The sequence below is a fragment of the Streptomyces sp. AJS327 genome (assembly GCF_013450295.1).
Classification (GTDB): Bacteria; Actinomycetota; Actinomycetes; order Streptomycetales; family Streptomycetaceae; genus Streptomyces.
In genome coordinates this window covers 590,685-648,355 of the sequence record NZ_SKBR01000001.1, presented here as the reverse complement: position 1 = coordinate 648,355, position 57,671 = coordinate 590,685, and the positions used below count along the sequence as shown (strand labels likewise).

Here is a 57,671-nt window from a genome sequence, read left to right as displayed (position 1 = left end):
CCGGCAGCCCGGCCTCCTCAAGGGCGGCGACCAGGGTCTCGCGGCTCCGCTCCGCGTCCCTGTTGTGGAACCGGGTGCCGATCGCCGTGTAGAGCGGGCCGAGCACCTCGGCGCCGTGCTCCCGCTCCGCCGCGACACACACCCGCACCGGGCCCCAGGCCCGGCCCATCAGCGCGCGGTAGTCCTCGGGGAGTTCGTCCAGCCGGTCCTCGTTGAGCACCGACAGGCTCATCACGTGCCAGCGGACCTCGACAGGACGGACCCGCTCCACCTCCACCATCCAGCGCGAGGTGATCCACGCCCACGGGCACGTGGGGTCGAACCAGAAATCAACCGGGGTCTTCTCCGTCACCAGGTCTCCTCAACGGGCAACAACATGTGGGCACGCCAGCGCACCGGCGGTTCGCCACGGGAACGTAACTGCCGAACACCCGCCACGTCAGGCTCATTCCCGGTGCTGCGCCCGATCAGGGGCCCGTGGGATGCTGATCACGCCCGTTCAGAGCCACGACAGGACCCGAGGAGCCGCGCCGTGCCCGGAGAGAATCTCACCCGTGACGAGGCCAGGGAGCGGTCCGCGCTGCTGACCGTCCGGGGTTACGAGGTCGCGCTGGACCTGCGCTCCGCGGTGGCCCCGGCGCCCGATCCGGCCAGCGGGCGGCCGCGCACCTTCCGGTCGACCACCACCATCCGCTTCGACCGGGTCGGCGCCGCCTCCTCCACCTTCGTCGACCTGATCGCCCCGCACGTCCACTCGGTCACGCTGAACGGCGAGGCGCTCCGCACCGACCTCGTCTTCGACGGCAGCCGGGTCACCCTGGAGGGGCTGCGCCCCGGCGCCAACGAGGTCACGATCGACGCGGAGTGCGCCTACAGCCACACGGGCGAGGGACTGCACCACTTCGTCGACCCGGAGGACGGCGAGACCTACCTCTACACGCACTACGAACCGGCCGACGCGCGCCGGGTGTTCGCCAACTTCGAGCAGCCCGACCTCAAGGCGCCCTACGACGTCACCGTCACCGCGCCCGCCCGCTGGACGGTGCTGAGCAACGCGCCGGAGGAGGGGGAACCCCGGCTGCTGGCGGACGGTTCGGCGCTGCACCGCTTCGCGCGCACCAGGCCGATCTCGACGTACATCATGGCCGTGGTCGCCGGGCCCTACCACCGGGTGCGGGACACCTACCGGCGCCGCCTGCCGGACGGCGGCATGCTGGAGATCCCGCTGGGCGCCCTCTGCCGCGCCAGCCTGGCCCGGCACTTCGACGCCCGGGAGATCCTCACCGTCACCCGGCAGGGGCTGGACTTCTTCCACGACCACTTCGGGTACCCGTACCCGTTCGGCAAGTACGACCAGGTGTTCGTGCCGGAGTACAACATCGGCGCGATGGAGAACCCGGGATGCGTCACCTTCCGGGAGGAGTTCGTCTTCCGCGGGAAGGTCACCCGCGCCTCGTACCTGGCCCGGGCCACCGTCATCCTGCACGAGATGGCGCACATGTGGTTCGGCGACCTGGTCACCATGGAGTGGTGGGACGACCTGTGGCTGAAGGAGTCCTTCGCGGACTTCATGGGCACCTTCGCGCTGGTGGGGTCCACCGAGTTCACCGACGGCTGGGTGGCCTTCGCCAACCGCCGCAAGAACTGGGCCTACCGCGCCGACCAGCTGCCCTCCACCCACCCCATCACCGCGGACATCGGGGACCTGGAGGACGCCAAGCTCAACTTCGACGGCATCACCTACTCCAAGGGCGCCGCCGTGCTCAAGCAACTGGTCGCCTACGTCGGGCAGGAGCCGTTCCTGGAGGGCGCCCGGCGCTACTTCGAGCGGCACGCCTGGGGCACCGCCCGGCTCGGGGACCTGCTCGCGGTGCTGGAGGAGACCTCGGGCCGGGACCTGGGCGGGTGGGCCGCCGACTGGCTCCAGACCGCCGGAGTCGCCGTCCTCACCCCGCGGTTGACGCTGGACGCCGAGGGAGGCGTCGCGGAGCTGGCCGTCCTCCAGGAGACCGCGCCCGAGCACCCCACGCTCCGGCCGCACCGGGTCGCCGTCGGCCTCTACCGGCTGAACCCGGAGGGCGGGCTGGAGCGGTACGCCCGCTCCGAGACGGACGTCACCGGCCCGCACACCAGCATCCCGGAGCTGACCGGGGCGCCCGCGCCCGACCTGGTGCTGGTCAACGACGAGGACCTCACCTACTGCAAGATCCGCTTCGACGAGCGCTCGCTGGAGACGCTCCGCGCCCGGCTGGACGGACTGACCGATCCGCTGGCCCGGGCGCTGTGCTGGACCGCGCTGTGGAACCTGACCCGGGACGCGCTGCTGCCCGCCCGGGACTTCGTTGACCTGGTGACCCGCTTCGCCGGGGCGGAGACCGACATCGGCGTCCTCCAGATGGTGCACGTCTGGGCGCGTACCGCGCTCGGCGAGTACGCGGCCCCCGACTGGCGGGAGGAGGGCACCCGGCTGCTGTCCGAGGCGGCGCTGAGCGAACTGCGGCTGGCCGAACCGGGAAGCGGCCACCAGCTGTCCTGGGCCCGCTTCCTCACCTCGCTCGCCACCAGCGAGCGCGAGCTGCGGATGCTGGAGGGGCTGCTCGCCGGAACCGCCCGGATCGACGGGCTCGACGTCGACCAGGAGCTGCGCTGGACGTTCCTGGAGCGGCTGACCGCGCGCGGCGTCACCGACAGCGCGGAGATCGACGCCGAACTGGCCCGGGACGACACCGCGTCCGGCCGGCGGCACCAGGCCCGCTGCCTGGCCTCCCGCCCGTCGGCCGCGGTCAAGGACCAGGCGTGGGCCGCGGTCGTCGAGTCCGACGCGCTCTCCAACGCCCTGGTGGAGGCGACGATCTCGGGCTTCGCGCAGCCCGGCCAGCCGGAGCTGACGGCACCGTTCACCAAGCGGTACTTCGAGGCGCTGGAGAGGGTGTGGAGCGAGCGCTCGATCGAGATCGCGATGGCGATCGTGCGCGGCCTGTTCCCCAGATTCCCCGGCGACCAGGCCGCGTTGGACGCGGCGGACCGCTGGCTCGGCGAACACGAGAGCGCCGCCCCGGCCCTGCGGCGGCTGGTGCTGGAGGAGCGGGACGAGCTGGCGCGGGCGCTGACCGCGCAGCGGCGGGACGCGCGAGCCGCCGGCTGACGCGACCGTCCCGCCCCGTCCATCTCCCCGCCAACTCTCCCTTCGCGCACGCCCGTTCCCTTCGCACACGCCCCGTTCGCCGTCCCGGTCCGCCGGGTGGCGGGCGGGGCGCCCTCGTGCGCGTGGGGTCTCGCGGGGGTGTGAGGTGCCCCGGCGCGGCGGTCGCCGGAGGGGCCGGGCCGGGGCGGCCGGACAGGCGGCCAGGCGTCGAACTTCCGTGCTTTAACACGCTCTTGTCCTGCTTTATCAACAGACGCGTAACACGCGTTGGTGGGGCGGCCGTCGCGGGCATCGCGGGAGCATGACGTCCGAGATCCCGCTGTCGCCCCGCCCCCTCAGCCACCTCTCCCACGCCGGACGCCGGGTGATGACCACCCGGGAGCTGCGCGCGCACGGAGTCAGCACCGCCGAGACCGCCGAACGCTGCCGCCCCGGCGGCGGTTGGCAGATGCTGCTGCCCGGCGTGTGCCTGCTGCATCCGGCCCGCCCCACCGGCGAGGACCTGCTGTACGCCACGCTGCTCTACGCGGGCCGCGTCCCGTACCCCCGCGAGCCGGAACGCGCGATCCCACCCTCCGCGCCCCGCGTCCCGGCGCGGGAGCGGCCCGCGCCGGGCCCGGTGATCACCGGCATGGCCGCCCTCGTCCTGCACGGCCTGCCCAGCTCGCCCCCGCTGGCCGCGCTCGACCACATCGACGTCCTGGTGGCCGCCGAGCGGGGCCTCCCGTCGGCGGGCTGCGCGCGGGTGGTGCGTACGCAGGAGCCGCCCGCCGCCGCGCACATCGCCGGGGTGCCGGTGGCGCCGGTGGCGCGCGCGGTGGCCGACGCGGTGGCCCGGCTCACCGATCCGGCGGCCACCCAGCGGCTGCTGGTGGAGTCGGTACGCGGGGGGCACTGCGCGGCGCAGGCCCTGGTGGGCGAGTTGACCCGGGCGCGGGTGCTCGACCGGCCGCACGTGGTCGCCGCCATCGAGGCGCTGCTGGCGGAGGGCCGCGCGCTCGCCGAGGACCAGCTGTACGAGGTGGTCCTCGGCTACGGGCTGCCGGAGCCCTGGTGGAACGTCACCCTCCAGCTGCCGGGCGGCCCCGCCCTCGGGCACGCCGACGCGTACTGGCCGGAGTACGCGGTGGCCGTGCGGATCGACGCGCGGGAGAGCGCCTACCCCGGGCGGCGCCCCCCGGCCGGATGCGGGCGGGAGGCGCTGGAGCGGCTGGGGGTCACGATGGTGCTGGCCACCCCGGAGCAGCTGCGCGAGTCCCCGGCGCGGGAGGCGGCGATCATCCGGACGGCGCTGATGACGGCCGGGGACCGGGAACCCGCCGCGTACCTGACGGTCCGCCCCCGCTGACCGCCGGGTACGCCCGGAGCGGCGGGGGACGCGGGGGTGCGGCGCCACGGAAGCGGAGCGCCGAAGGGGCGGGGGCCGGCGGGGCTATCGTCCGCGGCGGCTGGTGTACCAGACGGTGAGGACGACCAGGACGCAACCGGAGTACTGGGTCAGGGTGGGCCGCTCCCCCAGGAAGGCGACCCCGCAGGCCACGGCCATCACCGGCTGGGCCAGCAGCAGCGCCCCGCCGACGTGCGCGGCGAGGCGGGGCAGCGCCTCCCCTATCAGCACCCAGGCGAGCACCTGGCCGGTGACCGCCATCACCGCGAGCCAGCCGAGCGGGCCCCAGCCGGGGGCGAGGTCGATGCCGGTCCAGAGTCCGCCGAGCACCCCGGCGGAGAGTCCGGCCGCCACGCTGGAGGTCGCCACCGGGTAGACGGAGTGGCCCTGCCCGCCGCCGAGGCGGGTGAGGGTCAGGTACCCGGCGAAGGCGACCCCGGCCGCCGCTCCGAAGAGCGTGCCGGAGACGGGGGAGCTGCCCGGCTCCGGGTCGCCGACGGCCCCGCTGGAGAGCGCCACCCCGAAGAGCATCACCGGCACGGTGAGCCAGTAGCGGCGGCCGAGGGGCACCCCGGTGAGCAGCCGGGCGAGGACGGGGAAGACCAGCACCTGCACGTTGAGCAGCACCGTCGCGATGGAGGCGCCCACGTCCTGGATGGCCTGCGACCAGAAGACGAAGTCGACGCCGAGCAGCATCCCGGCCGCGAAGTCGTACGCCTGGAGCCGGGCCCGGCGGGGGCCGAGGCGCCGCCACTCGGCGATGGCGAACGGCAGCAGGAGCGGCAGCGCCAGCGCGCAGCGGAGGAACGCGGCGGTGCCCGCGTTCACCCCGGAGAGCTTGATGAAGGTGCCGGAGGCGGCGGTGCAGGCCGAGCCGAGCAGCATCAGCAGGACGGGGTGGGTGCGTTCGAAGAGGTCCGCGGAGCGGAAGCGTCCGCCGTCCCGCCCCCGGCCTCCGGGGCGTTCCCGGGGGCTCCGGGGTTTCCGGCTCCGGTCCCCGGCGGGGCCGGGGGTCGGGAGCGGACGCCCCGGGGTGCCCGGCAGGGTGGGTGCGGGGGTTTCGGGGGGCCGCACCCCGAGTCCGTCTCTCTCGTCCGTCGCCATGCCGAGAACACTGCCCTACCAGATTCGCAAGCAAAAGCGACGATTCCTTGGCTGTACCCACAAGTGTTCGTTACGATCCGCCGGATGTTCACCCTTGATCGCCTGCGGGCGCTGGACGCGCTGGCCGTCCACGGCTCGATGGCCGGGGCCGCCCGGGCGCTGCACATCACCCCGTCCGGGGTCTCCCAGCAACTCGCCAAGCTGGAGCGGGAGTCGGGGCACCGGCTGCTGGAGCCGGACGGCCGGGGGGTGCGGCTGACGCACGCGGGCCGGGTGCTGGCCGGGCACGCGGCGCGGGTCGTCGCGCAGGTCGCCACCGCCGAGGCGGACCTGTCGGAGCTGCGCGCGGAGATCCTGGGCCCGCTGCGGCTCGGCGGGGTGGGCAGCTCGCTGCGCGCGCTGCTGCCGTCGGCGCTGGCCACGCTGACCGAGACCTATCCGCGACTGGCGCCGACGGTGGTGGACGGCGAGGCCGTCGACATGGTGCCGATGCTGGTCCGCGGCGAGCTGGACGTGGTGCTGGCGGAGAGCTGGGAGAGCCGCCCCACCCCGCTGCCCGCCGGGCTGGGGGTGCGCACGCTGGTGGTGGAGGAGGTGCGGGTGGCGCTGAGCGAGGCCCATCCCCTCGCCGGCCGGGCGGAGGTGGACCTGGCGGAGCTGGACGGTTCGGTGTGGGCCGCGTGCCCGGAGGGCACCGACCCGTACGAGGCGCTGGTGCAGGCGCTGCGCGGCCGGGGGGTGGAGCCGGAGGTGCGCTACACCGTCATCGAGTACGCCACCCAACTCGCCCTGGTCGCCCGGAACCTGGCGGTGGCGCTGGTGCCGGAGATGGCGCAGCGCCCGTGTCCGGAGGGGGTGCGGTTCGTGCCCGGCAGCCCCGCTCTGCGGCGGGAGGTGCTGGTCGTGTGGCGTGCGCACGCGTGGAGTCCCTCGGTGCGGGCCCTGGTGAGCGCGCTCTCCGACCTGGTGGAGCGGCGGCGGGACGGGTGGGGCGGAGGGGACGGACGCGTCGCGTGAGGGGGTCTGGAGCGGGCCGGGGCGTGGAAGGATGGCCGGATCAGTGTGCACAGAGAGCCGCGAGAGCGAGGAGAACATCACGTGCCTGGCACGAATCTGACCCGGGAAGAGGCCCAGGAGCGGGCACGGCTGCTCACCGTGGACTCCTACGAGATCGCGCTGGACCTGAGCGGCGCCCAGGAGGGCGGCACCTTCCGCTCGTCCACGACCGTGCGCTTCGCCGCGAGTGAGACCCACGGGACCTTCATCGACCTGGTCGCCCCCACGGTGCGGGAGATCGTGCTGAACGGGGTGCGGCTCGACCCGGAGGTCTGCTTCCAGGACTCCCGGATCGCGCTGGACGGGGTCGTCGAGGGCGGCAACGAACTGCTGGTGGTCGCGGACTGCGCGTACACCAACACCGGTGAGGGGCTGCACCGGTTCGTCGACCCGGTCGACGAACAGGCGTACCTGTACACCCAGTTCGAGGTGCCGGACGCCCGCCGGGTGTTCGCCAACTTCGAACAGCCCGATCTCAAGGCGAGTTTCCAGTTCACCGTCACCGCCCCGGCGGGCTGGACGGTCATCTCGAACTCACCGACGCCCGAACCCCGCGACGGCGTCTGGCGGTTCGCGCCCACGCCGCGCATCTCCAGCTACATCACGGCGCTGATCGTGGGTCCGTACCACTCGGTGCACAGCAGCTGGGAGGGCGAGGTGGAGGGCGAGCGGCGCAGCGTGCCGCTGGGTGTCTACTGCCGTCCGTCGCTGGCCGAGTACCTGGACTCCGAGGCGCTGTTCGAGGTCACGCGGCAGGGGTTCGACTGGTTCCAGGCGCAGTTCGACTACCCGTACCCGTTCGCCAAGTACGACCAGCTGTTCGTGCCGGAGTTCAACGCGGGGGCGATGGAGAACGCGGGCGCCGTCACCATCCGCGACCAGTACGTCTTCCGCTCGAAGGTGACCGACGCGTCGTACGAGGCGCGGGCCGAGACGATCCTGCACGAGCTGGCCCACATGTGGTTCGGCGACCTGGTGACCATGGAGTGGTGGAACGACCTCTGGCTGAACGAGTCGTTCGCCACCTACACCTCGATCGCCTGCCAGGCCGACGCGGCCGGGAGCCGCTGGCCGCACTCCTGGACGACGTTCGCCAACCAGATGAAGACCTGGGCGTACCGGCAGGACCAACTGCCGTCCACGCACCCGATCATGGCGGACATCCGCGATCTGGACGACGTGCGGGTCAACTTCGACGGCATCACCTACGCCAAGGGCGCCTCGGTGCTCAAGCAGCTGGTCGCCTACGTCGGCCGGGAGGAGTTCTTCCGGGGCGTGCAGCGGTACTTCAAGCGGCACGCGTGGGGCAACACCCGGCTGTCCGACCTGCTGTCCGCGCTGGAGGAGACCAGCGGCCGGGACCTGCGTACCTGGTCCAAGCTGTGGCTGGAGACGGCGGGTATCAACGTCCTCCGCCCGGAGCTGGAGACCGACGGGGCGGGCGTCATCACCCGGTTCGCGATCCGGCAGGAGGCGCCGGACCTGCCCGCAGGGGCGACCGGCACCGCCACCCTGCGCCCGCACCGGGTCGCGGTCGCCGCGTACGAGCTGGAGGGCGGCAGGCTGGTGCGCACCGACCGCCTGGAGCTGGACGTCGACGGGGAGTTGACGGAGGTTCCGGAGTGGAGCGGCCGCCGCCGTCCCGCCGTGCTGCTGCTCAACGACGACGACCTCTCCTACGCGAAGGTGCGGCTCGACCCGGAGTCGCTGGCCTGTGTCGTGCGGCACCTGGGCGACTTCACCGACTCGCTGCCGCGCGCGCTGTGCTGGGCGTCGGCCTGGGACATGACGCGGGACGCCGAACTGCCCACCCGGGAGTACCTGGAGCTGGTGCTGTCCGGGATCGGCAAGGAGAGCGACATCGGCGTCGTCCAGACGCTGATCCGGCAGACGAAGCTGGCGCTGGAGCTGTACTCCGCGCCGGAGTGGCGCGAGGAGGGGCTGGCGCGCTGGTCGGAGGCGGCGCGGGAGCAGCTGCTGGCCGCCGTGCCGGGCAGCGACCACCAGCTGGCCTGGGCCCGGGGCCTCGCGGCGACCGCCCGTTCCGAGGAGCAACTCGGCCTGCTGGAGGGGCTGCTGGACGGTTCGCGAACGGTGGAGGGGCTGGCCGTCGACACCGACCTGCGGTGGGGTCTGCTCCAGCGGCTGGTCGCGGTCGGCCGGGCGGGCGAAGCGGAGATCGCGGCCGAGCTGGAGCGGGACGCGACGGCCGCGGGCGAGCGGAACGCCGCGACGGCCCGCGCGGCGATGCCGACCCCCGAGGCGAAGGCCGCCGCCTGGGACGCGGTCGTGGAGCGGGACACGCTGCCCAACGCCGTGCAGGAGGCCGTGATCGTCGGCTTCACGCAGCCGGGGCAGCGGGAGCTGCTCGCGCCCTACACCGAGCGGTACTTCGCGGCGCTGAAGAAGGTCTGGGAGGAGCGCAGCCACGAGATGGCCCAGCAGATCGTGGTCGGCCTCTACCCGACGGCGCAGGTCTCGCCGGAGCTGCTGGAGGTGACGGACGCCTGGCTGGACGCGGCGGTGCCCAGCCCCGCGCTGCGCAGGCTGGTCAGCGAGGCGCGGGCCGGGGTGGAGCGGGCGCTGCGCGCCCAGCGGGCGGACGCCGCCGCGGGCTGACCCACCGCACCACGGGACGTCCCCGGCCCCCGGCGTGTGCCGGGGGCCGGGGTGTGCCGGGGCCGCCTCATCTCACGGGCCGCCGCCCGGAGTTCGCACGGGGCGGTGCGACGCCGGGTGGCGTGGCGCGAGGGACGCGGTCCCGGGCGGGTGGTACGGACCGGAGGCGGCGCGGTGGGTGGGGTTGGAGGTTCGCGCCGCCCCCGCTCCGGGTCAGCCGAACGTGGACTTGGCCACGTCCTCCAGGATCACCTCGGCGACCCCGTTGGCCCAGAGCTGCTCGACGCGAGCGCGCTCGGCCTCGTCGGGCTGGTCGTTGGTGCACGAGGTGCCGGGGCCGCCGCCGGACATCAGCTCGGAGCAGGGGCCGGAGTAGTTGTCCGGCAGCCCGAGGACGTGCCCGGTCTCGTGCGCGGTGACCCGGTTGGAGTCGTACTCCTGGTTCTGCGCGTAGTCGAGGAAGATGTAGCCGTTCCCGTGCCCGTCGGTGCTCGCGTACGAGCCCCGCGGGTCGTCGCCCTCGCGGTAGTCGAAGGTGGCGCCACTGCCCTCGGCGAGCTGGACGTTGCTCACGGCCGCGTTCCAGACGGCGGTGCTGTTGGCGATCTCACTGGCGAACGTCGGGGCGCCGCTGGCGCTGTAGTTGACGGTCACCTGCTGGATGCCGGGCTTCGCCGCCTGCTTCTTGACCGCCTCACGCACGACGGCCTTGAAGATCGCCCTGTTGCCCTCCTCGTTCTCACCGACGTAGCCCTGCGTGCTGGCCGACGCCGAACCGGACCGCGCCGTGTCGGTGTCGGCCGCTGTCGCCGGGACCGCGCCGAGACCGAGGCTCGCGGCCAGACCGAAGCCGACAGCCGCGGACAGCACCGTCTTGCGGTAGTTCATGGGGGGCTCCTTCTCGTCCGTGCCGCCGGAACCGTCCACCCGACAGGGCGACGGGTCCGGCACTTCCGGATGGACTCCTGCTGAGCCAGAAGTCTGTGGGAGCGGTCTGGTCCTGGGATGATGCCAACCGGCGATAGCTCCGTGGCATCCCCCGATGTCCGCGACGCGTGCAGCGAACGGCCGGGCTGGTCAGGGCGGTTGGCGCCCACGGAGCGGACGGCGGACGGCCCGGAGCCGGGGGCTCCGCACCCTTCGACCGCTTCTGGTGTGTCATGCGCACGCGCCATTATGCTCGGCGCCGTGGAGCTGGAAGTGAGGCACCTTCGTGCACTGTGCGCGATCGCCGATACCGGCAGCGTGCACCGGGCAGCCCGGCAACTGGGCATGACACAGCCATCCCTGACGACCCAACTACGCCGCATCGAACAGGCCGTGGGAGGGCAGCTCTTCTCCCGCGACCGCACCGGCAGCAGACCCACGCCCCTCGGCCGCACCGTGCTGATCCGGGCCAGACCCATCGTCGCCGAGATGAGTTCCCTGGTCAGCGAGGTACGGGAGGCCGCGGGGCGCGCCGGGGGCCAGCGACTGCGCATCGGCAGCACCAGCAGCCGGGCCGTACCGGGCTGGCTGCGCCGCATCCACCACCGACTACCCGACACCGACACCGTCTTCCAGACCGACGTCTCCGCCAACGCGCTGCTGCGCATGGTGGCCGCCAACCAGCTGGACGCCGCCTTCGTCCACGAGGTGGAGGGCGCGCCGCTCCGGGTACCGGCGGAGGTCGAACTCCGCGTACTCGTCGAGCGCGAACCGCAGTTCGTCGCCCTGCCCACCGACCATCCGGCGGCCGCCCTGCCCGCCGCCGACCTCACCGACCTCGCCGAGGACCAGTGGATGGTCGACCCGAACGTGGACGGGGACTGGGACGGTCTCCGCCGGGTCTTCTCCACCGCCGGGCTCGACCCGAGGGTGGTCTACGGGGACTATCTGACGGCGGCCGACCTGGTCGCGGCGGGCGAGGTGGTCACGCCCTGCCAGCCGACCTCACGTCCCCGCCCCGGCATGGTGATCCGGCCGCTGCGCGGTGATCCGCTGGCCGTGCGGCTGCTGATGGCCTCCCGCGCCGGGCGGGCCCGCGCGGTCGAGGCCGACGCGCTCTTCACCGACCTCGGCTCCGCCTACGAGGAGGTCGCCGGGGACAGCGACGCCTACCGCCGCTGGCGGGAGGCGTGCGGAGGGGCGGTGCTCCCGCTCCCGGGGCACCGGGCCGTGGCCTGAGCGGCGGGGCGTCCCGGCACCCGCCGCCAACCCACCGGGGTGGGACGCCGGGTTGCCACGGAACCGGCGCACGGAACGGGCGGGGAGGAGGCGGGACGTGTCGGGGAGGCGCCGGAGGGGACGCGGTGCCGGGCGGGGCCCGGTCAGCCGTTCCGCTCGCCGGACCTGCCGCCCACCATCACCAGACCGGCGATCAGCAGGAAGAGCACGGCGGGCGCCACCACGAAGAGGCCGAGCGTCTCCATCACGCTCAGACCGGGGCCCGGGTCGTCGCCGTCGTCGCGGGTGAGCGCGAAGGCGGGGGACGACAGCAGCAGCATCAGCGACGTACCGGCGGTGACGGTGCCGGCGCGCACGGCGTTCTTCTTGACCTCGTTGCTCACGCGATCAACATATCGGACCGGTTCGCGGGCCGCGCGTGGGGGTCCGCCAACCCGGCCCGGAAGCTCAGATACCGGCGGGCTCGGCACCGAAACCGGTACCGGCGGGCTCGCTGGTCAGCGGGGGCTCGGCGAGCGGCGGCTCGCTGGTGAGCGGCGCCAGGTCGGCCAGCGGGGCCTCGCTGGTCAGCGGCGCCTCGAAGCAGTCACAGGAGCACGAGCCGTCCAGCCGGGAGTCGGGGTCCGGGGCTCCGGGCGGGTCTACCGGCTCGTGCACCTGTTTGGACGGGCTCTGCTGCGAGGGCAGCGGAGCCATCGCGGACCTCAGAAGTTCAGCGGACGCGGCCACGGTGGGCCTCCGTTCGTCGGAAGAGCTGGACACGGTGGGCCCTACCCAGTCGGCACCGTGACAGACGTGTCAGGCGCCGGAACGTGTCCCAGGTCACGTCGGCCCCACCGGCAGATCCTCGGCAGATCTCCGGCAGCGAGGCCCTTACGCGAAAGAAGTATCGCGGAGTTCCGCGCCCCCTCGCCAGTTTTTACCGAGCGGTACCGGAGCCCGCCCCGGCGGCAGCGCGACCCCCCACGTCCGGGGGGTTCCCGGCGGTTCCCCGCACTTCCGGCATCCGCGTTGACACCCGTACACGCCCGGTGATGGGCTCACCCCCGCACGGTGAGTGCGGGGGCGGCTCGCGCCGGGGCGGACGGCGCGCGGAGCCCCCACCCCGGCGGCCACAGGGGAGGGCAGGGTTGAGCGCGGTATCGCGCGGCGGCGGCAGGCGCCTGGGCGCCGTGGCGCTCACCGCGGCGGCTCTCGGCGGCATGGTCAGCGGCGTGCCCGCGGCACAGGCCGCCCCACCCCAGCCGGGCGACGGCGAGACCGGAACCTCCGACGAACGCGACACCGTGCGGGACGCGGCACCCCGGGTGTTCCCCCGCCCCCACACGCTGCGCGCCCGGGGCCCGTTCGTCCCGGTGACCCGGGAGGTCGTCCTGGTCAGCGAACCCGGCGCCGACCCGCACGCGCTGGAGGCGATCCGGAAGGTGCTGCGCGGCGCCGGAGCCCGCGCGCTGCGGGAGACCGGCCCCGGCGACTCCGCCCCGGACTCCGGGGCGGAGCGCGACAGCCTGGTGGTGCGGGTCGGGCGGAACGCCGCCCCCACGCTCCGCGCCCTGCGCGCCCCCGCACCGGGCGACCTCCCACCGGGCGGCTACCGGCTGGCCGTCGGCGAGGTCGCCGGACGCGGCCACGTCGCGCTCGACGGAGCGGGCGCCGACGGGCTGTTCCACGCCGCACAGACGCTGCGCCAGCTGGTCACCACCCGCGCCGCGGGCACCGGCTTCCCCGGGGTGACGGTGCGCGACCTGCCCGGCACCCCGGTGCGCGGCGTCACCGAGGGCTTCTACGGACAGCCGTGGACCCGCGAACAGCGCCTGGAACAGCTCGACTTCCTCGGCCGCACCAAACAGAACCGCTACCTCTACGCGCCCGGAGACGACCCGTACCGGCAGGCCGCGCGGTGGCGCGACCCGTACCCGGCGGAGCAGCGCGCCGCGTTCCGGGACCTCACCCGGCGGGCCGACGCCAACCACGTCGTGTTCGGCTGGGCCGTCTCCCTCGGGCAGGGCTTCTGCTTCGCCTCGGACGACGACCGCCGGGCGCTGCTGCGCAAGCTGGACGCGATGCGGGCGCTGGGCGTCGGCGCCTTCCAGCTCCAGTTCGACAGCGTCAGCTACCGCGAGTGGCACTGCGGGCAGGACGCCGACAGGTACGGCTCGGGCCCGGAGGCCGCCGCCCACGCGCAGTCCGAGCTGGCCAACGCGGTGGCCGGGCACCTGGCGCGGCGCCACCCGGAGGTGGCCCCGCTGTCGGTGATGCCGACGGAGTTCTACCAGGACGGCGCCAGCGCCTACCGGGACGCGCTCGCCCAGCGGCTCGACGACGGGGTGGAGGTCGCCTGGTCCGGGGTGGGCGTGGTACCCCGGGCCATCACCGGCGGCCAACTCCGCGAGACGCGCGCCGCGTTCGGCGGCCATCCGCTGGTGACCATGGACAACTACCCGGTCAACGACTTCGCGCCCAAGCGGCTCTTCCTCGGCCCCTCCCAGGGCCGCGACCCCGCCGTGGCGGACGGCTCCGCCGCGCTGCTGAGCAACGCCATGGAACAGCCCACCGCCTCCCGCGTCCCACTGTTCACCGCCGCCGACTTCGCCTGGAACCCGCGCGGCTACCGCCCGCGCGAGTCGTGGCGCGCCGCCGTCGACGACCTCGCCGGAGGCCCGACCGCCGACCGGGCGACGCGCGCCGCGGTGCACGCGCTCGCCGCCCACCACTCCTCCTCCGTCCTCGGCGCCGAGGAGTCCGCCTACCTCCGGCCCCTGCTCAGCGCGTTCTGGACGGCGCACGACCGGCGGGACGGTCCCGCGCTGCGCCGGGCGGCGGCGCGGCTGCGGTCCGCTTTCGGCACCATGAGCGAGGCGTCCCGGCGGGTCCCGGCGGCGCTGCGCGCCGAGGCCCGCCCCTGGCTGACGCAGCTGGAGCGGTTCGGCGAGGGCGGACGGCACGCCGTGGACATGCTGACGGCGCAGGCCGCGAACGACGGACCGGCCGCCTGGCGCGCCCAGTTGGAGCTGCGGCGGCTGCGCGCCGAGACGCGGCGGAGCGAGGTCACCGTCGGCAAGGGGGTACTGGCGCCCTTCCTCGACCGAGCGCTGAACGCCGCCGAGGGCTGGACGGGCGCCACCGCCGAGGCACACGACGGCCGGATCGGCGAGCGCCGCGCCACCCCGGACCCCGCCCCGGACTCCGGTACCGGCCCGGGCTCCGGCACCGGCGCCCCGCGGGGCGGGAAGCCCGGTACGGGCGGCCCGGGCGGGAAGGCCGGAGCCGCGAGCCCCCCGAGCGCGCGGGGCACGGCGACGGCACGGCTGTCACCCGCCGGGCCGTCCGGCCCGGGCGCCCGCCCCGGCGCCCCGGTCTCCGCGGCGGTCGACGGCGACCCGGCCACCGCCTACCGCGCCGCCCGCGCCCCCGCCACCGTGGGCCACACCCCCGGCGGCCCGGCGCTGCGCTCCCCCGGCACCCGGCTCTGGCAGCGGTGGGGCTGGAGCGCGAGCGGGCCGGGGGCGCTCACCGTCCAGCTGTCCACGGCCCGGCCGCTCGCGGCGGTGACGGTGCAGACGGGCCCGGACTCGCGCACCCGCGCCCATGTGGAGGCTCGTGTTCCGGGTCGGGGGTGGAAGCGGCTCGGCCCCCTGTCGGAGAGCGGCTGGTCGCAGGTGGACGGACGCGGGGTGCGCGCCGACGCGGTGCGGCTGGTCTGGGCGCGGGGCTCGGGCGCCCCCGTGGTCCACGAGGTGACCCCCTGGTACGCGGACGGCCCGGACGCCAGCCTGGCGCTGGACCGGGACACCCTGGAGCTGGCCGCGGGCGGCGGGCCCGCCGAGGTCGAGGCGACGGTGACGGCGCACCGCCCACGGAACGTGCGGGGGCGGCTGGCGAGCGAAGCGCCGGAGGGCTTCGCGGTCAGTCTCCCGGAGCGGACCACCGTCCCCCGGGGCGGCTCGGCCACCGTGCCCGTCCGGATCCGGGCGGGCGCCTCGGTGCGGCCCGGCAGTTACGACATCCCGCTCACCTTCGGCGAGCAGCTGCGCACCGTCAGCGTGCGGGTCTTCCCGCGCACCGGCGGCCCGGACCTGGCGAAAGGGGCGCGGGCGACCGCGTCGGGCGAGGAGACCGCCGACTTCCCCGCCGGGTCGGTCACCGACGGCGACCGCCGCACCCGCTGGTCGTCCCCGGCGCGGGACGACGCCTGGGTGCAGGTCGAGCTGGACGAGCCGGCGCGGATCGGCGCCGCGGTGCTGTCCTGGCAGGACGCGCACGCCGAGAGCTACCGGATCCGGGTCTCCCCGGACGGTGAGCGGTGGCGGACGGTGGCCAGCAGGCGCCAGTCCGAGGGCGGCCGGGAGACGGTGCGGATGGAGGCGCCCGCCGACACCCGCTTCGTCCGGATCCAGGGGGACCGCCGGGCCACCCGCTTCGGCTACTCCCTGTGGTCGGTCGAGCTGTACGCGGTGCGGGAGTCCGCCACGGGGAACCGGGACGGGCCGGGCGAGCGCGGAGCGCGGGACGACAGGGGGGCGCCGGGCGCGGGGCAGGGCGCGGCGCGGAAGCGGCCCGGGGCGGGCGGCTGAGCGGGCGGCCCCCGTACCGTCCCCGCCCGGCGTCCCGCGTCCTCTCCCCCTCTCCCCCTCCCCCCGGTCCCTCCCCGGTCCCAGGCCCCCCGGCCCGCGCGCCGGGCGCGCGCGTACCGGGGCGGGCGCTCGGTACGCGCGCGCCCGGCAACAACAAAGCCCGGACTCAGACGGCCGATCTGCCGTCGATCCGGGCGAGGTCGTCGTCCGCGCCGAAGGGTTGCAGGTACGGCAACCAGCGCGGATCCCGGTGGCCGGTGCCGATGATGCGCCAGGCCAGCCCTGTGGGCGGCCCCGGTTGGTGGCGCAGCCGCCAGCCCAGTTCCGCCACGTGGTGGTCCGCCTTGACGTGGTTGCAGCGCCGGCAGGCGGCGACCACGTTCTCCCAGACGTGCGGGCCGCCCCGGCTGCGCGGGATGACGTGGTCGACGCTGGTTGCGACGCCACCGCAGTACACGCACCGGCCGCCGTCCCGCGCGAAGAGCGCGCGGCGGGTGAGCGGCACGGTGCCGCGAAAGGGCACCCGCACGAACCGCCGGAGGCGGACGACGCTGGGGGCGGGTATGACGCGGGTTGCGCTGTGCATCAGGGCGCCGGAGTCCTCCAGGCTGACAGCCTTGTCGTTGAGGACGAGAATGAGCGCGCGACGGAGCGGTACGACGCCGAGCGGCTCGTACGACGCGTTGAGGACCAGGACATGCGGCACGGTGCCTCCTTGTACGTCGGCGGCGCGTGGCTCGCGCCGGGACGATCTCCCATCAGTGTGTCCCGTGCCCCCGTGACTCCGCCACCACGACCCCGGAACGCATCGGGCGTGTTTTCCGCCACACCGGCCGTCCCTCGGCTCGATCCCCACCCCACCCGGAACGCCGGGAACCGATACGGCACCCTGGCACGGAATGTGAAGGGCCTGCGCCGTTAGTGTGGTGACCACTTCGCGGGCCTGCCCTGCCGGAGCGTGTCGACGGAAGGTGTATCGAGGGTGGTTCAGCCGTGCTCTTGCTGATCAGTGACGCTCCGGGTCCGGACGAGGACGAGGGCACCTCGCTCCGCGACGCCCGGGAGAAGGCGGGCAACGCCGCGGGCTGGTTCGAGGAGAACTGGTCCACCTGGCTGGCCACCGGGGTGCGGATCGCCCTCATCGTGGTGATCGCCGTGGTGCTGCGCTACGTGATACGGCGGGCCATCACCAAGCTGGTGACGCGCATGAACCAGCGCAACGAGGTCGCCGACAGCGGGAACGCCATCCGCGGCCTGCTGGTCAACTCCGAGCGCAGACGGCAGCGTTCCTCCGCGATCGGCTCGGCGCTGCGCAACATCGCCTCGTTCGTCATCATGGGCACGGCCGCGCTCACCGTGCTCTCCGGGCTGGGGATCAACCTGGCGCCACTGCTGGCGAGCGCCGGAGTCGCCGGTGTCGCGCTGGGCTTCGGCGCCCGCAACCTGGTGACGGACCTGCTGTCCGGCATGTTCATCCTGCTGGAGGACCAGTACGGGGTGGGCGACCGGATCGACGCGGGCGAAGCCTCGGGCGCGGTACTGGAGATCGGGCTGCGGGTGACCAAACTCCGCGGTGACGACGGCGAGATCTGGTACATCCGCAACGGCGAGATCAAGCGGGTCGGCAACCTGAGCCAGGGCTGGTCCACCGCGCATGTGGACGTGGAGGTGCGCAGCTCCGAGGATCTGGACGAGGTGCGCGCGGCGGTCTCCGCCGTCGGGGAGAAGCTGAGCACCTCCGAGCCGTGGGACGAACTCCTGTGGGAGCCGGTGGAGGTGCTGGGGCTGAACGCGGTCTCGCTGGACTCGATGGTCATCCGGGTCTCGGCGAAGACCATGCCGGGCAAGAGCCTGGGCGTGGAGCGGGAGTTGCGCTGGCGGATCAAGAAGGCGCTGGACCAGCGCGGTATCCGGATGGTCGACGCGGAGTCGCTCGCGCTGGAGGCGGGGGTGGGCGTCGTGCTGGAGAAGGAGCGGGAGCGGCGGCCCGGCTTCCCCGCCCAGGGCTGAGGCCGCCCGGCGGGCCGGTTCCCCCGGTCCCGGCCGCCGGTTCGGCTCCGGCCGGGGGCGGTCCTGTCAGCTCCGGCCGTCGAGCCGGAGGCCGAGGTAGACGACGCCGCTGGCGCCCGGCACCGGTATCTCGCGGAAGCCGAGACGGTCGTAGAAGGCGCGGGCGCGGGTGTTCGCCGGGTTCATCCCCAGGTGCACGGCGGGCACGCCGCGTTCGGTGAGGGCCGTGTGGAACCGCGTCATCAACGCCCGGCCCAGGCCCCGCCCCTGGCCGCGCGGCAGCAGGTCGATGTGGAGGTGGGCGGGGTGCCCGGCGAGTTCGGGCACGAGCATCCCCTCGGGGTGGTGCAGGATCCGCGCCAGCCGCTCGTCCGGCTCGGGCTCGGCGTCACCGGACGGCGGCGGGGGCTCCGGGAAGCGGGCGCCGACCCGTGGCAGCCACCGCTCGCGGTAGGCGCGGACGTAGCCCTCGGTGTCCGCGGTGCCCAGGACGTAGCCGAAGACGCCTCCGGCGTCCTCCGCCACGAAGACCAGCTCCGGCTCCAGTTCGGCGTACGGACCGGCGTAGACGCTGGGCAGCAGCTCGGGCCACCGGTAGGCGCCGGTCGCGTCCGCGCCGCCCAGGCCGGTGCGGACGCAGACGTCGTAGAGCGCCGTCAGGTCGTCGGGCCGGTAGGGGCGGATCGTCACCTCGGCGCCGGACGGGCCACCGTCCGGCTGACCGGTCTCGGTCATCGCGCGCTCCTTCCGCCGCCCACCGCACCGCGACCGGGACGCCCGCCACGGGGGCGGGCGTCCCGGCGCGCGGTCAGGAGCGGTGCAGCGTGATCGTCGTCCACGCGCCGACGTGGACGCGGTCGCCGGCCTTCAGCGGGACGGGGACGTAGGGCTGGATCGGGTCCTCGGCGAGGTTGATCGTGGTGCCGTTCGTCGAGTCCTGGTCCACGACGGACCAGCTGCCGTCCGGCTGCTGCACGAGCACGGCGTGCTGGTGCGAGACGCCGGGATCCTCCGGGGGGAGCGCCAGGTCGATGTCCGGCGCCTCCCCGGTGGAGTGGCGACGGCGCCCGATGGTGATCTGGTTGCCGCTGAGCGGGAGTTGCTGCTCCTGCGGCTGGCTGGGCAGGTTGAGCGCGGCCGCCTCCGGCCCGCTGCGGTGCATCATCGCGGTGAAGTACTCGCGGTCCGGCGCGATCACGGCCAGCCAGCCGCCGCCGGGCGGCTGACCCGGCTGACCCGGCTGACCCAACTGCTCCGGCATGCCGGGCGGCTGGCCCGACATGCCCGGCTGGTGCGGACCGCCGGGCTGGTGCGGTCCCGGCTGGCCCATCGGTCCCGGCTGGCCCGGTACCCCGGGCTGGCCGGGCTGCGGCTGGCCCGGCTGGCCGGGGTGACCCGGCTGACCCTGCTGGTCCGGCATCCCCGGCTGGCCCGGGCCGCCCGGCATTCCGGGACCACCCGGCATGCCCGGCTGCGGCTGGCCGGGGTGGCCCGGCTGACCGGGAGCGCCCGGGTGTCCCTGCTGGTCCGGCTGCCCCGGTCCGCCGGGCTGGCCTGGTCCACCAGGCTGGCCGGGCTGACCCGGGTGACCGGGCTGGCCCGGGTGGTCCGGCATCCCCGGCTGACCGGGAAAGCCCGGCTGACCCGGGTGGCCTGGCTGACCGTGCTGGCCGGGCTGACCCGGCTGCGGCTGCCCTGGCTGCGGCTGGCCTGGCTGGCCAGGGTGACCCGGCTGGCCGTGCTGGCCGTGCTGGCCGGGGGGGCCCGGCTGCGGCTGGTACGGGTGCGGCGGGCGCTCGGGCTCGCCGGAGCCGCCCGGCGGCGGCAGCATCCAGTCACCGGTGGGCTGGGCGGGCTGCGGCGCCGAAGGCGCCCCCGGCTGCTGCCCGTTGGGCCCGCCGTACGGGGAACCGCCCTGCGGGCCGGGCTGCTGCGGATCGCCCGGACCGGCCCCCGGGCCACCCGGCTCCTGCCGCGCGCCGGGGTAGCCGGGCTGTCCCATGGCTCCGGGGTGCTCCCCCGGATGCCCGGGCTGGCCCGGCTGGCCCGGCTGGCCCGCCAGGCTCGGGTTCTGGGGGCCCGGGTTCTGGTGGGGGCTCTGGTTCGGGAAGCCGTAGCCGGTCGGTGGCTGCGGCTGGCCGGGGGCGACGCCGCCCGGCGGAACGGGCTGGCCGGGCTGTGGCTGCCCCGGGCCCCCGGGCTGGCCGTACCCGCCCGGTCCTCCGGCGCCCCGCGGGGCCGCGAAGTGGAAGCGGCACTGCTCGCAGAAGGGCGCCTGCGCCTCACGCGGGGTGCCGCACTGCGGGCACCGCTCGGGCTGGCCGGGCACCCCCGGGTTGGGGTAGCCGTAGGCCGGTCCGGGCGCGGGCTGGCCGGGGGCGCCGTGCGGCGCGGGGTAGCCGTAGCCGGGGCCTCCCTGCCCCGGCGGCGGAGGGGACGGCACGGCGCCACCGGCGGGTGCGGAGTGCGCGCTCATCCGGTGGCCGCACACCTCACACCAGTCGTCGGCCGCCGACTGGTGGCCGTTCGGGCAAGTCGGCATGGTGAATGCCTCCCCCTCCGTCACTTGCGTCTCGTACCTCGGTACCGCTTACTTCCTCGTGACGCGGACCGTCTTGGTGGACCGTGTCTCAAGCGTCATCTCGTCGGCCTCGGCGACCTGTGTCCTGAGTCGAACAGTACCCGCCACCGCGTCCACCACGTCCACCACCTTGGACAGCAATGCGGCAGTATCCGCGTTTCCCGAGGAGTGCGCCAGGGCCACCGCTCGGCCGAGTTCGGCCACGGCGCCCACCTCGTCGCCCGATTTCCGCATATCCAGGCCGCGTTGGATGGCCCGGGCCAGTTCGGCCTGGCCCGTGTAGTGCGCCACGGCCGGATCGAGGGCCGTGGAGACGGTCACGTCGTCCGTCCACACCGCGCGGACCAGGCCCTGGGCGAGCGTCTCGCCGCCTCCCGGGGCGGGCCGCTCCAGGGACACCCGGGCGGCGAGCATCTCGCTGCCCGGCGCGGCCGCCGGGACCCGCACACAGAGATGTACGTCACGCGACTCGTCGCCCCAGGAGCCCGTGGGGTAGTCCAGGGTGCGCGGGCCGGACGCCACCGCACGGCCGGTCAGGTCCCGTACGGTGGGCGCGACCTGCCGGACGAAGACGACGTGGGCGCCCTCGGGCAGCCACAGCCGCAGCGCCACGTCGGCGACGCCCTTGCCGACGGCGGCGGACATCAGCGCGGTGAAGTCGGCGGTGAGCCGGTCGGGATCGGCGACGATGTCCGCCGTGCCGAGGAGCGCCGAGGCGATCTCGGTGACCTCCGCGACCTCCCAGTCGGTGCCGACTCCCCGCGCGTCACAGGTGAACCGGCCCGCGCAGTCCGCCAACGCGGCGCGCAGCGCCGCCGGTTCCTCGTGCTCGTTACGCCCGTCGGTCAGCAGGATCCCGTGCCGGACGGGCGCGTCGGCGGTGCGCAGCAGCCGGTCGGCCAGCCGCAGCCAGCCGCCGATCGCGGTGCCGCCCCGGGCGGTCAGCCCCTCCAGCGCCCGCTTCGCGGCGGCCCGGGTGGCGGGCCCGGCGACGGCCAGCCCGCCACCGCCGGGGAACACCTCGGCCGCCCGGTGGGTACCGGCGACGACGGCGAAGGAGTCGCCGTCCCGCAGGGTGTCGAGGGCGGCGGCGGTGGCGGCGCGGGCGTTGCGCAGCTTCGCGGGCGGATAGTCCATGGAGCGGGAGCAGTCGACCATCAGCACCACGGCGGCGCTCCCGCCCGCGGTGGGGTCCCCGGGGCCGGTGACGGTCAGCGGCGCGCCGCCGCTGGTGCCGCCGCCGGTCGAGGTGAGGCTGACGACGGCGTGCACGTCGCGCCCGCCGTCCGGCAGGTACCGGTTCTGCCGGACCTCCAGCGCGAACCGCGGGATGTTCGACTTGGCGAAGGTGGCCATCAATCGCGCCCCCGCTCCGCGCGCGGCCACAGCGGGGCCCTCGGACGTGCGTCACTCACCGTGCTTCCCCCCGTGCTCCGTGGTGCGCGCGGCACGCGCGGTGCCGTGCGCGCCGGTCGTGCTCCGCCGTGGCGACCGCCACCGCCGGTGGATCCGGTCGCTGGTCCCGCTGGTCCCGCTGAACTGACGGAAACCGCCCGCCGGTTCCGCCCGGCTCCCCCGTCGTCCCGGCCGGTCCGGTGGTCTTTCGGCGCCCCCGGCGCCGGGCGGCGCCCGGGGGTGTGGCCGGGACGCCGACCGCTCGGCGTCCCACCGGGTTCAGGACGATCCTGCCCGGGCGGGCGGCGCCGGGAACGGTACGACGGCCACTGTTACGTTGTCGTGGCCCCCGCCGTCCAGCGCGTAGCCGACGAGGTGCTGGGCCGAGTGCAGGGGGCGGGCGGCGGCGTCCTGCGGCACGGCGGACGCCATCTCCTCGGCCGACTCCGCGTAGTTCCACAGACCGTCGGTGCAGACCACCACGACGCCCGGATCCTCCAGCCGGAACGAGGCGGTGTGCGGCTCGACCTCGTAGGCGTCGGCGCCGAGCCAGCCGGTGATGGCGTGCGCCCGGCGGTCGGCGTACGCCTCGGCCTCGTTCATCAGCCCGGCGGCGACCATCTGCGCGGCCCAGGAGTCGTCCTCGGTGAGCCGGGCCGGGGCGACGGCGCGGTCCTCGGGCACCCAGTAGGCGCGGCTGTCCCCGACCCAGCCGACGGTGAGGATGCCCTCCGAGACGAGCACGCTGACCACGGTGCAGGCCGGGGAGTTCTTCGACGGCTCGTTCGGTCCCTCCGCGGCGAGCGCGGTGACCGCCTCGGCGGCGTCCAGGACGGCGTCCCGCATCGCCCGGGCGGCGTCGGTGCCCTCGGCGAGCGCGATGCACAGCGAGTCGCGCAGGGTGCGGCAGGCGGTGGCGGACGCCTCGTCGGAGCGGGTGGCGGAGGAGACGCCGTCGCAGACCACGGCGACCGTGGCGGGGTCGCCGTCGGCCGTCTGGGACTCGGCGATGGCGAAGAAGTCCTCGTTGCGGTGGTGGCGCAGCCCCCGGTCACTGGCGGCGGCCACCCCGGGCAGCTGTCGCTCCATGTGGTCCCGCGCGGCGGGCTGTTTGTGCCCGCAGTGCTCGCAGTACCCGTCGTCGTCGATGGCGCCGGTGCCGCAGGCCACACAGCGGGGGCCGAGCATCTCCGGCTGCCCGGACTCCAGCGTCTCGATGTCGGCTCCGGAGGACTCGGTGGCCCCCTGCCCGGCGCCGGTGAGGTCGACGAGGGTCGGCTCGGGGGCGGCGGCCGCCCGCGCGGCCTCACCCGGCCCGTCCCGCTCGCCCGATCCGCCCGTCCCTTCCCGTCCACCCGACGCGCCCTGTCCGGCGGGCCGTTCGGCGGGGGCGCCGGGCTCGTCGAGCAGGGTGCGGGGGTCGGCGGTGCGCGGATCGCGCGGCCCGGACCGGGGCGGGACGGCGGGTTCGACGATCTCGGCGGCCTCGGCCCCGGCGGGTTCAGCCGGTTCGGCGGGTTCGGGCGCTTCGGTGCGGCCAGCCGCTTCGGCGGGCTCGGAGGCGGTGTCCGTGGGGGGCGTGGCGGGTTCGGGGGCCGACCGTGCGGGGGGCAGCGGGAAGTCCTGCTCGGTCGCGGGTTCCCGGGAGCCCACCCGCTCCGCGTCGCCGGGCGAGCGCCGCGCGGCGTCGCGGGACGGCTTCCCCTTCCGCGGCGACCGGGACGCGCCGGGACCCGCCGGGGTGCTTCCCGGGCCTCCGGAGTCGCTGGCCTCACCCGAACTCGCGGAACCGTCCTGGCTCGTGGCGCCGGAGCCCACGGCACCGGCCGAACGGGCGGCGAGCCGAACCTGGTTCAGCGGGAGCGTGGGCCGATCACCCCGCGTGTCCCGGTCCGTCTGTCCGGCGGAGCGGCGGGCCGCCTCGGCCAGGTCGGTGCCGCAGGCGTCGCAGAACCGGTCCCCCGGTTCGAGCGGCTCCGCGCAGCTGGGACAGGCGGACAGTTGGTCGAGCTGTGGCATGGTCACACCCACGTCCTGGGGCGGAAACGGTTCGCTCGTTCCACCAGTTCATTCCTCTCGGTACCGGACCGCGCGAGGCGCGCGAGCACGCGGTAGCCGCGCTCCAGCCCGGAGCGCAGCCCGTTCTCGTCCATCGTGCAGCCCAGCAACATCACGCTCGGCGTGGACGTTCCGGTTCCCCCGGCGGGTGCCCCGGCCCGTCCCGCGAGCGTCCAGTCCAGCGCGCTGCCCAGCACCTCGGCGCTCAACTCCTCCCGGCGGACCGCGTCCAGCCCGAGGGGCCGCAGCCGGTCGATCTGGTCCGCCGCAGCGTACAGGTCCGGCAGCAGGGGCTCGTCGGCGGCCCGGTGACGCAGCCGGGCCCGTACGGCGGCGACCCGGGCGGGCACGTAGTGGATGGAGGTCTCCGGCACCGACTCCAGCACCTCCACCGCGCCGGGCCGGTCGCCCCCGGCGAGCCGGACCCGGGCCAGGCCGAAGGCGGCGCTGACGTACGCCGGGTCGGCCACCCACACCAGACGGTAGAACTCGGCCGCGTTGTCCCACTGCCCGAGCGTCTCCGCGCAGCAGCCGAGCGCCAGCTTCGGCGCGGTCTCACCGGGGAAGGCGTCGTAGACCGCGTCGAAGGCGAGCGCCGCCGTCTCCCGGTCGCCCCCGGCCAGCGCGCACAGCCCGCGGTACCAGACCACCCGCCAGTCGTCCGGGTGCCCCTCCTCCACCGCGGTCAGCCGGGTCGCCGCGCGCACCACCGAGGGGTCGACCGCGCCCGCCGGACCGGCGCCGGCGGCAGCGTCGGAGGACGAACCCGGCAAACCGTCCGGGGAGGAACCGGAGAAGCCGCCCGGGGAGGAAGGGGGGTCCATCACCGGGGTGTCGGGGGGGAGTTCGAGCAGCCCCCGCACCTCGCGCAGGCTCAACTCCAGTGACGGGCCCGGCGCTCCGCGCAGCGCGGCCAGCGACTCCTCGGGACCGGCGGCCGGAAGCGCCGCGAGGAAGGCGGCGTTGGGGTCGGCCGGGTCGACGCGGGGCAGCGGCAGCGCCAGCGCGGTACGGCGCGGGGACAGGGGGACGAGCGGGAGCGCGGCGAGCCCCACCGCCCCCTCGCCGTCGCCCGCGCCCTCGAAGGCGCCCGCGTCCGTCCCGCCGCCGCCCACACGGTCGTTGGCGCCGTCGGCGGTGGAGCGGGGGGCGGCGGGACGGCGCCGCCGGAGTCGGCCGCGTCGGCCGCGTTCCCGGCGGGTGGCGCCACGCGCCGGGCGGCGGGCGCCGAGCAGCGAGGCGTCCCCGGTGCCGGGGGTGAGCAACTCGGTGCTGGCCACGCGGAGTTCCGGGGTGAAAAGGGTGGACAGCGCGGGCCGGGGCCGCCCGCTGCCCAGCGCGACCACCTCACGCAGCACCCCCAGCAGCTGGTCGGCCATCTCCCGGGCGGAGGCGAACCGGCGCTGCGGATCGGGGTCGGTCGCGCGCGCCAGGAACCGGTAGTAGGACTCGAACTTCCGGAAGACCGCGACGTGTTCGGGGTCCGGCAGGGAGTCCACGTAGACGCTGGTGTAGCCCTGGAAGTCGAGGGTGAGAACGGCGAGGGTACGGGCCACGGTGTACAGGTCGGAGGCCACCGACGCGCCGTGCGCGGCGACTTCGGGCGCCTGGTAGCCAACGGTTCCGTAGATGGGGCTCTCGTCGTCGTCGGCCCGGCGCACCGCGCCCATGTCGATCAGCTTGAGACGGCCGTCCTGCTGGATGGCGTTGTCTACCTTGAAGTCGCAGTAGAGCAGCCCGCGTTCGTGCAGATGCCCCAGGGCCTCCAGCGCCTCGATGCCGTAGGCGCACGCCTGGTCGACGGGGAGCGGGGCCCGCCCACCGTCCGGAGCGCGCCGCGCGTTGGCGATGTCCTTGAGGGACCGGCCCCCGACGTACTCCATGACGATGTAGCCGTCCAGGGTGCCGTCCCGCGGGTCCGGATGCTCGACGAAGTTGTAGATGCGGACGATGTTGGCGTGCTCGATCTCCGCGAGGAACCGCCGCTCCGCGATGGCCGCGGCCATCGCGTCCTCGTCCCCCGTGTCCAGCAGGCCCTTCAGCACCACCCAGCGGTGGGCGACCGCCCGGTCCACGGCGAGGTATATCCACCCGAGGCCGCCGTGCGCGAGACAGCCCGCGATCTCGTACTGCCCGTGCACCACCTCGCCCGGCCGCAGTTTCGGCACGAAGGAGTACGGGCGGCCGCAGCGGGTGCAGAACCCCGCCGTCCGGCCAGCCCGGCCCGCCCTGGAGCGGCCCACCGGGAAACCGCAGTCGCCGTTGCCGCAGAACCGCTTGCGCTCGGGCACCTCCGGGTCCGTCAGCACCACCGAGGCGGGATCGGCGCGCGGCACCTCGGGAACGGCCACCAGGCCCAGGCCCAACTCCCCCCGGCCGGACGAGGAACCCGTCGGGCGGCTACCGCGCGCGGAGACCGACGGGGCCGAGCCACGCGCCGCGCCCGGCAGGCGTCCGGAGACCGACCGGCGCGAACCCCGGGACCCCCTCGACCCCCCGGAACCGCGGGAACCAGAAGAGCCCGCGGAACCAGGTGCCTCCGGTGAACCCGAAGAGCCCGACGAACTCGACGGAGAGCGGCCCGCGTTGCCGGGCGAACGGCCCCAACCGGCGGGCGAGCGCCGCGCGTCGGACGGCGCGCGGACCACGGCGCCCCGCGTCCCGGCGGCGGACCCGCCCCCCGAAGACGGCGGGGCCGCCACGGACGGCCCCGCCGCGAGCCGCCCGGGCCGGGCCAGCACCGCCGTGAGCACGGTGCGCGCCGGGCCGAGGTACCCGTCCGGCGCCACCGGCGGCGCCATCCCGCACACCGCGCAGAACAGCAGCCCCGCACCCACATCCACGTACTCCCCCGCACAGGACGGGCGCTGGCAGCTCCCCGGCGCCACCACACCGGCCTCCCCGCCCAACTCCCCGGCCCGCGCGGGAACCAGCTCCCCGCCCGGCTCCCGGATCGCGTCCCCGTTCACGCTTCCTCCCTGCCCTCCGCCCACCCGGTCTCCCCCGGCTCGGCCCGCTCCAGCGGCTCCCCCGCCGCGGACGACAGCGTCTCCCGCGCCGCCGCCCGGTAGCGCCGCACCGCGCTCTCCGCGGCCCGCAGATCACACGGCGCGCTCCACAGCATGCGGCGCGCCATGTCGTACCGCTCGGCGAGGAACCGGTCGCCCGACCTGCCGTGCCGCGCCAACTCCGCCCGGCAGGAGTCCAGTCGCCCCCGCAGCTCCGCACGGACCGCCAACGGAGCCGTCACAGCCGACAGTTGATCCCGCGCCCGCTCCAGCTCCTGTTCGGCGCGCTGCTCCAGGCTCTCCAGCAGCGGCGACAGCAGATGCCACTGGGAACGCCGACGGTAGTCCGCCGCCCGGATCAACTGCTCCTGGAGAGCGGCCGGCGGCCCACTGACCGCCGGAACCTCCGAAGCGGCGATCTTCGCCAGCACCTCACCCCGCGCCGTCCGCGCCTCCGCCAGGGTGCGATCGGCGCGCGAGAGCAGGTCCCGCAGCTTCATCAGCCGCTGCTCGGCGTCCTGCCGGACCCCGATCACCGCGTCGATCTCCCGCCGCACGTCCTCCAGCGCACGGGCCGCCGCGTCGTACCGCGCGGTGTCCGGACGCCCGCCACCCGGCGCGCTGCTACCCCCCGCCGGAACCCAGAAGGCCAGCGGATCCCGCAGCACCTCGGCGCGGAGCACGGTCAGTTCGGCGGTGGTCCGCTCCAGGTCGTCCCCCGCCGGATGCTCACCGGGACGCACCCCCACCGAGTGCGCCAGCGACCGCACCCGCTGGAGCTCGGCGGAGAGCAGATCGATACGGGCGGGCAGCGCCGACCACACCGAGTCCGCCGCCGCCACCACGTCCAGCGCCTGCGCGTACCAGCTGTTCATCCGCTCCACCAGCTGCGCCAGCGTCAACTGCTCAGCGAGCCGGGCCCCTTCACCCCCGCCACCGGAACCACCCGGCTCCCCCGGATCCAGCAGCCCCACCGGCGGGGCGGGCGGCCCCCCACCCGGAACGCTCAGGGTGCCGCGCAACAGACCGGTCAGCTCCGCCAGTTCCGCACGGCTCGGTGACCGCCGCCGACCCCGCAGCTCATGCGCGGCCTTCAGCGCGGCGGTGTACCGGTCGAAGGTCTTCCACAGCAGGGTGGCGATCTGGTCGGCCCGCGCCCAGCGGCGCTCGGTGACGCCGGACAGCCGGGCACCCTCCAGCAAACGCCGCCCGGCGTGGTCCTGGAGCGCGAGCAGGGAGGACTCGACCGCCTCGTACTCGGCGTCCAGCCGCTCCAGTTCACGGTCCACCTCCTCCGGGCTCATCACCGGCCCGGCGGGCCCCACCGACCCCATCGAATGGATCACCTCGCTGCCTCTCTCCCGCGTCCGCACTCGGTGGGCCGGACGGCGCGGCACAGGGGTGTGCCGACCGCCTCGACCGCGCTCAGGGAGGCCACCGCCGTCAGTCCCCGTAGACCGGCTTGGGCGGCGAGGGCTCCTTGCCGTCTTCCGTACCCATCATCTCGTCGGCCAGCCACTCCCGGTACGAGCTGCGCCACGCCGAGTCGGCGCCGCCCTTCCGGTATTCCTCCAGCACCCGGTTCACCCTGCGCACCAGATCCCGGTCGGCCGGGTTCATCGCGACACCGTACGGCTCCACCGTCGCCGGCTCACCGACGAGTTCGACGGACGGGTCCTGCGCGGCCTGCCCGGCACCGAGCGCGCTGTCGGTCACCGTCGCGTCCACCGTGCCCAGTTGCATCCGCACCAGACAGTCCAGCTGGTTGGGCACCGTCACCGAACGGGCCCCCAGCGCACGGACCTTCCTCGTCCGCATCAGCTTCTCCGCCGTCGACCCCCGGGCGTAGCACAGCCGTTCGCCGCGCAGACTGCCGTCGAACCCCTTGACGCGCGCCCCCTCCTTCGGAGCGACCAGCTGCTGGCCCGCCTCGAAGTACGCAGTGGAGAACGCCACATCGTCCCGGCGGTCACAGGAGATCGTCATCGTCCGCACCACCATGTCGACCTCGCGGTCCCGTATCGCGGCGACCCGCCGCTCGGTCGGCACGGGCCGGTACACGATCTCCGGATCCCCACCCAGCAGATCCTCCGCGATCGCCTCCACCAGGTCGATGTCGAACCCGCGCAGCCTCCCCGACGCCGGATCCCGGTACCCCCACAGATAGCTGTCCTGGTCCACCCCGACCACCAGCCGCTCCGCCTTCCGCACCCGCTTGACCGCCCGCCCCGCCTTCCTCGACGGCTTCAGGCTCGCCACCGCCCGCGCGCCCTCCACACCCTCCCGGCAGCCCTCGCCCCCCGAACTTCCCCCATCTCCCGGGTTCCTGGGCTCCTCGGGGGCCGTGGCCCCGGACTCCCCCGAGGCCGACAGCCGCTCCCCCGCCCCCTCCGCGTCCGCCACGGCCGGTCCCGGCGCCGCGCGCAACGTCACCCCCAACACCCCGGCCACCAACGCCAGTCCAGCCACCGCCACCAGCAACGACACCCCGGAACGCGAACCCCCGCCCCGCGCCCCACGCCCCGGCGACTCCCTCAGCCGCACGGCCGAAAGCTCCGTCTCCGCCCAACTCCCCGTACGCCAACGGTCGATCGGCGACACCCAGCCCATCAGCCCCGCAGACGTGGGCCGTTCACCCGGCGAACGCTCCCTCCAACGCCCGCCCCGCCCTCCGGAACCCGCCCCTCTGCCAGACTCACCGGCCCGGCCGCCCCGCTCCACACTTCCCATAGCTCCCCCTCGTCCCAGCTATCGGTACTCGGCGAGTCTCCGCCCGATCCCCCACAGCGCCGCCCCCGCACCCAGCACCGCCAACACGACGGCGCCCAGCGGCAGTCCAGCCAGCGCCCCCCGGCCACCCTCCGCAGCCCGCTCGAACTCCCGCTGCTCATGCGCGCTCGCCTCGGCCAGCCCAGCGTCCACCCGCTCGAACGACTCCCGCGTGCTGCCCTTCTCCCCGATGACCATCGTCAGCGCCGCGTCGTAGGAACCCCCCGCGTCCCGCTCCCGCGCCTCCGCGTGCCGCTCATCCCACTCCCGCAACGCCTTCCGCACCGCCCGCACCGGCTTCCGCCCCCGCTCGTCGTCGGCCAGCCGCAACGCCTCGTTCAGACGACCCGCCGTACCCTCCCGCCAGTCGGGCGCCTTCCCCACCAGACCGGCCACCTCACGCCGGAAACTCCGCTCGTACTCCTCACCCGCGCCCCGCGCCACCATCGCCATGTTCTCGTCCCCCCGGGCCTGAAGCGCCCCGATCCAGGCCGCGTTCAGCGCCTGAAGGGACCGGGCGCCCCGCACGTCCGAGGTGTCCAGCTGGGCCCGCGCCACCGCGTGCCCAGCCGACAGCCACACCAACAGCGCCAGCGACGCCGCCGTCGCCCCCGCCAGCCCCGGACTGACCACCCGGTTCGTCCGCCGGTACTCCCGCCGCTGCGCCCAGCCCAGCGCCGCGACCACCGCGACCCCCAGCCCCATCGCCAGCCACGGCCACGCCCTGGCCGCCGCGTAGTCCGCGTTCAGCCGGGCGGTCTCCGCCGTGTACAACTTCCGGGCGGCCGGAAGCATCTCCGTCCGCAACTTGTCGTTCGCGTGCCGCAGATAGGCGCCGCCCAGCGGCAGCCCCTGCCGGTTGTTGGCCCGCGCCGCCTCCACCAACCCCGTGTACACCGGCAGTTGCTGATTCAGCTTGCTGATCTGACGCCGCGCCGACGGCGAACTCTCCGAGTTCGACGCCGCCTTCGTCAACAGTCGCGACGCGTCCGCCACATCCCGGTCGTAACGGCGACGCAGCTCGCGCGGCTCGTCACCCCCCGCCAGGAACCCCGCCGACGCCGTGGTCCCCGCGTCCGCGAGCGCCCGGTGGACCTTCGCCGCGTCCGCGCTCAGCGGCTGACTCCGCTCCACCACCCCGTCCGCCGCCTCGGCGCGCTGCGCCATCTGCCAGCACGCCACCGCGCCGAACAGCACCGCCGCCACCGCCAGCACGGCCGCCGTGAGCCGCAGACCCCCCGGCTCCGTCGCCGCGGCCCAGCGGAACCGGCGCAGCACCCCGGCCCGGCCCGCCCCGCCGCCAGAGGCGGCGGCCGGCGCCCCACCGGAACGCCGTCCCAACGGGCCCGGTCCGCCCGTCGGTTCGCCCTCGGCCGCCCCGTCCGGCGGAGCCACCGGCCGGTCGGCTGTCGACTGTGCCACGGTTCCCGTCCTCCCCCCCTGGTCGCCCGCCAGCCCCCACGACCGTCCATCGACGGCCGCACGGTTCGCGAACAGCCGTCCGTCGCCCCGACGTTGGGCACCGACGCCACCATCCGGCGCGGCGACGCCATACCCGGGGGCCACAACAAGCCATTATGGCCGGGCTTTTCGCCAGTCACCCGGCATTGGCCGTATCCCGTCCCCCGTGCGGCAACACCGGCCGTCCCGCCCGGCAGCCGCCGCACCCGACCGGCGTCCGGCACCGCGACCCGCCCCCGCCACCCACCACGCGCGGCGCTCACCGTCCGGTTCCCGCCACCCCCGGCACCGGGCCCCGCCCGCCCCGGACCTCACCCACACCGGAGCCGGGCCCCACCCGTCCCGGTGGAGCCCCGGTCCCACCCCGACCAGCGGCCCCGAGCACCACACCGGCCACCAGCACCAGCGGCGGCCCTCCCCATGGGGGAGGGAACGGTGACGGGCCACCGGCACCGGGACCGGGGGCGGCGGCCGCCGCCCTCCCACTCCTCGCGGCTTCCCCACCGTCTCCGTACGCCGCACCGTCAGACCGCTCCGTCCAGCCCGAGACCGCCACCCCACCTGACCGGACCCGCCGGGCCCCGCCACCACGCCGGTCCCCAACCCGCGCCCGGCGGCCCGGTCCCCCAACCCGACCGGGGCCCGGGCGCTCCCCACGGAGACCCGGTCCCACCGCGGATCCGGTCTCGCGCGGCGCGGCGGGACGCAGCACAGTGGAGACATGCCTGACGCCACCGGCCTCGTCCAGGAGATCGCCGCCGACGGTTCCCTCACCGACCCCCGCTGGCGCGCCGCCTTCACCGAGGTGCCCCGCGAGCTGTTCGTGCCCTACTACTACGCACCGGCGCTCGGCGGCTACGAACGGCTCTGGCGCGACGACCCCGACCGCCGGGGCCGCCAGCGGTGGCACGACGGCGTCTACCAGGACGTACCGCTCGCCACCCGGGTCCGGGACGGCGAGCTGATCTCCTCCAGCAGCCAGCCCTCCCTGATGGCCCGGATGCTGGAGTACCTCGACGTCCGGGACGACTCGCGCGTCCTGGAGATCGGCACCGGCCCCGGATACAACGCGGGCCTGCTCTGCCACCGTCTCAGCGACGCCCGGGTGACCACCGTCGACATCGACCCCGACATCACCGAGGACGCCCGCCGCCACCTGGAGGCCGCCGGATTCCACCCGCACGTCGTCACCGGCGACGGCGCCCTCGGCTGCCCGGAGCACAGCCCGTACGACCGGATCATCGTCACCGTCGGCATGCCGACCATCCCCGACGCCTGGCTCCGGCAGTGCGTCCCCGGAGGGCTGATCGTCACCCCGCTCGCCACCGGCCTCCTCGCCCTCCACGTCACCGACGCCACCCACGCCTCCGGCCGCTTCCTGCCCACCCCCGCCTTCTTCGTCCCGCTGCGGGGCCACAGCCAGGACGCCGGACTCACCGAGGGCACGTTCGCCGACGTACCCACCGACGCCCTCCGCGAGGACTCCTTCCACTTCCTCCGCGCCCTCAGCGAGCAGTGGCTCGGCCCGAACGAGGCCTACACGCTCTGGCACAACGAGGGACGCCCGGCCCGCCCCCGCTACGGGGTGACCATCGACGGCGAGGACCGCTGGGCCTGGCTCGACTCCCCCGAAGGCCCCCACCGCTGGCCCATCCCCTGAGCCCGGCCCCGGCGCCCGGCTCCCCGAGTCCGGTCCCTGAGCCCAGCGCCTGAGCCCAGCCCTCCGAGTCCGGTGCCTGAGCCCAGCCCCCGGCTCCGGCCCCCGAGTCCCTCCGGATCCGGGGAGCGGCCCGAGGAAAGGGGGCGGTCTGCGACCATGGTGGGGTGATGGAAATCCCACGCGGCAGCTTGCAATCGCAGACCTTCTACGAACAGGTCGGCGGCGAGGAGACCTTCCGCCAGCTCGTCCACCGCTTCTACCAGGGCGTCGCCGACGACCCGCTCCTGCGGCCGATGTACCCGGAGGAGGACCTCGGCCCGGCCGAGGAGCGGCTCACGCTGTTCCTCATCCAGTACTGGGGCGGACCACGCACCTACAGCGAGCAGCGCGGCCACCCCCGACTCCGCATGCGCCACGCCCCGTTCACCGTCGACAAGGCGGCGCACGACGCCTGGCTGCGGCACATGCGGGACGCTGTCGACAGTCTGGACCTCACGCCCGAACAGGACCGGACCCTCTGGGACTACCTGGTCTACGCGGCCGGGTTCATGATCAACTCGCCGGACTGAGCGGATCCCGTCCCTCTCCCAGCACACACCCACCACCCCGCACACCGCGTACGCAGGGCGCGTACACCCCGACCGGGCGCCCGGGGAACGGGCACCACACGGTGGAGCACCTTCTGGTCAGGCGGCTTCAGGTCGGGCACCTCGCGGTGGGGCGGCTCGTGGTCGGGGCACCCTCTGGCCGGGCGCCTTGCAGTGGGGCGCCTTGCAGTGGGGCGCCTTCAGGTCGGGCAGCGTCTGGCCGGGCGGCTCGCCGTGGGACCTTGCCGTGGGGGACCTTGCCTTGGGGACCTTCAGGTCGGATGCCTTCAGGTCGGGCGCCTCACGGTCGGGCTCCCGCCCCGGCGTGGGGCGGCGTGCCGGAGCCCGGACTCCGCGGCTGCGAATCCGGGCTCCTCCACCATCCGGCCGCCCTCGGCCGTCACGACACGTGGCCGCCAGCCCACCGGGACGCGGCGGGCTCACGACCGGATCGCCCGGACCCGGACGGCAGCGGGATCGTCGCGGACAGCACCGGATCGCCCCGCTCCGGTTCGTCCCGGGCACCGCCGGTTCGCCCCGGCGACGATTCGTCCCGGGCCTCATCGGTCACCCGGCAGCGATTCGTCCCCGGCTCCGACTCCGGACCGTACGGGCGCCACCGGTCCATCGGTCTCCGGACCATCCCCGCGAGCCCCGCCGGCGGGCCGCGCCTGGCGGCCGCCCGCCCGCGTCACGGCAGGCCGCGGCGCACCGCTCACACCGGGGTGACGCTCAGTCCCGGCTCCGCCGTCCCGGCCCGCACCACCACCGAGCCGTGCCCGGTCCGCAGCCGCAGCCACCGGCCGGTCTCCAGCAGCGACACCGGACGCGTGCCCCGGAGGAGCCCCAGCGCGTGCGCCGCGTGCACCGCCCGCAGCGGCAACCCCGAACGTCCCAGCGGCCGGGACCAGATCTCCTCGGCCAGTCCGTCCAGCGCCTCCCGCGACCGGCCCTCCGCGGGCAGCCGCTCCGCACGCTCCCTGAACTCCCCCACCGCGGCCACCGCGACGGTCCGCACCGCGTCCACCGGCACCTCGCCCCGAGCTGACCAGCCCGACCGCGGCGGCAGCACCCCGGCCCACGCCGGACCCGTCACCGGCGCGGGCAGGATCACCGTCTCCCGCGCGTCGTCCACGCTCTCCAGCAGCTCACCGGCCGAGACCGTGACGTCCCGGCTGACCGGCTCCAGCAACCGTGCCGTCCGCACCGCCAGCACCTCGAACCGCGCTGGCTTCGCGAAGAAGCCGACCACGCCGTCCGCCGCCTGCACCCGGACCGCGGCGGCCCGCTCCCAGCGCAGCAACCGGCCGAGGAACTCCGCCAGCCCCGCGGCCTCCCCCGGATCCGCGAGGACGAGCCGGCTAACCGCAGTGGCTGTCATCCACGTATCCCTCCAGAAAGGCCCGTTCACCGGCGGTCATCCGGCGCGGCCGACCACGCTCCAGGTCGTACGGCACGATGACCGTCGTCGCCCGGACATACAGGCCGCCCGCCCCGGACCCCGCAGCGGCGGGTTCCGGGGACTCCGACGAACCGTCCCTGATCTCGTAGGCGACCGTCGCCGACGCGGCGGTGAGCTTCGTTACCCAGGTCTCTATGGCAACCGGCTCGTGCCGGTGCACCAACGGCCGCAGATAGTCGATCTCGTGCCGCGCCACCACCGCGCCGCCACCGAACGCGGACGAGTCGACCTCCCGGGCCGCCCGGAACATGAAGTCAATACGCGCCTCCTCCAGGTAACGGAGGAACACCACGTTGTTGACGTGCCCGAAGGCATCCATGTCCGACCAGCGCAGCGGACAGGCGAATTGGTGCCGCACGCTCAGCCCCGGGTCAGCTTCTTGTACGTCGCCCGGTGCGGACGCGCCGCGTCCGGCCCCAGCCGCTCGATCTTGTTCTTCTCGTACGACTCGAAGTTCCCCTCGAACCAGAACCACCGGCTCTCGCCCTCGTACGCGAGGATGTGCGTCGCCACCCGGTCCAGGAACCACCGGTCGTGGGAGACGACCACGGCACAGCCCGGGAAGTCGAGCAGCGCGTTCTCCAGCGAGGACAGCGTCTCCACGTCCAGGTCGTTCGTCGGCTCGTCGAGCAGCAGCAGGTTGCCGCCCAGCTTCAGCGTCAGCGCCAGGTTCAGCCGGTTCCGCTCACCGCCCGACAGCACCCCCGCGGGCTTCTGCTGGTCCGGCCCCTTGAACCCGAAGGCGCTGACATACGCCCGGGACGGCATCTCGACCTGTCCCACGTTGATGTAGTCCAGCCCGTCCGACACCACCTGCCAGAGGGTCTTGCTCGCGTCGATGTTGGCCCGGGACTGGTCCACGTACGAGATCTTCACCGTGTCCCCGACCCGGATGGCACCGGAGTCCGGCTCCTCCAGCCCCTGGATCATCTTGAACAGCGTCGTCTTCCCCGCACCGTTCGGGCCGATCACCCCCACGATGCCGTTCCGCGGCAACGTGAACGACAGGTCCTCGATCAGCACCTTGTCGCCGAACGCCTTGTTCAGGTTCTCCACCTCGACGACCTGGTTACCCAGTCGCGGACCCGGCGGAATCTGGATCTCCTCGAAGTCCAGCTTCCGCGTCTTCTCCGCCTCGGCCGCCATCTCCTCGTACCGGGTCAGCCGCGCCTTCGACTTGGCCTGCCGGCCCTTCGCGTTGGAACGGACCCACTCCAGCTCGTCCTTCAGACGCTTCTGACGCTTGGCGTCCTTCTGGCCCTCCACCTTCAGCCGGGCCTGCTTCTTCTCCAGGTACGTGGAGTAGTTCCCCTCGTACCCCACCGCCCGACCCCGGTCCAGCTCCAGGATCCACTCGGCCACGTTGTCCAGGAAGTACCGGTCGTGGGTGATGGCCACCACGGTGCCCGGGTACTTCGCCAGGTGCTGCTCCAGCCACTGGACCGACTCCGCGTCCAGATGGTTCGTCGGCTCGTCGAGCAGCAGCAGGTCCGGCTGCTCCAGCAGCAGCTTGCAGAGCGCCACGCGGCGCCGCTCACCACCAGAGAGCGTGGTCACCGGCCAGTCACCGGGCGGGCAGCCCAGCGCGTCCATCGCCTGCTCCAACTGGGCGTCCAGATCCCAGGCGTTGGAGTGGTCAAGCTGCTCCTGGAGCTTGCCCATCTCCTCCATCAGCTCGTCCGAGTAGTCCGTCGCCATCTGCTCGGCGATCTCGTTGAACCGGTCGAGCTTGCCCTTGGTCTCGGCCACCCCGTCCTGCACGTTCTCCAGGACCGTCTTCGCCTCGTCCAGCGGCGGCTCCTGTAGCAGAATGCCGACGCTGTAACCCGGGGTGAGCATCGCGTCACCGTTGGACGGCTGCTCCAACCCCGCCATGATCTTGAGCACCGTGGACTTACCGGCGCCGTTGGGCCCCACGACACCGATCTTCGCGCCCGGCAGGAAGCTCAAGGTGACGTCGTCGAGGATCACCTTGTCGCCATGCGCCTTGCGCGCCTTGCGCAGGGTGTAGATGTACTCAGCCAAGAGAAACCATCCGGCAATCTGAAGTCGAGGAGCGGCTCACACCGCACGTGGGCAGATGCGTCCATCTTGCCGCACCCGGGGGCTCAGTCCGAAACGGGGCGGGGCCCCTCCCCCCACCCCCACCCCTCCCCACGCCCTCCCCCACCGCCCCCGATGAGGCGCGCACCCACGCGCGCCCATCCCGCGCACCCCGTCCACCCCGGCCGCGCGGGACGCCACCGAGACACCAGGCCCGGACGCCTCCCCTCCGCACGTCCCGCAGGCATCGGCGGCGCACCCACGTGAACCGGCGTTCCGCGACGTGTCCTCGCCCACCGGACCACCGCACCATCGCGACGCTCCGGCCCGGCCAGGGGCGGGGGCCGTCCACATAGGGCCACCACACCGCCCAGGGGACGCACCGCACGACCGTCCTCGGCCCGGGGACGCAGCCACTGTCGGTGGCCACGCCTCCAGCCTCGTCCCCCCGCCAGCCAGCTACCCGCTCAGCTGCCGGAACCGCCAGCGGACTCATCGGGCGCGGGCCCGGCCGAAGGATCCGTGCTCGACGCGGTGTCCGCACTCGACCCTGTACCGGCGGACGCGGTGTCCGTGGACGCGGACTCGGCAGATGCCGAGCCGGTGGACGCCGGATCGGTGGACGCCGGATCGGTGGACGCCGGATCGGTGGACGACGCGGAACCGTCCTGCTCCGCAGGCTTCGCTATCTCATCCGTCGCGGGTCGTTCGGTGGCACCGGGCACCTCCTCCCCGTCGTCCAGGTCGCCCCCGTCGTCCTTCGGGTTCCTGACACCATCCGTGTCGGTCGCTTCGGTCGCTTCGGTCGCTTCGGTCGGTTGGGGCGCTTCGGTCGGTTCGGTCGCGGACTGTGCCGTTGTCTCCGCTGTCTCCCGTTCGACTCGCGCGGCGGTTCCCGGCGCCGCTTCCGAGGCCGGTTCCGCGGTCTCCGGCGTCGTTTCCGTCCGGATCTGGGCCTCCTCCGTGGTCTCGGTAGGTTCCGCGGTCTCGGTGCGTTCCGTGGTCTGGGCACGGTCGGTGGCTCCCGTGACGGGGGCCGTCTCCTCCGAGGGCTCGGGGTCCGCCGGTTCGGTCGGGCCTCCGGAGAGGCGCTTACGCACAACGAGCATCGCGATGCCGCCGAGTACGACCAGCCCCAGGGCGATCCCGATGATCAACGGGGTGTTGCTGCTGTTGCCCGTCTCCGCGAGGTCGTCCTCGACGGGGTCGGCGGCCGAGTGGCCGTCCCCACCTCCGACGGTCGCGGGGCTGAGGTCAGCGGGCGACTCCTCCGCGCTCCGGGCGCCCACGGCTCCGGCCGTGGCGCAGTCCAGCACTCCGTTGAACGTCTTCTCGAACCCGTGCGGTCCGGTGATGGCGATGCGGTACGGCTGGTCCTCGCGGACTGTGACCGGCACCTTCTCCGTGACTCCGGCCTCGATCTCGTGTTTCTTCCTGTCGAGGGCAAAAGCGAAGGCACGGTCCCCGTGGTTGGCGACCGTGATCTCCAACCGCCCCTTGGCGCAGTTCTTCTCGGCGGTGACGGCGGGTATCGCGCCGTTCTCCGCCCAGTGGCCCCGCACCACCGTCGAGATCGTGGACTGGCTGGACCCCGCGAGGATCTGTGCCTGGCTGCTGGCGTGCTCACCAACACCGGTGAAGACCCGGCCGACGGGGACCTTGGTGGATATCTGCGCCGTCACGGAGGTGGTGCCGGGATCGACACCGTCCGGTACGTCGAAGTAGAGGTGCGCGCCGTCTGACGCGGAGGTGACCTTCTCCCCCTTGGCGTCCACCACCTGCACCCCCAGCGAGGCGGCGTCCGGGGCGGGTTCGATGGCCACCTTCTTCGCCCCGGTGTGCACGGTGACCGGGCCGAGGCGTCCGCCGGACTGCCCGGAGACCTCGGCGGGTCCGAGTCGCAGCGCGGCGTTCGGTTCGGTCCGCTGACGTGCGGAGCGCTCCAGGTAGTCGGCGAGTTTCTCGGCTCCCGGATCGACCGCCTTGATGTCGGCCCCGGCCGGGCCCTCCGCGTGCCGCCAGATGGCCACCTGCGTTCCGGCGGCGGCCGTACGGGGCGTGAGCTTCTTCGCACCCGACGCCTTGGCGAGCGCCTGCACGTCGTTGACCTGCGGGTACGAGTTCTGGAGGATCCAGCGGATCTTCCCTGCGGCCGGGTTCCCGTGCAGGGGTGAGGCGTCCCAGGAAGCCTCCTCGTAGAGGGCGTCGTCCTGGGCGGTTCTGAGCGCGTCGATGCTGTAGGTCTGGAGCGTGCCGCCGTCCTCGACGGCCATCTCGAAGAGTCCGGCCGACGTCGTGGTTCTGTCGCCGTCGGAGTTGATGACGGCCTGGTCGTAGGTCCGGATGCCGTCGAGAGCGGCGGTGGTACCGCTCGGTGGCTCAGTGGGCTCCGCGGCCGCGGCCGGTGTCGCACCGACCGTCACCCCGCCTGCCAGGAGCCCGGAGGCCATTAGTACGGCGGACAGGCGGCTGGTCCCCCGCCTGCGCACAGAAGTCATGGATGTCCCCTCCACGCGAGACCCGCGTGAACCGGTGGATGTCTCGCCAGCAACGTCGCAACCCCCGTCAGCACCTGAGGGATCGTAAAGACCGGGCGCACCTCGCTCCCCTCGATTCCCTCAGCTCACGCATACTGACGTGAAATTGTTATCAATGAATCCGGCGGACCGGGAGGTTCACGGCACAGGCAGCTGACCTGGAACGGAAGCTTCCGCCGCGGCCCCGTCCCAGGGGGATTCGGCGCTGGCCCAGGGAGATTCGGCGCCCGGCCGCGCGGTCACCGGAGTCCGCGGAGTCCCCGAAGACCCCGTAGTCAGCGCGGGTTTCACCTGTGCGCGCCGGACGAAAGCGGATGTCCCGCGCGAGAGGTCGTGTCCGGCGGCCGAGGCCATCAACTCCGCGGACTGGAACCGCTTCCCCTCCTTCTCCCCCTCTCGGAGGCGGAGTTGTCCGCGCACCACGAGCGGGTCGCCGACGGACACGGAGGCGGCGAGATTGTCAGCGAGGGCACGCCAAGCCCAGACGGTCAAGAAGTTGGTGTGCCCGTCCTTCCAGCCTTCCCGCTGGTCGAAGCGGCGTACGGTGCTGGCCAGCCGGAATCGGACGGCGCTGACACCGGAACGCGAGGTCTTGAACTCGATGGCGGTCGCCACGTTGCCGACGGCGGTCATATGGGATTCGTACATGGGGAGGCGCCTCTCTTCGATCCTCTTCGGTTCCCGCGATGCTCCGCGGTGCACTACTTCGGTCCTTCGGTGCTTCGACCCTTGGGTACTTCGACTCTTCGCCTCTTCGGTCCTCTGCCTTCTCTCGATCCGACGGTGCCGAGCCCACCGACGGTTCTTCTCGCTCCAGCGGTGCCTCGGTTCTCTCGGTCCCTCTCGGTTCCTCCGGGCTCCGCTCCGGTCTTCTCGGAACTCCTCGGGGACCTCCAGGCCCTCTCGAACGGTCGACACGCGATGACGGTCAGGGCGGAGCGGTTGGATGGACGGGATGGATGCTCAGGGTTGGCTGGGTCAGGTGGATTGGCTGGATTGGCTGGACCGGGTTCGGTCAGGGCACGGCGACCAGCGGCATACCGCGAGGCAGCCGGTAACGGTGAGTTCGGATGGGAGCCCCGTGAAGGGCTTGGAAACAAGCGTGCCTGGGATGGGAGATTTCTGCTGAGGGTTGTGGATAGCAAAGGAGGTGTGGATAAGTCGGTCACTCCGGGGAGGGATGGGAACCGCCCCGCGCACACCGGGCGTCCGTACGACCTTCCGCACGGCGAGCCACCAGACACCGGGTGACCAGGCCCGGGAACACCGACCGCGCCCTCGGCATCCGCGGTGTCGGGAGACGGGCGTCGCGGCCCGCATCGCAGAACACGTCCCAGGACACGTCGCAGGTCACATCACGGACCGCCAGCGCACGCAAGGCATGCGCCCTTCTCTGACCACCGCCGCTGACCGCCACCGTGGCGCGGGGCGACAGGCGGCCGCGCGGAAGGGGTAATCCGCTCGGGAAGCAGGCGGTCGGATTCGGATGGCAAGTGGACGGCCCTGGGAACGGCCCGGTCAGTGTCGGCTGTGACCCGGCCGATTCCGGGCCGTCCCAGTTGCCCTCCCCTCCATCCCGTCCCCCTCACCCGTCCCGGTTCCCGTCACGCCCCCTCCCCTCCCCTCCCCTCCCCTCCCGTCTCCGCTTAGCTCGTCCCCTCAGTCCGGTAGCCCCGTCGCCCTGGTCAGACCGTGGTCCCCCTCGTCCCCCTCGTTCTCGGCGTCCCCAACACCGCCGCGCGGACCGGTTCCAGGACCGTTCCTGTGGACCCGTTCCGGAATGCTCGCGATCGTCGCAAGCCTCTGGAGGTGGTTCGATGGAGGTGGTCTCGATTCCGGGGTGGTGACGGGCCTGGAACAGGGGCGGACTTGGCACAGGGGCTGGCCTGAGTTGGGGGCGGCCTGAGTTGGGGACGAGCCGGGGACAGGGGCGAGCCCGGGGGTGATCAGCGCCAGCCCACATCACCCGCGGCGATCACGTACTGCTCGCGCACCTCGCGGTAGCGCAGCAACTCGGCGGCCACCGGCTCCAGCACGCGCGCGCGTCCGCATCCGGCGGCGCGGCGACGTAGCGCGCGCTCCGCCTCCTGCCCGTACGCGCGTGCGGGTCCGCGCGCGAGGACGGCGCACGTCCAGGCGAGTGCCGGGCTCCCCACCGCCGAGGCGATCAGCAGGCCGCCGGGGAGTGCCGCGCTTCCTGCGGCGAGGCCCCAGAGACATCCCACGAGCCAGAGAGCGCTGAGGAGTTGGCAGCCGAGAAGCAGCCACTGTCCGGCACGTACGGCCGGGCCCCAGCTCGGACGCGGGACGACGGGACGGTCAGGCGTGGGACGGGGCACTTCCGGGGGTACTTCCTGGCACTGGCCGGATGGGACTTCCGGTCCCGTGAGCGGGCTCCCGCCTGCGAACTGGTTCCGGCCCCGGAGTGGATTCCGGTTCCGCTCCTGGGGTGGGTTCGGGTGCTGCTTCCGGAGCTGTTCCTGGTCATCGGTCGCGTGCCGATTCTTGAACGGGTTCCGGTTCATTTTCTTGAACGGGTTCCGGTTCATTCGCGGACTCCGCTCCGCTCTCGGGTTCCCGGCCGTTCGCGGATTCCGGTTCGCTCGCGGTCCCCGGGGGTTCGGCACGTCTTGGTCCTGCGGTGCGTCCCGGCTGGTCGTGGTGGGGCGGTGAGCGGTGTGGCCTGTGCGTTCGTCCACCGGGTCGGTCATCTGGTGGACGACCTCGTCCAGGGCCTCGGGGAGTCCGGCGGCCCCGCGCCAGGCGGCTTCCCGGACGCTCCGGTTCCAGGGTTCGGGGAGTCCGGCCGCCGCGTGGTCGGCCAGGGTACGCACGGCCTGGGCCACCACCGGCCGGGCGACGGGGTTCCGGATGGTGGCCCCACCGTCCGACGTGGGCTGGCCCCCGGGGGCGGGTTCGTCGGGCGGCCCGTCGACGGGCCGAGGGTGGCGGTCGGTGGAACGGCGGTCGGTGGGGCGGCGGGTGAGGCTGGTCCAGGGCGAACCGCAGTACCACTCCGCCTGCCGCAACCAGGCCCGCTCCGCGGCCTGTCCGGCGGCCGTGGCGCCGACGGCGGTGGCGAGCAGGTCCTCGTACTCCTCACGCGCGATGTCGGTGAGTCCGGTGGGCCCGTGCGCGCCGGGGGCGGGCTCGGTGTAGACGGGACGCAGACGTTCGGCGACCCCGTCGAGGTCGGCGCGGAGTCGGAGGGCGGCCGCGCGTCGCTGGGCGACGAAGTCGGCTAGGTCGAGGCGGAGTTCCGGGACGCCGTCCCCGGTGAGCGCGGAGGCGAGGTGGACGCGGGCGCCGGGTTCGCCGTGCTCGCCGAGCGCGATGCCGTCCTCGTCGAGCAGTCGGCGCAGGTCGTCGAGGACGGCGGCGGCCGCCTCGCCGGGCAGCCGGTCGGCCTGGTTGAGCACGACGAAGGTGACGTCCGCGTATCCGGCGAGGGCGCGGAGGTAGCGCTCGTGGAGGACGGCGTCCGCGTACTTCTCGGGGTCGGTGACCCAGATGACGGCGTCGACGAGCCGCAGGGTGCGGTCAACGATCTCACGGTGCCCCGGGGCCACCGAGTCATGGTCGGGGAGGTCCACGAGGACGAGGCCGCCCAGTCCGGAGGTGTGCGCGCGATGGCGGGCCACGGGGGTGACGCCCAGTCGGTCGAGGAGGCCCTCGGCCGCCCCGGTGTCGGGTTCGCCGTCGGCCGGCCAGGTGCAGGAGTGCGGCGTCGCGGTGGTGGGGCGGCGCACGCCGCTCGCCGCGATCTCGGCCCCGGCGAGCGCGTTGAACAGGGCGGACTTCCCGCTGCCGGTCGCTCCGGCGAGCGCCACGGTGGTGTACTCGCGCGGCAGTCGCCCGCGCGTCTCGGCTTCGTTCAGGACGCGGCCCGCCTCCGCGAGCGCGTCCTCCGGCAGCCTGGCGCGGGACAGGCCGACGAGTTCGCGGAGCGCGCCGAGCCGTCGTACGAGGTCCGCGACCGCCGGATCCGGGGATTCCGCCGCGTCGTGAGCGGTGGCCGGAGACGCGTCATCCACGGTCGCGGCCGATTCGGTATGACCACCCGATGAGTTCGAGGCACCGCTCGTGGACGAGTACGAGGCGGGGCGGAGCCCGGACTGTGTGGCGGCCGCGGCACCCGGTTCGGTCGAGGCGGCGCGTTCGGGGGCGCGCCGGGCGATCAGGCCGTCCTCCCAGGTGGAGCCGGTCGTCTCGGGCGGCGTCACCGTGGGGTGCGGACCCTCCCCTACGGGGAGCTGGTCCGCGAGCGTGGGGGGCCGGTTCCCCCTCATGGAGGGCTGGTTCCCGGTCATGGAGGGCTGGTTCCCGGTCATGGAGGGCTGGTTCCCGGTCGTCAAGGACTGACTCGGCGTCGTGGGGGGCCGGTTCGGAGAGTCCGGGTCGGCCGGGCGGTCCGGGGCGGCGTCGGTTCGGGGCGCGTCCGGGCCTACGGGAGCGAGGCGGCGGTTGACGCCGGAGGGCTCCTCGGTGTCGGTGATCGTCCACCCTTCGCCGGGCGCCGGTCCCCGCGCGGATGGGGGCACCGGGCTCAGCGCGGACGCGGCATCGGAACCGAGCGACATCCCGTCCGGCCGTCTCTCCTCCGAAGTCCTCTCCGCCGAACTCGTCCCCTCTGGCCTCTTCTCCGCCGGCCTCGTCTCCGCCAACCTCGTCTCCGCCGGCAGAGCCCGGCCTGGGGTGCCGGGGTGGTGCGCGGGGTTCGGTGACGCGTCTCCCTCCGCGTTCCCCGTGGACGTGTCATCGGTCAACGGGCTGTCCGGGGCCGGGCCGGTGGGGCGGTTACCGGTTGACATTCCGTCACCTCTTCCTTTCCGTCTCATGCTTCTTCGGCACCTCGTACTTCTCGGTTTCGTGTGCTCGGAGTTCGTCATCTCGGAGTTCGTCATCTCGGAGTTCGTCACTCGGGGTTCGTGTCAGACCGGCCCGGCGTTCGTCCGGCTGGTGTACTCGGGCTTCTTTCGTCCGGGCCCGGTGTTCTCGGGCTGTTCTCGGACTCGGTGTTCTCGGGCGTCTCAGCGGCCCGCCGGATGTCTGGGAGGCTCCGACGCCGGGGGCGCGCCCCGAATGCAATGAATGCAATGAATGCCGCGGATACCCCCGTCGTCGCGGATGCCTCCGGTCCGCTGGGCGGCTCTGGCGTCCGGACCGCCACGGATTCGTCGGTTCCACCGCGCGCTGGGGGCCTGTCTCCCCGGTTGCGGGGCTCGCGTACGTGGTGGGGGCCTCCGTCGTGCGGGGCGCGTGGGGCGTGTGGGTGCCTGACAGGTGCCTGTCGTCTGCGTTGGACCCTGTCGAGCCGCCTGATCCGGTGCTGGTTCGGCGCAGTCGAAGGGTGCGGGGTCTCGGTCGTGCCGGTGGCGGCAGGTGCGTGTTCCGGTCGTGGGAAGGGCGGTCGGGTCTGCTGGATCTGGGCCACGGGTCCCTCGTTCGTGGGTTTCTCCTGGCTGCCGACGCGTCGGGCGGCTCGTCGGTGTGTTCGAGGTCCGTTACCGGAGGGGTGACGCTGGACGACCGCGCGCAGACGGTGCTGAGACGAGGCCGGGGATCCGGCGGAAGGCGGTGGGCCGAGGGGTCGCGCGGACGGGGCGGCCGCCCTCAGGGTCGCCGCTCGGGCCTGTCCGGCCGCTTCGCGGTGGGGTCCGGCCCGGCCTGGACGCCGCGCAACGCGGAGTAGGCGGCGACGAGTTCGACCTGCGGCTCGGGCCCGATACCGAGGTCGAGCACGGGGCGGATCCGCCGGTCGCGCTCCCCGTACAGGGCCCGTTCGACGCAGCTCGACAGCAGCCGACCGCCGCGCTCCGTCAGCCGGTCGATCGCCGCGGCGCTCAGCGTCTCGGGGGGCGCGGCGAGCGTGGTGGCGTCGAGGGCGCCCGTCCGGGCCCCGCCGAGCAGTGCGGCGGCGAGGTGGGCGGCGATCTCCTCCGGTTCGGCGGCCACGCGGTCGGTGCGCATCACCTCCTCCTCGGCCAGTTCCTCCAGGCAGCGGCGCCAGCGCCGGACGCGGACACCGATGCGGGCGTGCCGTTCGTCCACGTCGTCCACGCGCTCGGGTTCGCTCGGCGGCGCGCCTCCGGGTTCCTTCCGCCAGGCGTGGCTGACGCGTTCGTCGGCGGCCGCCACCGCTCCGGAGAGCAGCGCGGTCAGTCCGTCGGCGAAGGCCTCCAGGAGTTCGTCGGCGTGGCTGTCGCGGGGGAAGTCCCGCCAGCGGGCCGCCGCTTCCCCGGACAGCAGCTCGCCGTCGGCGATCCGGCTCCGGACGCGTCGTTCGGCCTCGCCGTAGGCCGTGTCGACGTGGCGCATGAGGCGGAGCGCGGCCGCGTGTTGTGCGGCGCAGGCGCCGGCGAGCTGGGCGACGCGGGGGCGCAGTGAGGCGAGGATGCCCGCCGCCGTGCGCCCGCTCGCGACGCAACGCGCCACGGGGTCCTGGGCGCGCTGGGCGAGCCAGGCCCGGAGACCGGCGACCGCGGTGCCGGGCAGCAGCCCGGACCCGCCGGCGGACTCGGGGAGTTCGGGGATGGCGAACCGTGCGACGTCGCCGAGTCCTTCGCGTTCCAGCAGCTCACCGAAGTGCCGGGAGACCTCGGTGACGATCTGGTGGGGTACGCGGTCGAGTACGGCGGTGAGCGTCACGTCGTACTCCCTGGCGGCGCGGAGCAGCCGCCAGGGGACGGCGTCGCCGTAGCGCGCGGCGGTGGTGACGAGGACCCAGATGTCGGCCGCGCAGATGAGTTCGGCGGCGAGGTCGCGGTTGGCGACCACCAGGGAGTCGATGTCGGGGGCGTCGAGCAGGGCGAGACCGGAGGGGAGGGTGGTCGCGGTCTCGACGCGGAGGCGCCGGGTGGGGTCGTCGGTTTCCTGCTCACCGGCCGGGGTGACGGGGTCGTTGCCGGTGGTGTCGGCTTCGCCGCCCGCCTGGGGGTCCTGGCGGGGCACGCGGAGCCGTCCGAGGCGGGGCAGGATCCGGCGGCCGGTGAACCAGCGCCGGTCACCGGGGTGGCAGACGAGGACGGGGGTCCGGGTGGTGGGGCGGAGCACCCCCGCCTCGCTGACCTCCCGGCCTACGAGTGAGTTGACCAGGGTGGACTTCCCGGCGCCGGTGGAACCGCCGATGACGGCGAGGAGGGGGGCCTGCGGGGCGTGGAGCCGGGGCAGCAGGTAGTCGTCGAACTGGGCGAGGAGTTCGCCGCGGGTTCGCCCGGCTCGTTCGGCTCCGGGGAGCGGGATGGGGAAGCGGGCGGCGGCGACGCGATCGCGCAGCACGGTCAGCGCGTCGAGCAGTTCGGGCCGTACGTCCAAGATCGCCACACGTGCAGAATGCCCAATTTTGAGCGCTTTTTGAAGCCTATTCGCACCGCAGTACCGGGAAATCCACGAGACCGACGCGGCAATTACCCCATTCACCTCGCGGGACCCAGCCACCCGGTACGGCGCAGCCATAACGACTGCGCAACACCCGAGCCACACGCCGCGAAAAGCACTGCGTAAATCGCACCCGCCTGCGATTATCAGGATCGCTTCACGGAACCTCCACACGACGTCGCGGACGTGGAGCACCCAGGACGAGCGTTGCCGCCCCCTATCCTTGACCCCGCCACGGTCAGCCAGGGGGCTCGCCCGACCGACCGAGACCGGCCCCCGTAGCTCAGTGGATAGAGCAGGTGCCTTCTAAGCACTTGGCCGCAGGTTCGAGTCCTGCCGGGGGCACGCAACGAAGGGTTGGGTACCGCCCGGTTCCGACCGGGCGGTACCACTTCCCATGATCTCAGGGAGACCGTCGGCCAGCGTGGCGGCGATCGTCACGTGAATCTCCGCCCTTCGGCCACGGTGGTCGTATCGAACGTGGAGCCGGAAGGCGTCGTAGATCCCGCGCTGGATGGCGACCGGCAGGTCCCGCATGCGGGACCTGAGCCGTGGGATGGCGTCAAGCAGAGCAGTGTCACCACCCTGGTGGGCACCGACGACCACTTCAGCTCCGTCGATCTTGGATCGCACGGCACGGCGCTGGCGCTCAAGCTGATCGAACTGGCGCCGGATACCTCGCCGGAACTCGGCGGTGAACTCTGGATCGCCTTCGTCATCCCCCTCGGTCAGTTGGTCCATCAGACGCTGCTTGGCTTGCGCGAGCCGGGCCTCCTTCTCGCGCAAGGCACCGATGTCGATCCCGGGAGGAGCTGGGGTGGCTTCCGCTTCCGAGAGCTGGGTGGCCAACAGTTGGGCGCGATTGGGGCCGAAGATGCGCTCCTCGAAGAAGGCGTGGATGGCTTCGAGTAGGGCACGTTCGCTGATCCAGATCGCATGAGGGTGCGTGGCATACCAGTCCGCATCCGCATGATGATCCTTTTTGGGCTGACATGAGTAGTAAGTACGGCTCTTACTGAATTTTCCGTACATACGCTTTCCGCAGAGGGCGCAGCGGATATAGGAGCGCAACGTGTACTCTCGGCTAACGGAGCGCCCCTTTCGAGGCACTTCTTCCCGTTTACGAATCCCGGAGTGGGGCCGGATGATGGGCCACGCGGCGTCGAACTGGGTGAGGGTGACGAGCGCCTCGTGTGTGGGGTGGGGGGACCAGATCCACTCAGAGATCGGGTTGACCTTGTTGCCGGTCTTGCGGGCTCGACGGTTCCAGACTTGGTATCCGGTGTATTTGGGGTTTTCGAGGATGGAACGCACCGCAGAGGCTGTCCAGTGCCCCGCCGTCGTACCGGCGCGGCTGGGGCGCGGGGGTGGGTATCGATCGACGTCTTGGTTCAGGTGGTCAGCGATCCCTCGGTAGCTGAGGGAGTCGATGACTCTGAGGTTGAAGATTTCGGTGACGACGGGGCCGCATACCGGATCGGGTACGAGCCGGTGCTTGGTATCGCCTTGCGCGCGGCGGGTCGGGACTGGATGGGGGAAGCGTTCGGCGAGGTAGCCGTAGGGAGGCTTGCCGATGTTCCAACCTTGTTGGATGTGCACGATGAAGCCGTCCCATGACAGCTCCAGCATTTGCAGGACGTACCATTCCGCGACTGCCTGTTTCACGCGACGCGTCAGGGTGGGTGTCGCCTTTCTCCCCTTCCCATCGGGGGAGATCGGCTCATCCGCCGCGCACAACGCGACGCCGTTCTGCTCCAGCTCGTGCTCGACTTTCGTGCCGAAGTACGTTCGCCGCGCCACACGTTCGATAGATTCGCAAATGACTGCGGCGAACCGGCGGTTGGGGGTTCCTGCCTCTTCCAGCAGGTCCGAGATTCCGCCGTCGCGTGGGATGGAGATGGTGAACCGCTCGTGGGCGGTGCTCTTCCCGCGTGAGGTGAGGTCTTTGCGCCCCGACTCGACGTCGTAGAAGTGAGCAACGATCACCCAGCCGGGAGGTAGCGCTGACCGCGAGTTTTGCAGCTGCCGTGGCAGGGATAGTGTCGGGTCCTGGGTGTCTTCCGTTGACGTCCGACCGAGCCAGGCAACCGGAACCGGAGCCTGGCTGATCGGTGGCGTCGTCGGGGATGGCCCCCAAGGGGTTCCTGGGATACTGCCTACAGGGGGTGAGGCCGTGGTTTTCGTCACGTTCGGCACTTCCTCTCCCACCCGTTCTTTCCCCAGGACGTCGAAGTCCTGGGGAAAGAACGGGTGCTGCTTTCGCAGTTATTCGATTGCCAGGTGAGGGCAGCCTTGATCGCACGCATTTGCCGGACGTGAAGCATCTCGCCTTCGGGTCCGTCCATCTCAGCGTATTGAAAGCATGCGACCAGCGAGGTCCCTTGCCCCCCTTCTGGATTCCATTTCCAGCAACTGTCGCAACCCAATTGCAGCTCGTTCTCGCTACCCTCTTCAAGTGACTTCCCCACATGGGGGAAGTCTTGACTCGTCACCACAACGGGAGGAGGAGATTCACGGAGTGGACCCCCAATGAGATACAACGGCTTCTGCTTCCGCTCTCACTCCCTCAAGGGGGAGGGCGATCTCACCGACGGAGTCTTTTGGCTTACGAAAGACGATAACGTCCTCGTGCGCGATCACATGGAGGGGAATACTGCGGGCCCGGGCATCTCGCACGTACCCGAGTTGAAAGAAGGATGGCCGGGGAACGAGGCCGCCGTCGCGGATTCCCGCGAGCAACGCGACGTTTCGCTCGATGGGCCTTAGTCCGGCACGGTATCCGGCGCTGATCACCGACGTGGGCAGGTCCATGAGTTCTCCACAGTGACGCCAAGGACGGACGACCACCACGACTGTTCCGCCAGGGCGCAGAACCGCCGTGCAGGCGGCGAGGATCTCGCCGAAGGCTCCACCGAGTTGGTCAAGATCGGCGCTGTTCACCAAGTTCCCCGGGTCTCGGCTGGTTGGGGCGTAGCGATAGTGGGTCTTGGTTACGCCTGGACGCCCGGAGTCGCGGGTGATACGCACTTGGCCGTGAGTCCTACGGCCGTAAGGGGGCGAGGTGAGGACGAGGTCGATCCTGCCGTGGTAACGGGCAGGGAGCAGCCGGGTGAGGTGGCGGGCGTCGCCGCAGTAGACCTCACCTCGGCCGGGTGCGCCATGACGCGAGGCGGTAGAGACGTTCTGGGCCGCGATATGGGACCAGCGAGGCTCGTACTCGATACCGAGGGCTTCCCGGCCAGTGTGCTGAGCTTCGACGAGGGACGTGCCGATGCCGCACATAGGATCCAGCACCCGCTCCCCAGGTCGGGAGTACTCGCGGATGGCGTGGGCCGCCAGGGCCGGGAGCATCTTGGCCGGGTGGTCGGCTGACCCAGCCACGTAGGTGCGCGCTCGGCGCTGGTGGGGGGCAGAGGTGGGGGCGGAGGCCCAGACCGACACACGCTGTGAAGGAGTGGGTTCGTTCACGGGTTTCACCTGCTCTCGTGGGGATGGTGGCGAAGCGCGTACTTCAGGTGAGTGGCGAGAACAGCAGCAGGTCGGAGTGAGACAGGCCGTTGGGCAGGGCCTCCGTCGCGGCGGGCGGCTGAAGGCGGTCTTCGGCAGCTCGCGCGTGAACGACGACGACGTGCTGGAGATAGAGGAATCCGGCACTGCGGGCAGCGGCCGTCAGGTCCCCGAGCGGGTCGAAGAGGCCCTGGGGACTGCGGTGCTGGCGTGTCGCGATCAGAAGAATGCCGTCCGGCGGCAGAAGACGAAGGGCCCGGTGGAGGAAGTCGCTCCACACCTGCCGGTGGGTCGGCAATGGGTCCAGCAGAGGTGCCGGGGGTGAGGGGCTGGGCTCGGTGAAGGTGTCGGGGTGGATCTCGGCGAGCAACAGCGTGATGCCGGTGACACTGTCGCTCGGGTCGGCGCAGGCCGCGACGCGTGCTCGCGCGTCAACGCCCATGCCGCTGGTGGCGACCGCGTCGGCGCCGATTCGTACGCGAAGGAGAGGGAGGGGGCTCGCATCAGGGCGGGGGATGAGGTCGGTACGGATCTTGTCGACTGCCCAGCCCGGCAGGACCCAATCTGGATCGATCTCGGTGGGAGTGTCAGGGGTGGGCAACCAGACAGTAGCCGGGCAGTGGGCGGCTCCGCGGCGAGGGGCACGGACGGGACCGTGATGGTCGCTGTGGGACATGGGTGGTAGTGCGCGCGGGCGCTGAGGCCAAGACCGTGCTGACGAAAAGTAATAGGCACCTGACGCTGTCGTGATGGCGGCTCTGGAGTGGAGCAATTCGCGGATGCCGCATCGATCTGGATTGCGAGCGCCATCACCGCAGGTCAGAGACGAACGAGCCAAAAGGGCGCCAGGCACGAGCCATCGGTCAGATGACCGATGGCTCACCGAGAGGGAGTACCCGCAGGTAGTTATGTGCGAATCCGCCCTTGCTTCCGGCGTCCTGGGGCGGCGGGCATTCGCACATCTCGGTTCCCTGGCGGGCCAGTGGTTCGCGAGGGGCCCTCCACCGGTTCGGGAGTGGCGCGGGACGACGGCACAAGTGGCGACGAAGGTTTCCAACCCCGGAGGTGCCCATGTGCCCCGTAGTCGCAGCGACAGCCGCCAACGCCAGCCCTCGCCCCCTCAACCCCACTACTGATGGAGAGCGTCGCGTACTGCCGTTCAGGGCGGTCGAGATCGCTTTCCGCGAGCTCGCCCTCGGTTCCCTGCGCCTGACCGTCCAACTCCCGGTAGGACTGTCGGGCGCGCTTGAGCGCGAGTCGATGGATATGGGTCACGTCCGCACCTACCTCGTTCATCCACAGACCGACGCGTGGAACCGTGGTCGGGTCTGGCATGCGGTGATCGAAGCGTGGCAGCGGTACGGAGCTCCCTGGGATCTGGTCGTGCTGGGCTTGACTCTGCCCGTCCTGCACCGCATCGCGCGTCGCTGGGAGATGCCCCGGCACGGGTGTGATCGAGCCGAGCTGGAGCAGGAGATGCTCACCGCGACACTGACCGCTCTGGCCCGACCGGCGGGCCGGGAGGTAGTGAGCCCGGAGAAGGAGCTGTTCCGTGCCGCTGACCGTGCCGCGCGCTCACTGGTGACTTCAGCTCGGCGGCGGCACCGCAGAGAAACTCCGCTCGCGTGCGGCGTCGAGTCTGATGGCCACGCCCTGGCTGGCCGCTTGGAGGGCGAAGCCGAGAGCACCCGGCATGAGTACACGGTGCTCGCCGAGGCCGTGGAGGCATGCGTGATCACTATGACTGAGGCACAGCTCATCGCACGAACTCGTCTCGACAGCGCCTCGGTCCTGGACGTGGCCTGTGAACAGGGGAGCAACCGGCGCACGCTGTCCGATACCCGAAAGAACGCCGAACGGCGCCTCGGGGCGTGGTTGGTAGCAAAGCAGTAGCCCATACGGCGGACTTCGATGACGCACACCGCCATCGAAGTCCGCCATAGCACCTATTCCCGGTAAATGCCGTCCCGTTCCGAACTCAGGACGGGACGGTGCCGTCTCTCCCACGCCCGACCCAAGCAGGGGCGAGAGACGGCGTTTTCGGGGTCCGGGTGGAAGCCAACTCGTGCTGACACCCGAGGAACCCGGCCTGCCTGTGAGGAGGAGGCGCGGCCGGGCGCGCCACCCGGATCCCGATCCAACCCTTCGCATCCACACTCGGCTTCGGGAGGCGTCCGTGTCCTGCAGGCAGTGGCCACCGCACGGCATCCAAAAGAGCCTCACCAGCTACCGCGCGCATCTCGTCATCCTCTGCATGTTGGTGACGGTCCAGCTGGCAATCGTTCTGCACAACGGTGAGGCAGTGGCGGCCGAGAAGGCGGCCGCTCCGAAGCCAGCGACCATCCCGCAGGTGATCAGCGCCCTCCGAAACTGGATCATGGGGATCAGCGGTGGCCTTGCCACTCTTTTCCTCACTTTCGGTGGCGTGCGCTACCTGATGGCCGGCGGAGACGCGTCGGAGGTCGAGGCAGCGAAGAAGGCGATGAAGGCTTCCGCGATCGGACTGGGTATCGCCGCCCTGGCTCCGGTCATCACGACCGTTCTTAAGGGCATCGTCTACGAGGGCGGCCAGTGAGACGTCTGGCCCTGATGGTCGCCGTGGGAGGTGTCTTGTGGGCGGGGGGCTCGGGCCTGCCGGGCGAAGCGGTCGCGCACTCCACCGTGCCGTCCCTCGCGCCTGCTGACCCGTCGGCGCCCAACCCCACGCCCGGCCCTGCTCCGACGCCGGGGCCGGGGCCGGGGCCAACACAACCGCCAACGGCGCCGACTCCTCCGGAGCACGAGCCCGAAGAGCCCAAGCCCGGCCCGGGACCAACTCCTCCCGCGTGTGAGGTCACCGAGGGTATGGACTGCGAGGAGGACACGGGTGGGGGTGGCCCCCTGGGATGGCTCGGCGGAATGTTCGACCTGCCCGGGATGATCAGCGGGGCGATCGCATCGTTTCTCGGCGGACTGGTGGAGGACGCTCTCACCCCGGTACGTGCCTTCCTCGGCCGCACGCTGCTGGCCACGCCGAACGTCACTCACCACGAGGAGATCAAGCGACTGTGGTCAGCCTCCATGAGCCTCACCGCAGGGCTGTACAGCCTGTTCGTGACCGCGGGCGGGCTGACCCTCATGAGCTACCAGAGCGTCCAGACGCGCTACGCCCTCCAGCAGATCCTCCCGCGCCTGGTCTTCGGGCTGGTCGCTGCGGCAGTGTCATTGACGCTCCTCGACAAGGCCATCACCCTGGCCAACGCCTTGTCAGCGGCCATCGTCGGGGCGGACCTGTCCGCAGAAGGCAGGGAGCTGGTCACACGTATCTTGCACAGCCCGGGTCAGGCCACGGTGTTCATGCTCCTCATCCAGCTGGCCTGCCTCGGCCTGTTGCTCGCCGTGCTGGTGGGCTACCTGCTACGAGTCGGCGCGGTCGCGGTGCTCGCTGTGGCCGCGCCCCTCGCGCTGGCCTGCCACGCGCATCCAGTGACCGAACCCGTCGCGAAACTGTGGTGGCGTGCGACCACCGCGGCGCTGGCGATCCAGGTCATCCAGTCTCTGGTGCTGATCACGTCAGTCCGGCTGTTCTTCGCCCCGGGAACGACGTGGCTGGGGATGCCCAAGCTGGATCACCTAGGCACTCTCCTAGCCGGGGTCGCTCTGTTCTGGGTGCTGTTCAAGGTGCCCGGGTGGCTCATGGGCGCCTCTGTCCGTGCTCTTGGGCTGCCGCGATCCCATGGCACCGGAGTCACCCGGACCGTGCGGCGGGTTGCGATGTTCGCTTTGCTGCGCCACTACGCTCCCGCTCTGCGCCAGATGCCGAGGCAGGGCCCCCCGGGCTCGGGATTCGGACCACATCGGCCATCCCCTCCCCGCCCGCCGAGCAGTCCTGGCGGCCCGCGCCAGGGCACTGTTCCACGTCCACCAACTTCCGGGCCTGGGGGCCTTAGCAGGGGCCTGGGGCCGGATGGGGCCCCCTCCACCTCAGCGGGCCCCGGCCCACAGACGGGGGTCCGAGACGCCTCGGGTTCGACTACGACCGCACCACCCGGGTCATCCAGTAGCGGGCTTCGCGGGCGGGCGATGCCCGCCCGAGGGAGGACCGCAGTGAGCTGGGGCACTCCCACATCCAAGAGCAACGCCCCCACATCGGGGGCCAAGGGGTCGGCAAGCGGACCACCTCGGAGTTTGCCTGGTTCAGCCGCAGGCGGGACGCCACCGGCCCCACCTCCCCGCCCCGGTACGCGGCCCGAGACCCAGCCACCACGGGACAGTCGAGAGCCGTCCTCATCTCCGGGTTCGCCCTCAGCATCGCCGCACGGCGCAACTGCTGGTGAACGAAAACGCTCTGGAGTCTCGCCTCCGCCGCGGTCCCTCCCGCCCGCGCCCACCCGGCGTGCTTTGCCGCCTGGCCGACCGGTGATTCGCCTTCCTCTGGAACGCCGGCGCCCTCCGCGACCCGACGAAGGGTAGTGATTCATGTACGACGCCGAGCCCATCACCCCCCAAATGGCGCGTATCCCGGCTGACCTGGAGAAGCCGGACCGGCTCCTCGGCCCTCTAACGGCTCGGCAATCAGCGACCCTCGCTGGAGGAGGCGTCATCCTCTATGGCGGCTGGTGGATCACGCAGCCCGTGATGTCGACTATTGCCTACTTCATTATGATTACGCCCGTAGCGGGGGCGGTGTGTGCACTGGCTCTTGGACACCGTGACGGAATGGGGCTCGACACCTTCACGCATGCCGCATGGCGCCATTTGCGATCCGAGAAAAAGCTGGTCACCGGTCCAGTCCTGCCCTTGCCTGCGGTTCTTCCGAGGCGATGGCGCACGGCGGCTGGGCGGCCGCCCGCATCCTGGCGCCCTCCCTTCGACACCGCCTCGGCCCCAGGTCTGCTGTCGCTCCGAGATGAGGGGCAAGCTGGGGTCGCGATCTGCACGACCGTCAACTTCGACCTTCATACGCAGTCCGAACAGCAGAGTCTGATCGCCGCGTTCGCGCGGTGGCTCAACTCGACAACCGGCCCCGTTCAGATTCTCGTTCGCACACGCCGCGTCGACCTCGCTCCGCTCGCTACCCGTATCACTACCCAGGCTCCCGCTCTCCCGCATCCCTCACTGGAAGTGGCGGCCCGCGCGCACGCGGACTTCCTCACCCACCTGAGCGACACCGCAGACCTTCGGGCTCGCCAAGTCCTCCTCGTGCCCCGTGAACCGTCGGGAAGGGCGGGAAGCGAACGGGTGCTTCAACGACTCGCGGAAGCCAGGTGCGCCCTAGCTGGCGCGGACGTCGCGGTAGCGCCGCTCAACGAAGAACAGATCTTCTCCCTCCTTGCCGAGACCTGCAATCCCGAGAGCGACCGGCCCGCGCGGCCCGGCCAACACGATGACGCCCCGCGCCTTCAGCCCGACGCGGCCTCCTATCGCGATCGCGCAAGGCCGTCCGGCCACAGCGAAGAGGAAGGACTCGTTCCGTGAATCGGGCAGCGAAGACCGGTACCGGCGGCCGCCGCACATTCCCGTCCTGTCGCTGGCGGCTACCTCGTCGGCAGTCCGCGCCATCCAGCAACCGGCAGGTACGGGCCGAGCGGACACTCGATCGGTACGGACCAGACGCGATCGAGGTGCACGCCCGCATGTTGTCTATCGGCGGCCACCTCGCCACCACTCTCGTGGTGACCGGATATCCAGCAGAGGTAGCACCTGGATGGCTCGCACCGCTGCTGAACTTCCCCGCACACGTGGACATCGCCTTCCACATCGAACCCGTGCCCAGTCCACTAGCCGCCCGGTCCCTGAACCGGCAGCGGGCCCGCCTGGAGTCCGGACGCCGGACGCGATGGTCCCGAGGACAAGTAGACGACCCGGAGACAGAGGCCGCCGCCTCCGACGCGACCAACCTGGCCCACCGTCTCGCCCGAGGCGAAGAGAAACTCTTCCGACTCGCGCTGTACTTGACAGTGCACGCCGCCAGCGAAGAGGACCTGGCCGACCAAACCGCCGCAGTCACCGCAGTCGCCGAATCACTGTTGATGACCGTGACACCCACCACCTACCGGGCCCTACCCGCCTGGACTACCACCCTCCCCATCGGCATCGACCCGATCAGCATGAGCCGCACCTTCGACACCACCGCTCTCTCGACGTGCTTTCCGTTCACCAGCCCCGAACTCACGGAGAGCCGGACCGAGGACGACTCCGGTGTCCTCTACGGGGTGAACGTCATGTCCGGCTCGCCAATGCGGTGGGACCGCTTCGCCCAGGACAATTACAACTCGATCACCATCGCCGCCAGCGGCTCCGGAAAGTCATACCTAACCAAGCTCGAATTGCTGAGGGTGCTCTTCACCGGCGCCACGGCCTCCGTCATCGACCCGCATGATGAGTACCTCCGCCTCGCCAGCTCGGTAGGTGGGCAAGTCGTGGCCCTCGGCGCCACTGGCGTCCGGCTCAACCCCTTCGACTTCCCTCACCACGAAATCTCACAGCGCCGCTCCCCCACCGACGCTTCCGCAACCGGTCCGGCACCCGCCGATGCCTTGACGACGCGAGTGCTGTTCCTCCATACGTGGCTCAGCGTCCTTCTCGGCGCCAGCCTCACCCCGCATCACAAAGCCACACTCGACCGGGCGCTCTTGACGACATACCGGAACGCGGGGATCACCCATGACCCACGCACCTGGGGTCGGCCCGCTCCAGTCCTCGGAGATCTCGCCGCCGTCCTGGAAGCCGACACCGCAGACCCGGTGGCGGTCGAACTCGCAGCGCACCTCGTCCCCTACACCACCGGCTCCCACGCGAACCTCTTCGCAGGTTCTACGACGGTGACGCCGCGGGGGCATCTCGTCGTCTTCGCCCTCAGGCACCTACCCGAGGAGGTACGCGCCCCCGCGATACTGCTCGCGCTGGACGCAATCACTACCACCGTCACCGACCCACTCCGCGCCGACCGTCACCTGGTCGTGGTGGACGAAGCGTGGAGAATGATGAGTGACGGCGACAGCGCCCGCTTTCTCCTGCGCGCCGCCAAGTCCTACCGCAGGTACTGGGCGGGCCTCGCCCTTGTCACCCAGGACACCGACGACGTTCTCGGTACTTCTCTGGGTACTGCGATCGTCTCCAACTCAAGCACACAGCTCCTGCTGCGCCAGGCCCCGCAGGCCATCGAGACCGTCAGCAGGCAGTT

37 protein-coding genes, 1 tRNA gene and 2 pseudogenes (2 of these 40 cut by a window edge) are annotated in these 57,671 nt (G+C 72.8%); 15 read left to right on the top strand and 25 right to left on the bottom strand.

Annotation, left to right across the window (positions count from 1 at the left end; genetic code table 11):
* Nucleotides 1–352 carry the 5' portion of a DsbA family protein gene (locus tag E0L36_RS02540; RefSeq protein WP_180927201.1) on the bottom strand. 278 nt of this gene lie to the left of the window's left edge, so only the first 352 of its 630 coding nucleotides appear in the window; the start codon lies at nt 350–352; its stop codon lies off the left edge, out of view.
* Nucleotides 353–532: 180 nt separating this feature from the next.
* Between E0L36_RS02540 and pepN (E0L36_RS02535) the strand changes: the two genes are divergently transcribed.
* Nucleotides 533–3,145: an aminopeptidase N gene (gene pepN / locus E0L36_RS02535; protein ID WP_180927200.1), complete on the top strand. Its 2,613-nt coding sequence runs from the start codon at nt 533–535 to the stop codon at nt 3,143–3,145.
* 301 nt (nt 3,146–3,446) lie between these two features.
* Nucleotides 3,447–4,493: a hypothetical protein gene (locus E0L36_RS02530; RefSeq protein ID WP_180927199.1), complete on the top strand. Its 1,047-nt coding sequence runs from the start codon at nt 3,447–3,449 to the stop codon at nt 4,491–4,493.
* An 84-nt stretch (nt 4,494–4,577) separates the two neighbouring features.
* Here the strand turns inward: E0L36_RS02530 and E0L36_RS02525 are convergent, their stop codons facing one another.
* On the bottom strand, nt 4,578–5,636 hold the full coding sequence (locus E0L36_RS02525; RefSeq protein ID WP_258015875.1) for a DMT family transporter: 1,059 nt from the start codon (nt 5,634–5,636) through the stop codon (nt 4,578–4,580).
* Nucleotides 5,637–5,720: 84 nt separating this feature from the next.
* On the opposite strand from E0L36_RS02525, the gene E0L36_RS02520 reads away from it, so the two are divergent.
* Nucleotides 5,721–6,653, top strand: coding sequence for a LysR family transcriptional regulator (locus E0L36_RS02520; RefSeq protein ID WP_180927198.1), 933 nt, complete (start codon nt 5,721–5,723; stop codon nt 6,651–6,653).
* 81 nt (nt 6,654–6,734) lie between these two features.
* On the top strand, nt 6,735–9,311 hold the full coding sequence (gene pepN / locus E0L36_RS02515) for an aminopeptidase N (RefSeq protein WP_180927197.1): 2,577 nt from the start codon (nt 6,735–6,737) through the stop codon (nt 9,309–9,311).
* 213 nt (nt 9,312–9,524) lie between these two features.
* Here the strand turns inward: pepN (E0L36_RS02515) and snpA are convergent, their stop codons facing one another.
* On the bottom strand, nt 9,525–10,199 hold the full coding sequence (snpA, locus tag E0L36_RS02510; protein ID WP_180927196.1) for a snapalysin: 675 nt from the start codon (nt 10,197–10,199) through the stop codon (nt 9,525–9,527).
* Nucleotides 10,200–10,487: 288 nt separating this feature from the next.
* On the opposite strand from snpA, the gene E0L36_RS02505 reads away from it, so the two are divergent.
* Nucleotides 10,488–11,477: a LysR family transcriptional regulator gene (locus E0L36_RS02505; protein WP_180928548.1), complete on the top strand. Its 990-nt coding sequence runs from the start codon at nt 10,488–10,490 to the stop codon at nt 11,475–11,477.
* 143 nt (nt 11,478–11,620) lie between these two features.
* On the opposite strand, the gene E0L36_RS02500 is transcribed toward E0L36_RS02505, so the two are convergent.
* Both E0L36_RS02500 and E0L36_RS02495 read right to left on the bottom strand, forming a co-directional pair.
* On the bottom strand, nt 11,621–11,860 hold the full coding sequence (locus E0L36_RS02500; RefSeq protein ID WP_180927195.1) for a hypothetical protein: 240 nt from the start codon (nt 11,858–11,860) through the stop codon (nt 11,621–11,623).
* 64 nt (nt 11,861–11,924) lie between these two features.
* A complete protein-coding gene (locus E0L36_RS02495; RefSeq protein ID WP_180927194.1) occupies nt 11,925–12,206 on the bottom strand; it encodes a hypothetical protein in 282 nt (93 codons plus the stop codon).
* A 401-nt stretch (nt 12,207–12,607) separates the two neighbouring features.
* Between E0L36_RS02495 and E0L36_RS02490 the strand changes: the two genes are divergently transcribed.
* A complete protein-coding gene (locus E0L36_RS02490) occupies nt 12,608–16,051 on the top strand; it encodes a beta-N-acetylglucosaminidase domain-containing protein (protein WP_374705478.1) in 3,444 nt (1,147 codons plus the stop codon).
* A gap of 166 nt (nt 16,052–16,217) precedes the next feature.
* Here E0L36_RS02490 and E0L36_RS02485 read toward each other — a convergent pair whose 3' ends face one another.
* Nucleotides 16,218–16,757, bottom strand: a complete 540-nt coding sequence (locus E0L36_RS02485; RefSeq protein WP_180927193.1) for an HNH endonuclease — start codon at nt 16,755–16,757, stop codon at nt 16,218–16,220.
* 287 nt (nt 16,758–17,044) lie between these two features.
* Between E0L36_RS02485 and E0L36_RS02480 the strand changes: the two genes are divergently transcribed.
* Nucleotides 17,045–18,061: a mechanosensitive ion channel family protein gene (locus tag E0L36_RS02480; RefSeq protein ID WP_180927192.1), complete on the top strand. Its 1,017-nt coding sequence runs from the start codon at nt 17,045–17,047 to the stop codon at nt 18,059–18,061.
* 66 nt (nt 18,062–18,127) lie between these two features.
* Here E0L36_RS02480 and E0L36_RS02475 read toward each other — a convergent pair whose 3' ends face one another.
* From E0L36_RS02475 to E0L36_RS02440, 8 genes are all read right to left on the bottom strand, one after another.
* On the bottom strand, nt 18,128–18,796 hold the full coding sequence (locus E0L36_RS02475) for a GNAT family N-acetyltransferase (protein WP_180927191.1): 669 nt from the start codon (nt 18,794–18,796) through the stop codon (nt 18,128–18,130).
* Between the two features lie 73 nt (nt 18,797–18,869).
* Nucleotides 18,870–20,603, bottom strand: a complete 1,734-nt coding sequence (locus E0L36_RS02470; RefSeq protein WP_180927190.1) for an FHA domain-containing protein — start codon at nt 20,601–20,603, stop codon at nt 18,870–18,872.
* A gap of 48 nt (nt 20,604–20,651) precedes the next feature.
* The gene (locus E0L36_RS02465) at nt 20,652–21,998 is read right to left on the bottom strand and encodes a VWA domain-containing protein (RefSeq protein ID WP_180927189.1); all 1,347 of its coding nucleotides are present in this window, start codon (nt 21,996–21,998) and stop codon (nt 20,652–20,654) included.
* A 318-nt stretch (nt 21,999–22,316) separates the two neighbouring features.
* Nucleotides 22,317–24,056, bottom strand: a complete 1,740-nt coding sequence (locus E0L36_RS02460; RefSeq protein ID WP_180928546.1) for a PP2C family serine/threonine-protein phosphatase — start codon at nt 24,054–24,056, stop codon at nt 22,317–22,319.
* A 2-nt stretch (nt 24,057–24,058) separates the two neighbouring features.
* Nucleotides 24,059–27,064: a tetratricopeptide repeat protein gene (locus E0L36_RS02455; RefSeq protein ID WP_308416609.1), complete on the bottom strand. Its 3,006-nt coding sequence runs from the start codon at nt 27,062–27,064 to the stop codon at nt 24,059–24,061.
* The gene (locus E0L36_RS02450) at nt 27,061–28,437 is read right to left on the bottom strand and encodes a hypothetical protein (protein ID WP_374705502.1); all 1,377 of its coding nucleotides are present in this window, start codon (nt 28,435–28,437) and stop codon (nt 27,061–27,063) included. Before E0L36_RS02450 ends, E0L36_RS02455 begins: the two co-directional genes overlap by 4 nt.
* 109 nt (nt 28,438–28,546) lie before the next feature.
* On the bottom strand, nt 28,547–29,590 hold the full coding sequence (locus E0L36_RS02445; RefSeq protein ID WP_308416608.1) for a glutamate ABC transporter substrate-binding protein: 1,044 nt from the start codon (nt 29,588–29,590) through the stop codon (nt 28,547–28,549).
* 261 nt (nt 29,591–29,851) lie between these two features.
* A complete protein-coding gene (locus E0L36_RS02440; RefSeq protein WP_308416607.1) occupies nt 29,852–31,294 on the bottom strand; it encodes a hypothetical protein in 1,443 nt (480 codons plus the stop codon).
* Between the two features lie 760 nt (nt 31,295–32,054).
* Between E0L36_RS02440 and E0L36_RS02435 the strand changes: the two genes are divergently transcribed.
* Complete coding sequence (locus E0L36_RS02435) at nt 32,055–32,993, top strand: methyltransferase domain-containing protein (RefSeq protein ID WP_180927187.1); 939 nt, start codon at nt 32,055–32,057, stop codon at nt 32,991–32,993.
* A 167-nt stretch (nt 32,994–33,160) separates the two neighbouring features.
* Nucleotides 33,161–33,562 (top strand): globin, encoded by a 402-nt coding sequence (locus tag E0L36_RS02430; RefSeq protein WP_180927186.1) that lies wholly within the window; start codon nt 33,161–33,163, stop codon nt 33,560–33,562.
* A gap of 733 nt (nt 33,563–34,295) precedes the next feature.
* Here the strand turns inward: E0L36_RS02430 and E0L36_RS02425 are convergent.
* From E0L36_RS02425 to E0L36_RS02390, 7 genes are all read right to left on the bottom strand, one after another.
* Nucleotides 34,296–34,961, bottom strand: a complete 666-nt coding sequence (locus tag E0L36_RS02425) for a hypothetical protein (protein ID WP_180927185.1) — start codon at nt 34,959–34,961, stop codon at nt 34,296–34,298.
* On the bottom strand, nt 34,942–35,400 hold the full coding sequence (locus tag E0L36_RS02420; RefSeq protein ID WP_180927184.1) for a thioesterase family protein: 459 nt from the start codon (nt 35,398–35,400) through the stop codon (nt 34,942–34,944). Before E0L36_RS02420 ends, E0L36_RS02425 begins: the two co-directional genes overlap by 20 nt.
* Before the next feature lie 2 nt (nt 35,401–35,402).
* Complete coding sequence (ettA, locus tag E0L36_RS02415) at nt 35,403–37,067, bottom strand: energy-dependent translational throttle protein EttA (protein ID WP_180927183.1); 1,665 nt, start codon at nt 37,065–37,067, stop codon at nt 35,403–35,405.
* Nucleotides 37,068–37,552: 485 nt separating this feature from the next.
* Nucleotides 37,553–39,583, bottom strand: a complete 2,031-nt coding sequence (locus E0L36_RS02410; protein ID WP_219636079.1) for a TQXA domain-containing protein — start codon at nt 39,581–39,583, stop codon at nt 37,553–37,555.
* 177 nt (nt 39,584–39,760) lie between these two features.
* On the bottom strand, nt 39,761–40,270 hold the full coding sequence (locus tag E0L36_RS02405) for a single-stranded DNA-binding protein (protein WP_180927182.1): 510 nt from the start codon (nt 40,268–40,270) through the stop codon (nt 39,761–39,763).
* 1,298 nt (nt 40,271–41,568) lie between these two features.
* On the bottom strand, nt 41,569–43,953 hold the full coding sequence (locus E0L36_RS02395) for a GTPase (protein ID WP_258015874.1): 2,385 nt from the start codon (nt 43,951–43,953) through the stop codon (nt 41,569–41,571).
* Between the two features lie 1,282 nt (nt 43,954–45,235).
* The gene (locus E0L36_RS02390; RefSeq protein ID WP_180928543.1) at nt 45,236–46,936 is read right to left on the bottom strand and encodes a dynamin family protein; all 1,701 of its coding nucleotides are present in this window, start codon (nt 46,934–46,936) and stop codon (nt 45,236–45,238) included.
* A 335-nt stretch (nt 46,937–47,271) separates the two neighbouring features.
* On the opposite strand from E0L36_RS02390, the gene E0L36_RS02385 reads away from it, so the two are divergent.
* Both E0L36_RS02385 and E0L36_RS27355 read left to right on the top strand, forming a co-directional pair.
* Nucleotides 47,272–47,344 (top strand) — tRNA-Arg (locus E0L36_RS02385).
* 96 nt (nt 47,345–47,440) lie between these two features.
* Nucleotides 47,441–47,911, top strand: coding sequence for a hypothetical protein (locus E0L36_RS27355; RefSeq protein WP_258015873.1), 471 nt, complete (start codon nt 47,441–47,443; stop codon nt 47,909–47,911).
* Between the two features lie 45 nt (nt 47,912–47,956).
* Here E0L36_RS27355 and E0L36_RS28440 read toward each other — a convergent pair.
* The 4 genes and pseudogenes from E0L36_RS28440 to E0L36_RS02365 form a co-directional block, all read right to left on the bottom strand.
* Nucleotides 47,957–48,628, bottom strand: a pseudogene (locus tag E0L36_RS28440) (recombinase family protein); the annotation flags it as partial.
* Between the two features lie 882 nt (nt 48,629–49,510).
* The gene (locus tag E0L36_RS28175; RefSeq protein ID WP_308416713.1) at nt 49,511–49,939 is read right to left on the bottom strand and encodes a hypothetical protein; all 429 of its coding nucleotides are present in this window, start codon (nt 49,937–49,939) and stop codon (nt 49,511–49,513) included.
* 99 nt (nt 49,940–50,038) lie between these two features.
* A pseudogene (locus tag E0L36_RS28170) lies at nt 50,039–50,467 on the bottom strand (TRM11 family methyltransferase); the annotation flags it as partial.
* A gap of 43 nt (nt 50,468–50,510) precedes the next feature.
* Nucleotides 50,511–50,948, bottom strand: a complete 438-nt coding sequence (locus tag E0L36_RS02365; RefSeq protein WP_180927180.1) for a hypothetical protein — start codon at nt 50,946–50,948, stop codon at nt 50,511–50,513.
* Nucleotides 50,949–51,889: 941 nt separating this feature from the next.
* On the opposite strand from E0L36_RS02365, the gene E0L36_RS02360 reads away from it, so the two are divergent.
* The 4 genes from E0L36_RS02360 to E0L36_RS02345 form a co-directional block, all read left to right on the top strand.
* On the top strand, nt 51,890–52,399 hold the full coding sequence (locus E0L36_RS02360; protein ID WP_180927179.1) for a hypothetical protein: 510 nt from the start codon (nt 51,890–51,892) through the stop codon (nt 52,397–52,399).
* Between the two features lie 283 nt (nt 52,400–52,682).
* Nucleotides 52,683–53,081: a pilin gene (locus E0L36_RS02355; RefSeq protein ID WP_308416605.1), complete on the top strand. Its 399-nt coding sequence runs from the start codon at nt 52,683–52,685 to the stop codon at nt 53,079–53,081.
* 1,883 nt (nt 53,082–54,964) lie between these two features.
* Nucleotides 54,965–55,963 carry a PrgI family protein gene (locus tag E0L36_RS02350; RefSeq protein WP_180927178.1) on the top strand — a complete coding sequence of 333 codons (999 nt, stop codon included), beginning with the start codon at nt 54,965–54,967 and terminating at the stop codon, nt 55,961–55,963.
* Nucleotides 55,964–56,121: 158 nt separating this feature from the next.
* Nucleotides 56,122–57,671, top strand: partial view of a VirB4 family type IV secretion system protein gene (locus E0L36_RS02345; RefSeq protein WP_180927177.1) — the 5' portion only. Its footprint extends 190 nt past the window's final position; the window shows 1,550 of its 1,740 coding nt (coding positions 1–1,550); it begins with the start codon at nt 56,122–56,124; its stop codon lies off the right edge, out of view.

Excerpts from the sequence above, each read along its gene's own strand:
- E0L36_RS02350 (WP_180927178.1), top strand. The coding sequence starts at position 54,965 with ATGTACGACGCCGAGCCCATCACCCCCCAAATGGCGCGTATCCCGGCT.
- E0L36_RS02505 (WP_180928548.1), top strand. The coding sequence starts at position 10,488 with ATGCTCGGCGCCGTGGAGCTGGAAGTGAGGCACCTTCGTGCACTGTGC.
- E0L36_RS02395 (WP_258015874.1), bottom strand. The coding sequence starts at position 43,953 with ATGACCGGGAACCAGCCCTCCATGACCGGGAACCAGCCCTCCATGAGG.
- E0L36_RS02425 (WP_180927185.1), bottom strand. The coding sequence starts at position 34,961 with ATGACAGCCACTGCGGTTAGCCGGCTCGTCCTCGCGGATCCGGGGGAG.
- E0L36_RS02435 (WP_180927187.1), top strand. The coding sequence starts at position 32,055 with ATGCCTGACGCCACCGGCCTCGTCCAGGAGATCGCCGCCGACGGTTCC.
- E0L36_RS02430 (WP_180927186.1), top strand. The coding sequence starts at position 33,161 with ATGGAAATCCCACGCGGCAGCTTGCAATCGCAGACCTTCTACGAACAG.
- E0L36_RS02365 (WP_180927180.1), bottom strand. The coding sequence starts at position 50,948 with ATGGGCGTTGACGCGCGAGCACGCGTCGCGGCCTGCGCCGACCCGAGC.
- E0L36_RS02405 (WP_180927182.1), bottom strand. The coding sequence starts at position 40,270 with ATGTACGAATCCCATATGACCGCCGTCGGCAACGTGGCGACCGCCATC.
- E0L36_RS02465 (WP_180927189.1), bottom strand. The coding sequence starts at position 21,998 with ATGGCCACCTTCGCCAAGTCGAACATCCCGCGGTTCGCGCTGGAGGTC.
- E0L36_RS02470 (WP_180927190.1), bottom strand. The coding sequence starts at position 20,603 with ATGCCGACTTGCCCGAACGGCCACCAGTCGGCGGCCGACGACTGGTGT.
- E0L36_RS02450 (WP_374705502.1), bottom strand. The coding sequence starts at position 28,437 with ATGGGGTCGGTGGGGCCCGCCGGGCCGGTGATGAGCCCGGAGGAGGTG.
- E0L36_RS02525 (WP_258015875.1), bottom strand. The coding sequence starts at position 5,636 with ATGGCGACGGACGAGAGAGACGGACTCGGGGTGCGGCCCCCCGAAACC.
- snpA (WP_180927196.1), bottom strand. The coding sequence starts at position 10,199 with ATGAACTACCGCAAGACGGTGCTGTCCGCGGCTGTCGGCTTCGGTCTG.
- E0L36_RS02410 (WP_219636079.1), bottom strand. The coding sequence starts at position 39,583 with ATGACTTCTGTGCGCAGGCGGGGGACCAGCCGCCTGTCCGCCGTACTA.
- E0L36_RS02520 (WP_180927198.1), top strand. The coding sequence starts at position 5,721 with ATGTTCACCCTTGATCGCCTGCGGGCGCTGGACGCGCTGGCCGTCCAC.
- E0L36_RS02460 (WP_180928546.1), bottom strand. The coding sequence starts at position 24,056 with ATGCCACAGCTCGACCAACTGTCCGCCTGTCCCAGCTGCGCGGAGCCG.
- E0L36_RS02475 (WP_180927191.1), bottom strand. The coding sequence starts at position 18,796 with ATGACCGAGACCGGTCAGCCGGACGGTGGCCCGTCCGGCGCCGAGGTG.
- E0L36_RS02530 (WP_180927199.1), top strand. The coding sequence starts at position 3,447 with ATGACGTCCGAGATCCCGCTGTCGCCCCGCCCCCTCAGCCACCTCTCC.